Annotated in this window: 61 protein-coding genes and 1 pseudogene (1 of these 62 cut by a window edge); 27 read left to right on the top strand and 35 right to left on the bottom strand. The window is 61.0% G+C overall.

Translation table 11 applies throughout. From position 1 onward, the window contains the following. The 6 genes from H143_RS21765 to H143_RS21150 all read left to right on the top strand — a co-directional run. On the top strand, nucleotides 1–58 hold the end of the coding sequence (locus H143_RS21765) for an A24 family peptidase (protein ID WP_019939761.1). Its footprint begins 668 nt before the window's first position; only the last 58 of its 726 coding nucleotides appear in the window; its start codon lies off the left edge, out of view; its stop codon occupies nucleotides 56–58. A 141-nt stretch (nucleotides 59–199) separates the two neighbouring features. Next, entirely contained in the window at nucleotides 200–991 is a 792-nt protein-coding gene (locus tag H143_RS0118510; RefSeq protein ID WP_019939759.1) for a hypothetical protein, read from the top strand. A gap of 64 nt (nucleotides 992–1,055) precedes the next feature. Beyond that, nucleotides 1,056–1,265, top strand: coding sequence for an antitoxin VbhA family protein (locus H143_RS0118505; protein ID WP_051094516.1), 210 nt, complete (start codon nucleotides 1,056–1,058; stop codon nucleotides 1,263–1,265). After that, nucleotides 1,265–2,248, top strand: coding sequence for a Fic family protein (locus tag H143_RS21155; RefSeq protein WP_019939757.1), 984 nt, complete (start codon nucleotides 1,265–1,267; stop codon nucleotides 2,246–2,248). The genes H143_RS0118505 and H143_RS21155 overlap by 1 nt, the downstream gene beginning before the upstream one ends. Nucleotides 2,249–2,422: 174 nt before the next feature. Further along, the gene (locus H143_RS0118495) at nucleotides 2,423–2,713 is read left to right on the top strand and encodes a hypothetical protein (protein WP_019939756.1); all 291 of its coding nucleotides are present in this window, start codon (nucleotides 2,423–2,425) and stop codon (nucleotides 2,711–2,713) included. Between the two features lie 7 nt (nucleotides 2,714–2,720). Beyond that, nucleotides 2,721–3,590, top strand: coding sequence for a DUF6036 family nucleotidyltransferase (locus tag H143_RS21150; RefSeq protein WP_019939755.1), 870 nt, complete (start codon nucleotides 2,721–2,723; stop codon nucleotides 3,588–3,590). Between the two features lie 24 nt (nucleotides 3,591–3,614). Here the strand turns inward: H143_RS21150 and H143_RS0118485 are convergent, their stop codons facing one another. Beyond that, the gene (locus H143_RS0118485; RefSeq protein WP_019939754.1) at nucleotides 3,615–3,821 is read right to left on the bottom strand and encodes a hypothetical protein; all 207 of its coding nucleotides are present in this window, start codon (nucleotides 3,819–3,821) and stop codon (nucleotides 3,615–3,617) included. A gap of 30 nt (nucleotides 3,822–3,851) precedes the next feature. Continuing rightward, nucleotides 3,852–4,529, bottom strand: a complete 678-nt coding sequence (locus H143_RS0118480; protein WP_019939753.1) for a hypothetical protein — start codon at nucleotides 4,527–4,529, stop codon at nucleotides 3,852–3,854. 443 nt (nucleotides 4,530–4,972) lie between these two features. Here H143_RS0118480 and H143_RS0118475 point away from each other — a divergent pair, with 443 nt between their 5' ends. The 3 genes from H143_RS0118475 to H143_RS0118465 all read left to right on the top strand — a co-directional run bounded on the left by H143_RS0118475 (nucleotide 4,973) and on the right by H143_RS0118465 (nucleotide 7,053). Then, the gene (locus H143_RS0118475; RefSeq protein WP_019939752.1) at nucleotides 4,973–5,806 is read left to right on the top strand and encodes a DUF932 domain-containing protein; all 834 of its coding nucleotides are present in this window, start codon (nucleotides 4,973–4,975) and stop codon (nucleotides 5,804–5,806) included. A gap of 339 nt (nucleotides 5,807–6,145) precedes the next feature. Then, entirely contained in the window at nucleotides 6,146–6,793 is a 648-nt protein-coding gene (locus H143_RS0118470; RefSeq protein ID WP_019939751.1) for a DNA methyltransferase, read from the top strand. Next, a complete protein-coding gene (locus H143_RS0118465; RefSeq protein WP_019939750.1) occupies nucleotides 6,790–7,053 on the top strand; it encodes a hypothetical protein in 264 nt (87 codons plus the stop codon). Before H143_RS0118470 ends, H143_RS0118465 begins: the two co-directional genes overlap by 4 nt. A gap of 200 nt (nucleotides 7,054–7,253) precedes the next feature. On the opposite strand, the gene H143_RS0118460 is transcribed toward H143_RS0118465, so the two are convergent. Beyond that, a complete protein-coding gene (locus tag H143_RS0118460; RefSeq protein ID WP_026350221.1) occupies nucleotides 7,254–8,144 on the bottom strand; it encodes an FRG domain-containing protein in 891 nt (296 codons plus the stop codon). A gap of 421 nt (nucleotides 8,145–8,565) precedes the next feature. Between H143_RS0118460 and H143_RS21145 the strand changes: the two genes are divergently transcribed. The 6 genes from H143_RS21145 to H143_RS22605 all read left to right on the top strand — a co-directional run bounded on the left by H143_RS21145 (nucleotide 8,566) and on the right by H143_RS22605 (nucleotide 14,496). Next, the gene (locus H143_RS21145; RefSeq protein ID WP_019939748.1) at nucleotides 8,566–9,426 is read left to right on the top strand and encodes an N-6 DNA methylase; all 861 of its coding nucleotides are present in this window, start codon (nucleotides 8,566–8,568) and stop codon (nucleotides 9,424–9,426) included. Between the two features lie 552 nt (nucleotides 9,427–9,978). After that, nucleotides 9,979–10,404 (top strand): single-stranded DNA-binding protein, encoded by a 426-nt coding sequence (ssb, locus tag H143_RS0118450; protein WP_019939747.1) that lies wholly within the window; start codon nucleotides 9,979–9,981, stop codon nucleotides 10,402–10,404. An 81-nt stretch (nucleotides 10,405–10,485) separates the two neighbouring features. Continuing rightward, complete coding sequence (locus H143_RS0118440; RefSeq protein ID WP_019939746.1) at nucleotides 10,486–10,947, top strand: hypothetical protein; 462 nt, start codon at nucleotides 10,486–10,488, stop codon at nucleotides 10,945–10,947. Between the two features lie 21 nt (nucleotides 10,948–10,968). Then, nucleotides 10,969–11,220 (top strand): hypothetical protein, encoded by a 252-nt coding sequence (locus tag H143_RS0118435; protein WP_019939745.1) that lies wholly within the window; start codon nucleotides 10,969–10,971, stop codon nucleotides 11,218–11,220. Nucleotides 11,221–11,296: 76 nt separating this feature from the next. Beyond that, nucleotides 11,297–13,246 carry a ParB/RepB/Spo0J family partition protein gene (locus H143_RS0118430; RefSeq protein ID WP_019939744.1) on the top strand — a complete coding sequence of 650 codons (1,950 nt, stop codon included), beginning with the start codon at nucleotides 11,297–11,299 and terminating at the stop codon, nucleotides 13,244–13,246. Between the two features lie 779 nt (nucleotides 13,247–14,025). Continuing rightward, nucleotides 14,026–14,496, top strand: coding sequence for a hypothetical protein (locus H143_RS22605; RefSeq protein ID WP_155803445.1), 471 nt, complete (start codon nucleotides 14,026–14,028; stop codon nucleotides 14,494–14,496). Nucleotides 14,497–14,947: 451 nt separating this feature from the next. Here the strand turns inward: H143_RS22605 and H143_RS0118420 are convergent. From H143_RS0118420 to H143_RS0118400, 5 genes and pseudogenes are all read right to left on the bottom strand, one after another. Further along, a pseudogene (locus H143_RS0118420) lies at nucleotides 14,948–15,538 on the bottom strand (IS3 family transposase); the annotation flags it as partial. 55 nt (nucleotides 15,539–15,593) lie between these two features. After that, nucleotides 15,594–16,520 (bottom strand): copper homeostasis membrane protein CopD, encoded by a 927-nt coding sequence (gene copD, locus H143_RS0118415; RefSeq protein ID WP_019939741.1) that lies wholly within the window; start codon nucleotides 16,518–16,520, stop codon nucleotides 15,594–15,596. A gap of 4 nt (nucleotides 16,521–16,524) precedes the next feature. Next, nucleotides 16,525–16,911 (bottom strand): copper homeostasis periplasmic binding protein CopC, encoded by a 387-nt coding sequence (copC, locus tag H143_RS0118410; protein ID WP_019939740.1) that lies wholly within the window; start codon nucleotides 16,909–16,911, stop codon nucleotides 16,525–16,527. 38 nt (nucleotides 16,912–16,949) lie between these two features. Continuing rightward, complete coding sequence (locus H143_RS0118405) at nucleotides 16,950–17,807, bottom strand: copper resistance protein B (protein WP_019939739.1); 858 nt, start codon at nucleotides 17,805–17,807, stop codon at nucleotides 16,950–16,952. An 8-nt stretch (nucleotides 17,808–17,815) separates the two neighbouring features. After that, a complete protein-coding gene (locus H143_RS0118400) occupies nucleotides 17,816–19,633 on the bottom strand; it encodes a copper resistance system multicopper oxidase (RefSeq protein WP_033366884.1) in 1,818 nt (605 codons plus the stop codon). Nucleotides 19,634–19,803: 170 nt separating this feature from the next. On the opposite strand from H143_RS0118400, the gene H143_RS0118395 reads away from it, so the two are divergent. Together H143_RS0118395 and H143_RS0118390 are read left to right on the top strand one after the other, a co-directional pair. Next, nucleotides 19,804–20,490, top strand: coding sequence for a heavy metal response regulator transcription factor (locus H143_RS0118395; protein WP_019939737.1), 687 nt, complete (start codon nucleotides 19,804–19,806; stop codon nucleotides 20,488–20,490). After that, the gene (locus H143_RS0118390; RefSeq protein ID WP_019939736.1) at nucleotides 20,487–21,899 is read left to right on the top strand and encodes a heavy metal sensor histidine kinase; all 1,413 of its coding nucleotides are present in this window, start codon (nucleotides 20,487–20,489) and stop codon (nucleotides 21,897–21,899) included. Before H143_RS0118395 ends, H143_RS0118390 begins: the two co-directional genes overlap by 4 nt. A 325-nt stretch (nucleotides 21,900–22,224) precedes the next feature. Here the strand turns inward: H143_RS0118390 and H143_RS23165 are convergent, their stop codons facing one another. The 7 genes from H143_RS23165 to H143_RS0118360 all read right to left on the bottom strand — a co-directional run bounded on the left by H143_RS23165 (nucleotide 22,225) and on the right by H143_RS0118360 (nucleotide 31,227). Continuing rightward, on the bottom strand, nucleotides 22,225–22,836 hold the full coding sequence (locus H143_RS23165) for a transposase (RefSeq protein WP_051094443.1): 612 nt from the start codon (nucleotides 22,834–22,836) through the stop codon (nucleotides 22,225–22,227). Further along, nucleotides 22,833–23,510 (bottom strand): transposase, encoded by a 678-nt coding sequence (locus H143_RS23160; protein WP_255345349.1) that lies wholly within the window; start codon nucleotides 23,508–23,510, stop codon nucleotides 22,833–22,835. The genes H143_RS23165 and H143_RS23160 overlap by 4 nt, the downstream gene beginning before the upstream one ends. Before the next feature lie 123 nt (nucleotides 23,511–23,633). Next, nucleotides 23,634–26,744, bottom strand: coding sequence for an efflux RND transporter permease subunit (locus tag H143_RS21135; RefSeq protein ID WP_019939735.1), 3,111 nt, complete (start codon nucleotides 26,742–26,744; stop codon nucleotides 23,634–23,636). A gap of 12 nt (nucleotides 26,745–26,756) precedes the next feature. Next, a complete protein-coding gene (locus H143_RS0118375; protein ID WP_019939734.1) occupies nucleotides 26,757–27,764 on the bottom strand; it encodes a hypothetical protein in 1,008 nt (335 codons plus the stop codon). Next, nucleotides 27,764–29,116, bottom strand: a complete 1,353-nt coding sequence (locus H143_RS0118370) for a TolC family protein (protein ID WP_019939733.1) — start codon at nucleotides 29,114–29,116, stop codon at nucleotides 27,764–27,766. The genes H143_RS0118375 and H143_RS0118370 overlap by 1 nt, the downstream gene beginning before the upstream one ends. A 94-nt stretch (nucleotides 29,117–29,210) precedes the next feature. Next, complete coding sequence (locus H143_RS0118365) at nucleotides 29,211–30,539, bottom strand: HAMP domain-containing sensor histidine kinase (RefSeq protein ID WP_019939732.1); 1,329 nt, start codon at nucleotides 30,537–30,539, stop codon at nucleotides 29,211–29,213. Beyond that, nucleotides 30,526–31,227, bottom strand: coding sequence for a response regulator transcription factor (locus tag H143_RS0118360; RefSeq protein WP_019939731.1), 702 nt, complete (start codon nucleotides 31,225–31,227; stop codon nucleotides 30,526–30,528). Before H143_RS0118360 ends, H143_RS0118365 begins: the two co-directional genes overlap by 14 nt. A gap of 364 nt (nucleotides 31,228–31,591) precedes the next feature. Here H143_RS0118360 and H143_RS21130 point away from each other — a divergent pair, with 364 nt between their 5' ends. Both H143_RS21130 and H143_RS0118350 read left to right on the top strand, forming a co-directional pair. Then, nucleotides 31,592–32,410 (top strand): creatininase family protein, encoded by an 819-nt coding sequence (locus tag H143_RS21130; RefSeq protein WP_019939730.1) that lies wholly within the window; start codon nucleotides 31,592–31,594, stop codon nucleotides 32,408–32,410. Between the two features lie 59 nt (nucleotides 32,411–32,469). Then, the gene (locus tag H143_RS0118350) at nucleotides 32,470–33,636 is read left to right on the top strand and encodes a YncE family protein (protein WP_026350219.1); all 1,167 of its coding nucleotides are present in this window, start codon (nucleotides 32,470–32,472) and stop codon (nucleotides 33,634–33,636) included. A 334-nt stretch (nucleotides 33,637–33,970) separates the two neighbouring features. Here H143_RS0118350 and H143_RS23070 read toward each other — a convergent pair whose 3' ends face one another. Further along, nucleotides 33,971–34,177: a hypothetical protein gene (locus tag H143_RS23070; RefSeq protein ID WP_231378521.1), complete on the bottom strand. Its 207-nt coding sequence runs from the start codon at nucleotides 34,175–34,177 to the stop codon at nucleotides 33,971–33,973. Nucleotides 34,178–34,477: 300 nt separating this feature from the next. Here H143_RS23070 and H143_RS22235 point away from each other — a divergent pair, with 300 nt between their 5' ends. Beyond that, nucleotides 34,478–35,332, top strand: coding sequence for a class I SAM-dependent methyltransferase (locus H143_RS22235; protein ID WP_231378520.1), 855 nt, complete (start codon nucleotides 34,478–34,480; stop codon nucleotides 35,330–35,332). Between the two features lie 333 nt (nucleotides 35,333–35,665). Here the strand turns inward: H143_RS22235 and H143_RS0118335 are convergent, their stop codons facing one another. Continuing rightward, nucleotides 35,666–37,777, bottom strand: coding sequence for a heavy metal translocating P-type ATPase (locus H143_RS0118335; RefSeq protein WP_019939726.1), 2,112 nt, complete (start codon nucleotides 37,775–37,777; stop codon nucleotides 35,666–35,668). Between the two features lie 45 nt (nucleotides 37,778–37,822). Here H143_RS0118335 and H143_RS23065 point away from each other — a divergent pair, with 45 nt between their 5' ends. Both H143_RS23065 and cadR read left to right on the top strand, forming a co-directional pair. After that, entirely contained in the window at nucleotides 37,823–37,990 is a 168-nt protein-coding gene (locus tag H143_RS23065) for a hypothetical protein (protein ID WP_019939725.1), read from the top strand. A gap of 48 nt (nucleotides 37,991–38,038) precedes the next feature. Beyond that, the gene (cadR, locus tag H143_RS0118325; protein ID WP_019939724.1) at nucleotides 38,039–38,470 is read left to right on the top strand and encodes a Cd(II)/Pb(II)-responsive transcriptional regulator; all 432 of its coding nucleotides are present in this window, start codon (nucleotides 38,039–38,041) and stop codon (nucleotides 38,468–38,470) included. 34 nt (nucleotides 38,471–38,504) lie between these two features. On the opposite strand, the gene H143_RS22600 is transcribed toward cadR, so the two are convergent. The 10 genes from H143_RS22600 to merR all read right to left on the bottom strand — a co-directional run bounded on the left by H143_RS22600 (nucleotide 38,505) and on the right by merR (nucleotide 44,232). Further along, a complete protein-coding gene (locus H143_RS22600) occupies nucleotides 38,505–38,660 on the bottom strand; it encodes a hypothetical protein (RefSeq protein ID WP_019939723.1) in 156 nt (51 codons plus the stop codon). A gap of 68 nt (nucleotides 38,661–38,728) precedes the next feature. Next, entirely contained in the window at nucleotides 38,729–38,977 is a 249-nt protein-coding gene (locus tag H143_RS22230) for a DUF2933 domain-containing protein (protein ID WP_081627096.1), read from the bottom strand. A 54-nt stretch (nucleotides 38,978–39,031) separates the two neighbouring features. Then, entirely contained in the window at nucleotides 39,032–39,403 is a 372-nt protein-coding gene (locus H143_RS0118310; RefSeq protein WP_155803444.1) for a hypothetical protein, read from the bottom strand. A 50-nt stretch (nucleotides 39,404–39,453) separates the two neighbouring features. Beyond that, nucleotides 39,454–39,891, bottom strand: a complete 438-nt coding sequence (locus tag H143_RS0118305; protein ID WP_019939720.1) for a DUF411 domain-containing protein — start codon at nucleotides 39,889–39,891, stop codon at nucleotides 39,454–39,456. Nucleotides 39,892–39,932: 41 nt separating this feature from the next. Continuing rightward, nucleotides 39,933–40,439, bottom strand: a complete 507-nt coding sequence (locus H143_RS21745; protein WP_019939719.1) for a protein-disulfide reductase DsbD domain-containing protein — start codon at nucleotides 40,437–40,439, stop codon at nucleotides 39,933–39,935. Then, the gene (locus tag H143_RS0118295) at nucleotides 40,439–41,617 is read right to left on the bottom strand and encodes a protein-disulfide reductase DsbD (protein ID WP_019939718.1); all 1,179 of its coding nucleotides are present in this window, start codon (nucleotides 41,615–41,617) and stop codon (nucleotides 40,439–40,441) included. Before H143_RS0118295 ends, H143_RS21745 begins: the two co-directional genes overlap by 1 nt. Before the next feature lie 122 nt (nucleotides 41,618–41,739). Next, nucleotides 41,740–42,147 carry a cytochrome c gene (locus H143_RS0118290; RefSeq protein ID WP_196801330.1) on the bottom strand — a complete coding sequence of 136 codons (408 nt, stop codon included), beginning with the start codon at nucleotides 42,145–42,147 and terminating at the stop codon, nucleotides 41,740–41,742. A 43-nt stretch (nucleotides 42,148–42,190) separates the two neighbouring features. After that, a complete protein-coding gene (locus tag H143_RS21120) occupies nucleotides 42,191–43,087 on the bottom strand; it encodes a hypothetical protein (protein WP_019939716.1) in 897 nt (298 codons plus the stop codon). Nucleotides 43,088–43,227: 140 nt separating this feature from the next. After that, nucleotides 43,228–43,572 carry a hypothetical protein gene (locus tag H143_RS0118280; protein WP_019939715.1) on the bottom strand — a complete coding sequence of 115 codons (345 nt, stop codon included), beginning with the start codon at nucleotides 43,570–43,572 and terminating at the stop codon, nucleotides 43,228–43,230. Nucleotides 43,573–43,833: 261 nt separating this feature from the next. Next, entirely contained in the window at nucleotides 43,834–44,232 is a 399-nt protein-coding gene (merR, locus tag H143_RS0118275) for an Hg(II)-responsive transcriptional regulator (protein WP_019939714.1), read from the bottom strand. Between the two features lie 77 nt (nucleotides 44,233–44,309). On the opposite strand from merR, the gene H143_RS0118270 reads away from it, so the two are divergent. The 3 genes from H143_RS0118270 to H143_RS23060 are packed head-to-tail and all read left to right on the top strand — an operon-like array spanning nucleotide 44,310 to nucleotide 45,174. Then, the gene (locus H143_RS0118270) at nucleotides 44,310–44,654 is read left to right on the top strand and encodes a mercuric transporter MerT family protein (RefSeq protein ID WP_019939713.1); all 345 of its coding nucleotides are present in this window, start codon (nucleotides 44,310–44,312) and stop codon (nucleotides 44,652–44,654) included. Between the two features lie 12 nt (nucleotides 44,655–44,666). Next, entirely contained in the window at nucleotides 44,667–44,942 is a 276-nt protein-coding gene (merP, locus tag H143_RS0118265; protein WP_019939712.1) for a mercury resistance system periplasmic binding protein MerP, read from the top strand. Nucleotides 44,943–44,949: 7 nt separating this feature from the next. After that, nucleotides 44,950–45,174, top strand: coding sequence for a GDCCVxC domain-containing (seleno)protein (locus tag H143_RS23060; protein WP_081627095.1), 225 nt, complete (start codon nucleotides 44,950–44,952; stop codon nucleotides 45,172–45,174). 132 nt (nucleotides 45,175–45,306) lie between these two features. On the opposite strand, the gene H143_RS0118260 is transcribed toward H143_RS23060, so the two are convergent. Beyond that, nucleotides 45,307–45,927, bottom strand: a complete 621-nt coding sequence (locus tag H143_RS0118260; RefSeq protein ID WP_019939711.1) for a class I SAM-dependent methyltransferase — start codon at nucleotides 45,925–45,927, stop codon at nucleotides 45,307–45,309. Nucleotides 45,928–46,029: 102 nt separating this feature from the next. On the opposite strand from H143_RS0118260, the gene H143_RS22220 reads away from it, so the two are divergent. Continuing rightward, a protein-coding gene (locus tag H143_RS22220) for an IS5 family transposase (RefSeq protein WP_155803677.1) occupies nucleotides 46,030–46,790 on the top strand; the annotation gives its coding sequence in 2 pieces (ribosomal slippage) (nucleotides 46,030–46,378 and nucleotides 46,378–46,790; 762 coding nt in all). A 102-nt stretch (nucleotides 46,791–46,892) separates the two neighbouring features. Beyond that, nucleotides 46,893–47,036 carry a hypothetical protein gene (locus H143_RS22595; RefSeq protein ID WP_155803443.1) on the top strand — a complete coding sequence of 48 codons (144 nt, stop codon included), beginning with the start codon at nucleotides 46,893–46,895 and terminating at the stop codon, nucleotides 47,034–47,036. Between the two features lie 115 nt (nucleotides 47,037–47,151). Here H143_RS22595 and H143_RS0118240 read toward each other — a convergent pair whose 3' ends face one another. The 7 genes from H143_RS0118240 to stbB all read right to left on the bottom strand — a co-directional run bounded on the left by H143_RS0118240 (nucleotide 47,152) and on the right by stbB (nucleotide 54,767). Then, the gene (locus H143_RS0118240) at nucleotides 47,152–47,406 is read right to left on the bottom strand and encodes a hypothetical protein (protein WP_019939707.1); all 255 of its coding nucleotides are present in this window, start codon (nucleotides 47,404–47,406) and stop codon (nucleotides 47,152–47,154) included. Nucleotides 47,407–47,428: 22 nt separating this feature from the next. After that, nucleotides 47,429–48,352, bottom strand: coding sequence for a DNA/RNA non-specific endonuclease (locus tag H143_RS0118235; RefSeq protein WP_019939706.1), 924 nt, complete (start codon nucleotides 48,350–48,352; stop codon nucleotides 47,429–47,431). Nucleotides 48,353–48,382: 30 nt separating this feature from the next. Then, nucleotides 48,383–48,589, bottom strand: coding sequence for a DUF3717 domain-containing protein (locus H143_RS0118230; RefSeq protein ID WP_019939705.1), 207 nt, complete (start codon nucleotides 48,587–48,589; stop codon nucleotides 48,383–48,385). Between the two features lie 101 nt (nucleotides 48,590–48,690). After that, nucleotides 48,691–51,900, bottom strand: coding sequence for a MobF family relaxase (gene mobF, locus H143_RS0118225; protein ID WP_019939704.1), 3,210 nt, complete (start codon nucleotides 51,898–51,900; stop codon nucleotides 48,691–48,693). Beyond that, nucleotides 51,869–53,509 (bottom strand): type IV secretion system DNA-binding domain-containing protein, encoded by a 1,641-nt coding sequence (locus H143_RS0118220; RefSeq protein ID WP_019939703.1) that lies wholly within the window; start codon nucleotides 53,507–53,509, stop codon nucleotides 51,869–51,871. Before H143_RS0118220 ends, mobF begins: the two co-directional genes overlap by 32 nt. Nucleotides 53,510–53,582: 73 nt before the next feature. Continuing rightward, nucleotides 53,583–54,020 (bottom strand): hypothetical protein, encoded by a 438-nt coding sequence (locus tag H143_RS0118215; protein WP_019939702.1) that lies wholly within the window; start codon nucleotides 54,018–54,020, stop codon nucleotides 53,583–53,585. A 39-nt stretch (nucleotides 54,021–54,059) separates the two neighbouring features. Next, nucleotides 54,060–54,767 (bottom strand): StbB family protein, encoded by a 708-nt coding sequence (gene stbB / locus H143_RS0118210; protein ID WP_019939701.1) that lies wholly within the window; start codon nucleotides 54,765–54,767, stop codon nucleotides 54,060–54,062. Nucleotides 54,768–54,952: the final 185 nt, after the last annotated feature.

Raw genomic sequence — 54,952 nt, 5'->3', positions numbered from 1 at the left:
TCTCTGCGCTGCAGGTATCCTGGCCTTGCTTATCACTGCGACACTCCCTGTCCTGTGATTCAACCCTTAGATAGCTGCTTAAAATGGCCCAGGCCGGGGATGGCATCGACCAATTCAACATGACCGAAATGACTTATCTGGCAGATCGCATCGAAACCTTGCCGACCCAGATGGTCCAAACCGAGACAGAGACACAAATATGACGCGCGATATGCCCCGTTGGATGTTCATTCTTTTGGTCTTGGTTTGCGTAAGCTTCATCCTACTGTGTGCCGGGTTCTACCTTCCGCTTGATCTGTTGCCGCGCAAATTCTGGCTCTTCATAATTCGCATGCAGCCATTCGCAGCCATTCTGGCAGGAATCGTACTCTTAATGCTGGGCTACCTGATCTGGCGCCACCTTGTGCGCCGCTTCGACAAGCACAAGGGCTTACGCGTGCTTGCCCAACGTGAGAAGCCTCTCAGTGCACTCGAAACTTGGTCCACCCATCTGAGCACGCCTATCCTGAAGTCGATCTGGTGGCGGTTCACCAGCATTCTTCCTTTTGTGAAGCCCAAGCACTTTCGCGCGATCAAAAATCCGGCTGACCGGGATGAACTCAATGCACTTTCGCTGCGAGCCTTCGAAATCTTGTTGTACGAGAAACGCGCCAAGCCTGGCGTACTTATCATCAGCACGTCGCTCCTGAATCGCCGCAACCGCAGCGCGACGCGACTGCAGCAACGCATTGACGCTGTTGGTAGGTACCCTGGCTGGCGCTGCCAGATTGTGGTGCGAGACCTCGGTGTCATTCCCAGTGTTGTTGGCTGGTTTCTTTTTGGCTGGAAATCCGTAGAAGGTGAGTTTTGCAGTTTTCAAGCTCCAGGTATCGTGGTCTGGCGGCAATCGGACGGCGAGCTTTCGGATGAGGAATGGAGCACGAGACTTCTTTCTTTGAAGCTGCGCGTGGCCTCCGATGAGGATCTGAGCAGTCCAGTGTTTAGCGGCTAAACCAATGGCGCAATAGCGTGGTACTGAAATGATGCTGACTTGGCATGGCGACGAAGGTAAAATCATGGTTGATTTCGAAAGGAACGAACCCGTGATCACCTTGGCTCATCCTGTCATCAGCGATGAAGAACGCCGGCGCCGCAAGCTCGCCGTGAGCGAAGCCTTTGCGTCGGTTCAGCTCGAGGGTTTCGAAGTCACCGAGCAAGAGCAGCGCCGAGGCCAAGCCTTCATCGACGGCAAGATGACGCTGCAGGAATTCGTCACGGGCGAGTAATGGTGCTGACCGACCTCGAGCGCAGTGCCCTCGAGGCCAAGTTCACAGCACGACGTATTGTCGAGCTGCAGCTCGATCCCGTTCGCGGCCAGTTCGATGCCGCGCATCTTCGCGAAATCAATCGCCGTATCTTCCAGGACCTGCCCGCCCATGGGCTGACAGCCGTCACGCCAGGCATGTTCCGAGACCCCGTGCCTGATGGCCGCGACTGGCTCAAGATGCGCTGGCTGGAAAACGTCAAAACCACGGCTTTTGTCGCGTACTCCCGAATGGACGAGACGGCCATTGCCAAGCTCGATGCGATCCTGGGCGCGATCAACCTCAAGGACATGGCGCAACTGGACCAACTGAGCTTCGCCAAGTGTCTGGCCGATCTCTACACGCAGCTGGACTACATCCATCCCTTCCCGGACGGCAATAGCCGTACCTTGCGCGTCTTTGCCGCCCAGCTGGCTCAAGAGTCGGGCTATTCCCTGGAGTGGGCTCAGTTCACCAAGACGTCCTATGGTCGCGATCAACTCTATCTCGCACGCGACCTCGGCGTAAATGACATCGCCTTGCCCGACGTGCAGAGCGAGGCGTCGATGCGCAAGATCCTCTTCTCATCGACACGGTTCGAAGAGAACCGGCGCTTGCCCGAACTCTTGGCCGATGCCATCAAGCCCCTGGATCTGGAACGCCGCCTTGAGGTCGCACGGCGTGCAGCCTTCGACTTGGGGCCCGTTCGACTTGCTGAACCGGGCAAAGCGTACGACGGCGTCATCCTGGCCATGACCGGGAAGGCCGTCCTGCAGGCGACCGCGAACGGCCCGATCGAGCACCTGCGGCACCGCCTGGTCGACGCCGGCGGACTGGCCGTCGGAAAAGCGCTGCAGATTCACTATCCCCAAGGCGACGTCGGCCTGGTCCGCGAGACTACCCAGGCGCAGCCGCGGGGCGTGGAAGCAGGCCTGCAGCACAAAGGTCCGCAGTTCGGCAAATAGACTGGTCAGGGTTGCAGCTGCCGGCGTTTTGCTGCATGTGGTACGCCTGTAACTCCTGGTATTTCAGGGGCTTACTCGGTAAAATAGAGGCTTGGATGCCTGCGTCTTTTCCGAGTTCGGCAGGCCATTGTCCGTCACTACGCTGCCGCCTGATAGGTTCATCTGGAGCATGGTATGGGAACGCATACTCACGATACCGACTTGCTGAAACGCTGCGCGCTTGCCGCGGCCGGCAAGCCTGTTGTGCCGCGCTCCAAGACCGAGGCTGACGTCTGGCGTGCCGCGGCCATGGTGCTGGGGCGTCAGTATGCAAGCGGTGCGGAAAAATTGTGGGAGGCTTATCGAACCTTCTATGAGACGCATCACCTGACAGGTGAACCGGCTTCCTATGCCCAGCTTCAGAAAGCAGGGCACGTGGGTGATCCGAGCCAATTTCAGTTCTCGCTATCCAAGCTCATGCATTGAGTGGTCGATGTCTGACACCAAGCAACCCACGCCGCATTTTCATACCGAAACGCCATTTGCTCAGGCAACGAAGACGCTGTTCGAAGAGCTGCAGCTGCGGCAACCGCAGCAAAGCCCTGTCGTTGCCTATATCGCAGGTGGCGTGGCCATACACCTTTACACCGCATCCAGGGTAAGCGGCGACATCGACGCCCACTTTTCGAGGCGCCTGGAAATTCCCGAAGATCTGTACATCGAGGTCAAGAGCGACAAGGGCATCCCGCAGCTGCTGCACTTTGATAGGAATTACAACTCAACATTCGCCTTGATGCATGAGGACTACGAGATCGATTCGGTTGAAGTGCCTTTTGGCTTCCCGAACATGCACGTGCGCGTGTTGGCTCCGGTCGATCTGGCGGTGAGCAAAATCGCTCGCTTCCTCGACCACGACAAAAGCGACATCCAGGCCCTGGTGGCCCACGGGTTGACCACGGCCGCGGCGATCGAAAGGCGAGCTGACGAAGCTGTAGGCGGGTTCGTCGGTGACAAGACCATGCTCATGATCAACATCAGAGAGGCCGTCGACATGGCCCGCGCAGCTGAACTGCGAAATTTGGGGTTCGACGTGGCATCGGCAAGGCCGGCAGAGCCGGGAAGCCAGTACGCTGGCCGCGTTCTAACCGTCGATTCCCGCGTGGTCATGCAAGACGTCGACGCCATGCTCGTGCGGCACGACCGGACGCATTTGACTGGAAGTATGTCGATGTTGCGACCTGGGCAGAACGTGCAGATCCGCTATCCTCAAGGTGAAGTCGGCCTGGTGGGGCAGATAGCGGAGAAGAGCTTGGAAGAACGTAATGTCGCTTACCAACCCAAGGGACCGGCGCTGGGCAAGTAGTTCGCCGCGCCTGGCCAGGCCGACTCATAGGCCATTGAATTCCCGATAGAGCGTCTGCGCGGCCTCAAACGAAGATCGCCAACCGACGTGCATCGCCGGGTCTGCCGGTGGCCAGAGTTTAAACCGCCATTGCCCGAACACATACACGCGGCAGATTGTCCAGCCTTTCGGGCCGAACCACGAATAGGCGTCCTTTTGCTGCCAGCTGATGGGTTGCGAGTCGTTTTCCATCGTCTCCACTCCCAGTTCGAACTCGGGAACTTAGGCGGCTTCCAGGCGCGTACCGTCTTCCTTCGTGTTGAAGGCCAGGCGCGGGAAATCATTTGCTCCGAGCCATTTGACTGGTGTTCTTAAATTGGCATTGGCCTGGACGTGGTCGAGATCAGCGGCATTGTCAGCCATCACGAGCAGAAACTTACCCAGCGCCAAGGCACGCTCTTCGAGGATCCTCAAGCCAGTGTGCAACGACTCAGACTCCCACTTCTCTGCGAGCGCCAGATCGAAGGCCAGACAACCGTATGCGGCGACTTCCTTGAGATCTGCGACGAATTGCTGGCCGTCCAGTGGCTCCAGCTTGCGCACGGCGTAGTCGCCGCCCGTTGCTTTGATCTTGCTGATCAGCAGCCCCCTGTCAAGCTGATCGCCTTGGAAAAAATATACCGTCGGCTTGCGCGCATTCCAGGGAATCACATCGCGCTTTTCATTGATCGCGCGCCGAATTTCTTCGTGAAGATATTTGGCTTGCAGGCGATCGAGCGGAACCGCGGGCCGAAATTGCGTCACGTATTCCGAGGTGAACTCTCCAAGTTCGATGCCCGCTGGACTGAATGCGCGCGAGATGATGCTGCCGAACCCTCCCGATTCCTTTTTCTCGATCGTCACTTTCGCGACCAGGTCGGTGTTCAACCAGGTGTTGCCTTGGATATGGACCAACGTCATCAAACATCTCCTGCGGGGTAGGGAAGGGCGCGATTTCGCCTGGGCAGTGTAGCGCTTGAAATCGGACTTCACTGCCCGCTTCGCAGGCAGAAGTTTGGGCCTACGGCCAGGGGCGCTCGCCGCGCGGGCCGTCCTGGGTAGCTGAGCCTGGTGGCGAGATGCCGGCGGGCCTGTGCGCCGGCGAGCCCTAAACCGCCGACCGTACCACTACGCCCCGTCCTGCAAGGGGCTTTCGCGGCATAAACCGCTCGCCTGGCTCGCTATTTATTCCACGTTCCCCTTTCCGGCCAGCGCTCCCTGGTCACGGACGGCACGGGCTCGGCGACTCACAGGACCGGCGGCAAACAACCGCGAAGACCACGTCCAGCGACCAACGCCGATCACGATCGGGCTAACGATCTTCAGGCCCGGGCAGCACTAACCCACAACCTCCAGGAGCTTTCATGTACCCCTCCCGCCTTGCTTCCCGTTTCGGTGCCGGTTTCCGTTCTTTCCGCCAGGACCGCCCGATGACCGACGACGAACTGCGCCAAGTCGCTCCCTCCATCTTCGCCGATGCCGCCCACGAAAGCCGCTCTGCCAAGTACGCCTACATCCCGACCAGCGACATCCTGGCCGGCCTGCGGGCGGAGGGCTTTCAGCCCTTCATGGCGGCCCAGGCTCGAGTGCGTGACGATGCGCACCGCGACTTCACCAAGAACATGATCCGCCTTCGCCATGCCAACCACATCAACGAAAAGGCCGCCAACGAGATCATCCTCCTGAACTCGCACAACGGCGCGAGCAGCTACCAGATGCTGGCCGGGGTCTTTCGGTTCGCCTGTGCCAACGGCATGATCTGCGGTGACACCTTCCACGACATCCGCGTCCCGCACAAGGGCAACATCAAGGACCAGGTCCTCGATGGCGCCAACGTTATCCTCGAATCCTTCGATCTGATCACCCAATCGCGCGAGCGCATGGAAAGCCTCACCCTGTCGACCGAGGAGCGCCAGGCCTTCGCGGATGCCGCCCTGCAGCTGCGCTACGACAACGCCGACCACGTGCCCATTCAGGCCGAGCAGCTTATCCGCCCGCGCCGGCAGGCCGACACCGGCCGAGATCTCTGGACGACCTTCAATGTCGCGCAGGAAAACATCATGCGCGGCGGCCTGCATGGCCGCAACGCCAAGAACCGACCCACGTCGACGCGGGCAATTTCCGGTCTTGATCAGAACACGGCACTGAATCGTGCGCTGTGGACTCTGACGGAGAGGATGGCCGAACTCAAGTCGTAATTGCCTGTCCTGCAGGGGAAGGGTGATGCCTTCCCTTGTAGGCACATTTTTTTACCGCCCAAAGTGAGCGGCTACGCCGTGTCCCAACTCTTGAAAAGCTTGGAAAACGCTGCACGGTGCCTACCGTCGCAGCCCCCGCCAGCTCGGATAGGGCTGCAGGCGGCGTAAGTGATTTTCGCCGCCTTCCCCCTTTCAAGGGCTTTCGCGGCATATCCTCGCGCGCTTCGCGCACTGCGGTATTCCACGTTCCCTTGACCGCGCTTTGCGTGTCCTGCGCCCGCATGCCCCGTGCAGCGCAAGGCAGATCCCCTGCCGCGGCTGTACGCTAGGGAGCCGCCAATGAGCCGCATCGTTCTGGGTAACTGCTTGGAAGTCATGCCGACTTTCCCTGCGGGAAGCGTCGATTTCATCCTCACCGATCCCCCGTATCTGGTCAATTACAAGGATCGCTCAGGCCGCAGCATCGCCAATGACACCGCCGGCGACTGGCTGGGCCCGGCCTTCGCGCAAATGCACCGTGTCTTGCGCGAGGACGCCTTCTGCGTCTCGTTCTACGGCTGGCAGGCCGTCGACCAATTCATGTCCGCTTGGCGCGCGGCCGGCTTTCGGATCGTAGGTCACCTGGTCTTTGCCAAGACCTACAGCTCGTCGTCACGTTTTCTGAAGTACCAGCACGAATCGGCCTACCTGCTCGCCAAGGGCCGGCCGGCCATGCCGTCGGCGCCCCTACCTGACGTGTTGCCCTGGCAATACTCGGGCAATCGCTATCACCCCACGCAAAAGCCGGTTCAGTGCCTGCGTCCGCTCGTCGAGTCCTTCTCGCCGGCGCGAGGCATCGTGCTCGATCCCTTCGCCGGATCCGGCTCGACGTGCCTGGCCGCGCGCGAATCTGGCCGACGTTTCCTCGGCATCGAACTCGATCCGAAATACCACGCCGCGGCAGTGGCCCGGCTCGGACAGCGCATTGATATGAGGATTGCAGCATGAGCGCCGCCGCCGAAATGCAGAACAACATTGCAGCGCAGCTACGTGGCATGGCCAGGGCAGATATTGACCGGATTCGATTGATTGCAGCCGTAGATAATTGGCCGGCCATGGCCGAAGCGGAGTTGGACCGGCGCCGAGCACTTGAGCGGGTGCAGTTTCTACAAAGCTTGACCAATACCGAACTGGCGGCCGTGGCGCTGGGCGATATCGATCTGGCAAGCCTGGCTCGCCGCGTGTGGTTCGGATTGGGATCGCCTTGACGCTTCCGCGGGCCTGCCGCGGCGGGCCCCCCGCCGGCGTCCATCCGATCGAGCTGCTACGCAGAAACTCTGGAAGAGGGGAGTGTGGCTGCGCCAGCGGAAAAAGCATGGCTTTTGTGTCGCGCCCGCTGGCGCGACACCTATCAAGGAAGAATTTCCCTGTCAGAGGGCTAATCCAAAATTTAGTCTCGAATTTACATTCAATTTTCCTCGTTCTCCCTTTGGTTAAATCCATTAGCTAGGTAGTATTCAAGGACAGCATTTGCGGCTCCATCGTATCCAGGGAAAATCGAAGCGGCAGTAAAGCCAAATTTACTGCATCGAACCAGTAATTCTGCCGCGAGTCGTTGAGGAAGCGTCAGCTTGATCAATCTCTCCCCAGCATCTTGATTCTCTTCAAACTTATCTTCCAGGCTAACGCCATATGTGAAGTCCTGGCCTTGATATCCGCTATTGTTAACAAGAATGAAAGAGCCCGTTTGCGCAGCCAGATTTACTGACGTGCTGCCTGGTACCCGAACATATCGATAGCCCACATCTCGCCTGCGATCATTAAATGAGAAGCCAAATATCGCAAGCTTTCCGTCGCCAGATATCTGGTCACTTTTGACCACATCCAACGCTGCAAAGTAAGCGGCTACGTACGAATTTCTGGTCCAGTCTAACAATCGCGTCGGAATGCCGTGGTGCTGCGCCAACGCCATGAGGGGCAAAACCTGATCTTGCGGCCAGGCAAAGTTGTCATGGCTATGTATAGAACTGATTTTTTCGAGCTGAAAATAATCCCTAAATTCCATTGAATCGCCTGGAATCGCGAGTCCTCGTGAATCGCAAAAATGGACTAGGCGTTCAAGAAGTAAAAATTCAAAGACTGTCTGACCATGATGATCAGTCATTAGACTATTGATGCCTGTCTTATATTTTTTCAGTACATCTTCGCGATACACCTTCGGCGTTAGCTTCCAGGTGCTGTCTTTTTGACCTCTGAAAATGTAGCTAGATCGCACGCCGTCAAAATTCTTTCCAATCGGTGAGATTTCATCCCAGAGCTCATCGACAGTTGTGCAATCGATCGTCTTTATTTTTGCCACATTTCTCTCCTGATTCTAGGTTTCGGAATTCTGTTGGCGATTACATCAATCGTAGCGTCTCCCGGCAGAGCCGGGCCGCGCTGTCGTGCTTCGCATCGAGCCTCGCCGATGTACCCCGCATCCGCGAGTCTCGCCCCTATCGGGCTTCCATCATTCCCTCGTTCCTCGGCTGACGCCTTCGCGCCGGCATTGCCGGCGCTGCGCGCTGCGCTTGCCCCCCTGGTCATCATTTCAAACACGATCGTTGCAAGCCAGACGGGGAGAGCAGTCTTGCTCCCGGTCATGGTGACACACCGTTCTCGCGTTCAAGGGCTGCGCGCACGCCGTGCGCTTGCGGCTTCGCCGGCGGCGCCCCTTGAGCGCTGCGCTGCGGCGTGCCCCTTCGGGTCCGGGCAATTCTGCCCTGACTACGGAGCACATCATGAGCAAGGCGCAGCAGCGGCGGTATTTCAACTCGGCTGGTGACCATCAAAAGGCCATCCTGGGCATCTTGCAGGCCATCGGCCGCAGCCGCGGCCTCGATCGCGTTTGGTCCGACTGGATCGAGATCTCGGCGATTGCGCTGGCCAAGCTGGATCTGCGCCAAGCCGATACGCGCGAGGATCGCTACCGGCAGATCATGAGCCTATACGATAAGCAAGAAGCGCAGCAGCTGGCCGAGGCCTTCGCGCATCTGGTCATGGCGTTCGAGAAGAGCCAGACCACCGGCGAATTTGGCGACCTTCTAGGTAGCACCTTCATGATGCTGGACATGGGCATCTCTCACAACGGCCAGTTCTTCACGCCCTATGAGGTGTCCCGGCTGATGGGCATGATGCTCATGGGAGATGGCCAGGAACTTGCACAGAAGGCTGCTGATCGTGGCTTCATCCGCTTGATGGAGCCGGCTTGCGGCGCCGGCAGCATGATTATTGCGGCGGCGCAGACGCTAAATGACGCAGGCGTGAACTATCAGAATTCGATGCATGCCGTGGCGATCGACATCGACCGGCGCTGCGCGCACATGACGTTCTTGCAGCTGGCGCTGCTGCACATCCCTGCCCAGGTGATACACGGCAATGCGCTGTCGGGCCAGGCCTGGGAACATTGGTACACGCCTGCGCACATCATGGGGGGCTGGAGCGCTCGGCTTCGCCAGCGCGACGAAGAGGATGCGGCGGCGGCAAAGCCGACTTCTGATGCAGCCCGCGATTCCGGGCCAGCTACGGCGTTACCAGCGCAGAACCTCATGCCCCTTGCTGTAAGGGCAGCGGCGCACGCAGGCCAGATGACATTGTTCTAGCCAGCAGCTCGGCCCCACGCGGGGCCATTTTCATTTCTGGCACCAGGTTCTGCTCGATGCGCACAAATCTGCTGCGCGCTTCGCTTGCTTGAGCCTTCGGCTGTGCATCCGTGCGCTTCGCTTCGGATGCCATTTGAGCCCCTGCGGGGCTTGGGGCGCTCGGCGCGCGCCGGATTTGTCTCTTCACACACTCTCGCGCAGACCTTCACCGTCGTTAGTCAGTAAGCCCTAAAGCGCCGACCGTACCACTGTGCTGCGGCCTGCAAGGGACTTTCGCGGCATAAACGGTTTCCCCCCGCAAGCGGGTCCCCCCATTTATTCCACGTTCCCTTTCCGGTCCTCGCTGCGTGGTCACGGACGGCAAGGGCTCACTGACTAACGAGGATGAAGGCGAATCACCGCAGGACAGCTTTGAAGACCAAATCCAAAACCTACGAACAGGGTCTACGTGATCTTCAAGGACGAAGCGGCGAACCCCTCAAAGCTGAACCCGATTGAATTTTTAACCGCAGCACTACTTGCCCACCCGGGCACCCGACTAGGAGATTGAACATGAGCGCATCCCTGAACAAAGTCCAAATCATCGGCAACATCGGCCGCATCGAAACCAAATACAACGCCTCCGGCGCTGCTACCACCACGCTGTCTGTTGCCACTACGAGTCGCTGGAAAGATAAAGACTCGGGCGAACGCCGCGAAGAAACCGAATGGCATCGCATCGTCTGCTTCAACCGTCTGGCTGAAATCGTCGGTAATTACGGCGCCAAGGGCCGCTCCGTCTACATCGAAGGCCGTCTGAAGACCAGCAAATTCCAGGACAAAGCCACCGGCGAAGACCGCTTTTCCACCCAGATCATCGCCGACGTCCTCCAGTTCCTCGACAAGGGCAATAAAGCCGAGGACGCCGATGCCTCGACCGGATTGGATCAACCCGACCCGGCAGGCAGTCCCGCCAACATGGATGACGACCTGTTCTAAAGCGAAGTAACGGGCTGGCCGACATCGGTCAGCCCGCGACCTCCCGCCGCCACCTCAAATTCGACGATCAGGAAATTCATCATGTGCCACGCTGAAAACATCATCAATGCCATCCGCCGCAAGCCCATGCGCGAAGTGCCGTTCGGCACCACCACCTGTTTCGTCGTTCGCGCACTCAAAGCCTACTCCCGCCAGATCAAGCTGGCTAAACCCGAGGCTCTCACGAAGGCCATTCCTGACGAAAACGCCACCGGCTGGCAACGCGCCGCTCGCCTCCTAGCCAGCCGACTGGAAGCCGCTGAAGTGCGAGGCCATCGCATAGACGATGAGTTTTTCTGCGAACTGGTCAACCTCGGCCAGGACAAGGACACCATGCGCCGCTTCATGTACCGCGCCGTGCGCAGCTACGCCACCCACATCAGCCACATCCCCCTGCGCCAGATCGAACACAGCTTGCGCGGCATCGGCGCCAAGCACTGGAAGATCGTCGCCATCGAAGCCCTGGGCATCCAGGACACCATCACCGCTTTCGAGCGCTTCTGATTTCAGACTAGGAGTTCACTCATGACCGCCCAAAATTTCCAATCGCAGGCTCGAACCATCAACCTCACCCCCACTTGGGGCGAGTGGGGCAACGTCTATCGACGTTTCGCGGAATCCGGCGAACGCAAAGCCATCGTGGCATTGCGCGAAGACTTCGCCCGCGCCATGGCCAGCACCCAGGCGCTGCAAAACATCCTGCACACCCTCTCAGACGCGCAGCAGGTCAAAGTCGAACATACCATGGCCGAAGAACTCGCCAAACAAGGCTTCTAACCCCCATCACCCGTTTGCCCCTTCGCATCATCCCCTGCCTTCACCCCCGCCCTCGATCCCACCAGGAGTTTGCGCCATGAACACCAATTCCACCGAAATCGCCGCCATCGCCGCTGCCGCCCACCGCCAGGACGTGTCGCTTGCCGCGCTTCACCTCGCCACCGACTATCAGGCCCGCAGCCGAGCCTCGGACATGACCATCGAGCAACTGGCCGCCACCATCGACACCGTGGGCCTACTCAATAACTTGATTGCGGTCGATGAAGGTGACGGCACCTATGGCATCTGCGCGGGCGGCAGGCGACTGGCGGCGCTGCAACACCTGCACCAAACCGGCAAGCTCGATGCGGATTACCCGGTCCCCGTGCGCATCATCGCCCGCGAACACGCGCACCACGCCAGCCTCATCGAAAACGTGGCCCGCGAGGATATGCACACCGTCGATCTGATCGCCGCCTACGAGCGCCTGCGCCGCGACCACAACATGAGCGCCGAGGCCATCGCCGCCGCCCACGGCGCGACCGTGCTGTCCGTCAAGAAACTTCTGGCCCTGGCCAACGTCGCGCCCGACCTCCTGGCCTTGTTCCGGAGCGGCGACAAGAATATGACGTTCGAAGTGCTCCAAGCCCTGGCCGGCGTGGACGATCACGAGCGCCAACGCGCCGCCTGGAAAGCCTGTCGTACCGAATACAACCCGGCGCGCAGCATCCGCAGCATACTTTCTGAGAGCGAAATGGCCGCGACCTCCCCCATCGCCCGCTACCTTACCGTGGCCGGCTACGAGAAGGCCGGCGGCATCGTGCGCCGCGACCTTTTCGCCGAGGGCAACCAGGGCGTTTTCCTCGCCGACCCCATCCAGGCCGAAACCCTGGCTGTCGAAAAAATGAAACGCAGCAAGCTGGCGGCAGCGGTCAGCGGGGAAGGGTGGTCTTGGATCCATTACCAGACCCGCTTCACCTGGGACGAGTCCCGCCAATACGGCCAACTCAAGGAAACGGCCCGCACCCCGACCAAGAGCGAAGCCGCCCAGCTCAAGAAACTGAACGCCGCCCGTGATGCTGCGAATGAGAAGCTCCATGCCTTCCAGCAAGACGACGATCCAGAAGGCGACGAAGACATGCTCATCGAGAAGCTTCAAGAACTGGACGACCAGATCGAAGCCATCGAGAACGAGATGCAGGAATACAACCCCCAGCACAAGACCGTGGCCGGAACAATCATCACGCTGGACGACTCGGGCAACCTCATCACCAAGCGTGGCCTCATCCGACGCGAAGACCGCGACGCCGCCCAGGCACTGATGGGCACGAAGTCCGAAAAGAACAGTGATCACGCCTCGGCCGAACTGCCCCCGGCACAAACTCGCCCAGCGCATTCGCAAGCCCTGACCGACCGGCTCCATGCGCAGCACGCCCTGGGCGTCCAGGCCGAGCTGGCCCAGCGCCCGCGCCTGGGTGTGTGCCTCTACCTCGTCCAGCTGGTCGAACAGGTCACAGACCATATTTCGTATCTGTCCCGGGAATGGGAAATCTTCCCGATGCACGCCAGCGCAGCGCGGTTCGGTTTCCACCAGGCCGACGACCAGATCGATGCCGCGCCCGCCGCGCAGCAACTCGATACGCAGCTGGCCGACCTCATGAAGAACCTGCCCAAGGATCCGCAGGCGCTGCTGGACCACTTACTTGCCTGGACTGACGACCAGATCATGGCCCTCATGGGATTGCTCCTGGCTCTGACCATGCCCGCCAGCGCCTCCAAGCACGATGAGATCTGCCATGTGCGCAACGTCCAAGCGCTCACCGACACCGACATGACCCACTGGTGGACGCCCACCGCCGCCAACTACCTGGGCGCTGTCAGCAAGGATCAGATCGCCGCCGTTGTGACCGAAGCCATCGACGCCGAGACGGCAGCACCCCTGGCCAAGCTGAAGAAAGGCGAAGCGGCGACAACCGCCGAGCAGCTGCTGGCTGGTCGTGGCTGGCTGCCCGATTTCATGCGCATGCCTGGCAAGGTCAAGAAATAGACAGGGCAGGGGAGGTCGCCATTTCAAGACCTCGCCCGTCAGGAAACCCCAAGACCAACCCAAACCCCAGGTTTCTCGAAAGGCCCCATTAAGCTCGCCCAGCAACCCCAGCCCGCCCGTTCCGGGCCAGACTCCAGACCACCTGCCCGGTGGTCATTTTTTTGCCTTATTGATCCCGACTCCTATCCGCTTTCGTCGGGGTTCCTCTCTCCCGATTGCGCTGTTCCTGCCCTAGTCGGCCTGTTCGATTTGGCGGGTTCTTGTTGCTGTTGCCCCTGGCCTGCTTTCTATCGTTTGTCGCTTGTTGGCCTGGTCATCGATGCCTGCGCTGCCGTCTGTCCGGGTGCTCGGCTGTTGCCCATTCGCTACGCTCATGGGCCCCTGGTCGTGACGCCGTGGCCTTGCCACAGGTGCCCTTAAGTTAGGCCTTCGGCCCCCTTAAGAGCACCACACAGGACGCACCCTGCGGGTGCGACAACATCCTGTTTTACAAAGACTTTCTCGGGGCTGAGAATTTGCCCACGTTTAACAACATGCCCGCAAACCCGCATGAATCCTAGGTTTACCTGTTTAACAGGTGGTGTTTGTTGTTCAGCGCCAGACCACCACCTACGGCATTCTTCGTTGATCTACAGGCATCTACAGATTTCCTCATTATTGAATTCTGAAGCTTCATTAGCCTTTATTCTTCATATAGATTTCTACTTGTTGCCTGATTATTCCTCTACTTTCTACATATCGCTGCAAGCAGCGCAGCACAACCGCCCACCGAGCCATCCATGAGCCACGCCACTGCCGTTTTGACCGTTCTGGAAACCCTGCGCAGCACGCTGGCCGACGCGAAAAATCTGCCACGGCGGGTTCAGATCCAGATGGCGTTGCCGCTCCTTGACCAACTGACTCAGCACAAATTCCCGCTCATCGCTCTGGCAGAAGAGTTGAGCCGTGCCCAGCTTGAACTCAATCCCAAGGCGCTTTCTCAAGCCCTCGTGCGCTGGAGACGTGCTCACGCAGATCAGCACCAGGTCATGCCCCGTCAGCCGCCTGCTCCGCCGCATCCATCCGCGGGGAGCCATCCCCACCCGGCATCTGCGGGCATCCCTCCAGGCGTGCCGGTCAGGGAGTATCTACGCCAGCTCCGAAATACGCCCGTCGATCCTGACGAAGAAGCTCGTCGTGACCGCGAATGGCGTAAGACTCAAGCGGCCCGCAATGAAGCCGAGGAACAGGCGAAAAAAAAGGACGCCTGAGCGTCCCGTGAACTTTGAATTTCATTGTTTCCGACGGTGGAAAAGATCCTTCGCGAAATCAAAAAAGTGCTTTTCAAGCTGCTCCATATCCCCACCGCAAATCGCTTCCAATACCTCTGGACTAACTTCTCTGCCGAACTTGTGTCGCGAGCCATCAGCAGGAATAAGGGGTTCGTTCAATACAGATGCGAGCACACGCATCGACTGCAACTGTTTTGCTGCGGGAGGGCGTGCCGTCTGCCATTCATCTGCGTGACGTACGTTGTTCGCTGAAGCAACTACAACCTGGCCAAAGGAGCACCCCTCAATCCGAGGCACGGCCGCGTCCCATTCATCCTGGACGCCTTCGATGTCAGTCCTGAACGACTGAAGCGCATTGGATAGCGCAACTACATGTTAGCGCCGGAGTAATACTGACCCACTGGGGGTGCGGACGAATTCTTGGACTGCTTTATGCGGCAAGCCCCAAGCTCGCACGGTATTCAATGGGGCTGAGCGCGCCCAGCGACATCTTGATCCGTTTTTCGTTATACCATCGGACGTATGTATCAACGACGCCCACGAATTGATCAATGGTCGTTTCCCGCCAATCCTGCAAATAAAACATTTCCGTTTTCATCCGCCCGAAAAAGCCTTCGCAGGCGGCATTGTCGGGTGAACAGCCTTTGCGCGACATAGAGCGAGTCAGCTTCGCATCGTTCATCCGTGAGAGCCATCCTGGCCAACAATAGTGGGCACCGCGATCAGAATGGACGACAGGTTTATCGTTGGTGTCGATCACCGTCTGAATGGCAGCATCCAGCATGGAATTCACAAGTTCGGCGTCTGGTCGCGTACCGATTGACCAACTGACGACCAAACCACCGAAGCAATCAATCACAGGTGACAGGTAGACCTTGCCAGCCGGAATCTGAAACTCGGTGATATCGGTCAACCACTTCTGATTCGGGGCAGCGGCCTGGAAATCACGGTCGATCACGTTTTCCGGTGGCGGACTGATTTCTCCCAGATAAGAACCGTAGCGGCGACGTCGGGCTTGCATCGTCGCTAATACCCTGTGTCTGTGAGGACATAGCTTGAGGCAACCGCATGAAATCTCAGTTGGACATCGGAGCCAGCATCCCTAGCCATGATACCGAGATTAGAATCAAGAAAGCGCAACTAGTCTCGGCGTATAGACTTTTTCGCAAAAGCGCTATGGCGACGCGGTAGTTCCCTGCCCGAGTCTCTCTTTCGAGCAAAGGGCTCAATCGATAGCGATTGGCTGCAGCCAGACCTAGCATCATTGCAAAAAGAGCCAACTTGACCAGCAGCAACAGCCCGTAAGGCGTCGAGGACAAGCCGTCCAATGTCGCACCGACGGTCATCCAGTAATTGATGGTGCCTGTCACGATCAACCCGAGCACAATGACTGTGCCGATGAGGGCAAAGACATTCAGCGCGCGACCGAGCATATCGATATGTTCGCGCGTCGACTCTCCCGCCCCGCGCAGCAATAAGATAAACGCGGCCAATGAACCCACCCAAGCCCCGCCTGCCAATAGGTGCAGGATATCCGCTGAAAGATGGATACTCCTCCCTATCCCTTCGCTCATGGCGCCATGTCCCGTCCAGGCCAAAGTAGACAGAGCTACGGCAGCCGCGATGGATATAACCGAAAAGCGCAGTATGGCTTTATTCCGAAGTAGCAGCGCCACGACGAAACATCCCGCAAGCGTGACAACGCGGATCAACCACGATGCGCCAAAGTCCGTCTCGGTGAGGACCATCCCTAGGGCATGCCGGCCGATCTCGCCATAAGTTTCGGCGCCTGTCATGGCCTTGGATAGGATGATCAGGCTGGCGATGGACAATACAATACCCGCCAAGGCCGTGAATGCGGCCAATCTGCCCATTCGGTCAGCCATCGATGAAAAACGCTCTTGTCCACGCAAAGCGTGCAGGACAAAGAATGGCAAACCGAATGTCAGCATGAGGCTCAAGTACAACGCAAGCCGCGTCGGGACGTTTATCCAGTCTGACATCGGATTACTTCGCGGTAAACGTGATCTTGCCGGTGATGGGATGTGTATCGGAAGAAACGGCTCGCCATTCGACGGTATAGGTTCCGGCCATCATGGCCTGAGCGGGGACAATCAACATCGTCTTGGGATCATCTCCGCCAGAAACCTTGGCAGCCATTTTCATAGGCGAGGCATGGTTCATACCCGGCATGCTGCTCATGACCAGACTGGCGCCCGAGAACTGCTTGACCAGGTCTTCGGAGAAATGCAGTTCGATTTTCTGAGGTGCCTCTGCCGTAGCGTTGTCGGCAGGCTTGGAGGAAATGAGCTTGGGATGGGCCGAGGCAATCGCAGCCACCGACAGGGTGGAGGTGGCCAGGAGCATGGGGGCAATGAAGCGACGATTGAACATGAAATCTTCTCTGTAAAGTCAAAAAGTGGGCAGAAAAATCAGAACCAGAATCTCACGCCGACGATATAGCGGGTTTCCCCCTGGCTTCCTCCCGCAGCTCGGACCATGCTGGCCGTTTTGCCGAAATTCTGGCTACGCTCAATGCCGATGTAAGGAGCAAACTGGCGACTGAATTCGTAGCGTAGGCGCAGGCCTAGCGTGGCGTCGGAAAGACCTCGACCGCTCTGCCAAACTGGGTCGTCTTTGCCGTAGACATTGGCTTCCACCCGAGGCTGCAGGATCAGGTGCTGGGTGAGTAACTGATCGTAGGCCACCGTCAACCGCAAGGCCGTGCGACCGCCACTACCCGCATACACGGTTGCCTCCGTCTCCAGCCAATAAGGTGCCGTACCCTGAACGCCTAAAGCCAACCAGTTTCTTCCGGGCAATTTGTGGCCGGCATCGTTGCGCAGGCCGCTCTGCACGTCCCAATAAGGACTCACTGCATGACTCCACAACAATTCCGTGCGGGTATCGGCGATGCGGCTTTTTTCGACACTGCCTTCGGCCTTGATCAGGAATTTGTCGTAGGTATTGCCTATCCAGGCCTGAGCTTCGTAGTTGACTGCGTTACCGTCATTGGTGTGGGCGTATTCCAGCCGATCGACAAGCAGCGACGAGAAAAGATGCTCGTCCGACATCATGAGATGAGTTTTGCTGGACGTGTACAAACCAGAGCCGCGAACATAGCCATCAGCATAGGCATTGGGATCACGGACGTTTTCCGAACCTTTCCCCCCTGACATAACCATGCCTCCATGGTTCATGGCTTCGTGATTTTCCTGGGCTGCAGCACCACCCATGACCAGGAAGGCCAGGACGGAAAGCAGAATATTTTTGGCGTGATGAATAACCATGGGGTTCCTCAAGCCACAATCACTTCGCGGAACATGCCCATGTCCATATGGAGCGCGAGATGACAATGCCAAGCCCAGCGTCCCAGTGCATCGGCAGTGACCAGGAAACTGATGCGCTGAGCAGGCTGCACTGGCAGGGTATGACGGCGAGCAAGAAAATTGCCGTCCGGACTCTCCAATTCACTCCACATGCCATGCAAGTGCATGGGGTGCGTCATCATTGTGTCGTTATGCAGAATGACACGTAACCGTTCTTGGTGACGAAAATGCACAGGCGAGGATTTGCCAAATTCCAGGCCATCCAAAGACCAGGCGTAGCGATCCATATTGCCGGTGAGATGCAGCTCTACTTCTCGTTCGGGGATGCGGGCATCCAATGCGCCACCGATGGTATGCATGTCGGCCAACGTCAGGACACGCCGACCATTGTTGCGCAACCCCACGCCAGGATCATCCAGGTTGGTGCGCGCGCTATCAATGCGGCTGTCGGTACTAGGGCCATATTCAGCACTGGCGTGACGGGCAATCCGGCTGGGGGTTTTCAAAGGATTGGAGCCTGTCGATGGCATGACATTTCCGTCCATGGTCATGCCATCCATACTGCTCATCGGAGCAGTCGTGCTGCCGCCATCCATGTTGTTCATGGAATTTCCATTCATGTCCATGCTGGACATTCCAGTCATACCGGTCATGCCTCCCATCATGTCTTCCATGCTGAGCCACTGAACTTGATCGAGTTCGGGAATCGGCGCACGCAGGCCAGGCCGGACAGCCAAGGTGCCAGCGGCATAGCCAGTCCTATCCATGGATTGGGCAAAGACGGTGTAGGCGTCCTCTCTGGGTTGCACCACGACATCGCAGGTTTCGCCCGGACCGAAGCGGAACTCGTCTACGCTGACGGGCTCGATGTTCACGCCATCCACTTGCACCACCTGGAGTTTGAGTCCCGGAATGCGCACATCGTAGAAAGTATTGCCTGACCCATTGATGCAACGTAGCCGCACCCGCTCACCGGGTTTGAACAGGCCCGTCCAGTTGCCTGCTGGCGTCAAGCCATTGATGAGGTACGTCAGAACTGCGGAGGAAAGGTCTCCCAGATCGGTGGGATTCATGCGCATCTCATTCCACATCTTCCGCTTGTTCAAAGCCGCCCCGACTCCGTTCTTGGACGCATCCTGCACAAAGTCCCTTGCAGTGATTTTGTTGTAGTTGTAGTAATCACCTTGTGTCTTGAGCTTACCCAGGACGGCCATGGGATCTTCATCCATCCAATCGGAGAGCAGAAGCACGTGCTCGCGTTCGGCTACTGCTCCGCGTCTCCGAGCCGGGTCGATGACAATAGCTCCATACATTCCAGTCTGCTCCTGGAAACCGGAATGCGAGTGGTACCAATAGGTTCCGCTTTGTTGAACCTTGAAGCGATAGGTGAAGGTTTCGCCCGGTGCAATGCCGTCGAAACTAATGCCCGGCACTCCATCCATCTGAAACGGCAAGATAATGCCGTGCCAGTGGATGGACGTAGTCTCGCGCAATTGGTTGGTAACTCGGATGGTGACTGTGTCACCCTCCTTCCAGCGCAGGGTCGGCGCAGGCAGTGTTCCATTGATCGTTGTCGCCATGCCGGGCCGGCCAGTAAAATTGACTGGTGTCTCGGCGATGACTAAGTCGAATACATTGCCCTGTAGCACAGGCGCTGCTGCGGGTGAACTCTGCGTTGTCTGTGCCATTGCGTCAAGCATGCGCGATGACAAGCCCAACATGGCGCCTCCCGCAACCAGTCCTTGGACAAAACGGCGGCGATGAGGCAAAAAGGATGATTGGGGCATGGCCAAGTATGTTCCGCGGTTGAAAAGCATGGGCAGGATGATATCGATCCCGGCCGATCAGCCCCATTACGCCAGGATTACAATTTTGTAATCTCCTCTTGGAGGCCTGCATCGCTCAAGTACCATGCAACACACTCCGCTCCCATCGAGCTTCCTCCCTTTGAATAGTCATGAAGTTGCTGATAGTCGAGGATGAATTAACCGCAGGCGCATACCTGCAGCAAGGTCTGAAAGAAGCAGGTTTTGCCGTCGATCTCGCTTGCAACGGACTAGATGGACACCATTTAGCCATGACCGAGCTGTATGACCTTGTCATCCTCGACGTGATGCTGCCCGATGTGGATGGTTGGCGAATCTTGCAGTCCCTGAGAGAGGCCGGGAAAACTGTTCCAGCGCTGTTCCTGACGGCGCGAGACAGTGTGGCCGACCGGGTCAAGGGACTGGAATTGGGCGCCGACGACTATCTCGTCAAGCCTTTTGCCTTTGCCGAATTGTTGGCCCGGGTGCGGACGCTACTGCGCCGTGGCTTGATGGTTACGCAGCCCGACCGTCTGCAAGTGGCAGATCTTGTGCTGGATATGCCACGCCGACTAGCCTCACGCAGTGGCAAAAAACTTCCCTTGAGCAATAAAGAGTTCTCGCTATTGGAATTTCTTGTACGGCATAAAGGGGAAGTGCTGCCACGATCGCTCATCGCTTCGCAAATATGGGATATCAACTTCAATAGCGACACCAATGTCATCGATGTCACCATACGCCGTCTGCGTGCCAAGGTGGATGATGACTTCGAGCCCAAACTCATTATCACCGTACGCGGCGCGGGCTATGTTCTGGACGATACGGGACGGGAAAATTGATTCGAACGTCCGTTCGGCAACACTCTCTCACCTTCAGGCTGACCACGCTCTTCGCGCTGACTTCAGTGCTTGTCTTGGCTGGCCTAGGTTTATTTATCGCTTCGGCCATCGAGAAACACTTCGATGCACAGGACGATCAGCTGCTGCATAACGAGCTGCAACTTATCCGCACTCTCGTACAAGAGAAGAGAACCCAATCCATCCCCGATATTGTCGGCCAAGCCTTGCGTACGCATCCCGGTTTTTATGTGGACATTCGTGAAACTGATGGGCATCTTATTTACTCTACTCTCGGCCACGCGCGTTCCTCGATTGTTTTCGAGACGGCCTTGCATGCAGCAGGGTCGCCCTTTGCTGTCTCGGTCGATGGAAATCATGCCTTTCGGGCTATCCAGGCTGAGATAATCCGGCCTGAAGCCAGCAAGCCGCTGCGGGTACTTATTGCTGTCGACACGGACATTCATGCTCATTTTTTTCATGACTTCCTGATCACCTTGATGCTGTATACGGCAGCAGCAGCACTACTCACGATCATCCTGGGATGGTGGGTGGCTCGGCAAGGATTGGCGCCACTACGCGCCATGGCCATCAAGGCGCAAGTCATCACAGCACAAAATTTCGACGAACGTATGCCTGTCGATGCCATGCCTGCAGAGATGGCTGATTTGGCACAAAGGCTCAATGCCATGTTGGAGCGCTTGCAACAGGATTTCATGCGGCTGACCGAATTTTCTACGGACCTAGCCCATGAGTTGCGTACGCCGATTAGCAACTTGCTGACGCAATCGCAGGTCGTTCTAACCCAGGATAGATCAGCGCAAGCTTATCGCGACGTGATTGCCTCCTACTCTGAGGAGTTACAGCGGCTGGCGCGCATGATTTCCGACATGTTGTTTCTAGCGCAAACGGAAAACGGAATAACGCTGCCCAACACGGAACGCCTGAATCTGGAAACTGAAGTTAAAAATATTTTCGACTTCTATGACGCCATGGCCGAGGAAAAACAGGTCAAGTTGCTGTGCATAGGCACTGGCGTCATTCAAGGCGATCGATTGATGCTGCGCCGGGCATTGAACAACCTACTATCGAATGCCTTGCGCTATACCCCATCGGGTGGTCACATCACTGTGCGTATCGAACATGATGCTCAAGAGATTCGGCTGTGTGTCGACAATGAAGGGAATGATATATCGCCTGAGGTCCTGCCTCATCTGTTCGACCGATTCTTTCGGGCCGATAAGTCACGCGCTCACTTGGAAAGCGGTTCAGCGGGATTGGGCCTTGCCATTACCCGAGCCATCGTCCAGGCCCATAACGGGGTGGTGTCCGTAACTTCGCAAGATGGAAGAACGACCTTCACCCTGTGTTTTTCCGCCAAAAGAGATTCGCTGAGCGGATTGAGGGAATGACAAACCTGATAAGGTATTCACGCGACAAAATGTGAATTCTCGTGTGTTGCACGAATACTCGCCAGTACGTCGGTCTTCAGCGCCAGTGCTTGCCGCCTGCCGCGGCCGGAAAATCGTTACGAGCCGCGGTTGAATTGATAAGATTGTGCGAATTTCTCCCGTACTCGAGTTTGGCGAGGATCAACCCGTCGCGCGCAATCCCTGGAGCGTGCGGGAACGCGCGATGGTGGAAGCGGTCGTAACCAAATCCGGGTCTTCGCAAAATTGTGTGGGTGAAGGTCAGGAACGCTCTCGGCCGTCGCCGACCCGATTTTGTGGGTGAGGCTCAGATCTCGCCAGACTCCAGCATCGCCACCAGGCGGGTGATGTCCACCCCGTAGTTCACTTCCTCGACCTCCGATGCCGTGAGCGCCGCCCGCATCAGCATCGCCCGACCCAGCATGCCGGTGTAGGCGAACTCGGTGGGCGGCGCGCGGTCAAACATCTCCATGTCCCAGTCCTGCCGAGCGAAGTGCCGGCGTTTGGTCTCGATCTGGTGCGCCCCCTTGGAGTACGGGACCAGGGCGCGCAGCACCTCGAAACTGTGGCCGCGCCCGCGTCGGTTGATGGAGCGGATCAGGCTGTTCAGGCTCTCGGTGAAGGCGTCGGTGATGCGGTGGTCGAAGTAGGCCAGGATCTGCGGCTGCCAGTTCCGCCAGGTCGACAGCGCCGGCGCGAAGGCGGCGCGATGTTCCAGCCCGACGCTCTTGGCCCAGGTATCGAACCGAGCAGCGGCTTCAGCCTGGCTTCCCGCCTCGTAGATGTCGAAGTAGCCTTCCTTGAGTCGGTAGGCCTCGGCGAGTTCCGGGATGTTGTTCAGCCAGCCCGAAAGCATCAGGCGCTCGCGGTCGTTCAGATCCCGCTCGCGCTTGCGGAACAGAGCCAGGTCCTTCTTCACGCCGGCCGCCTTCTTGCGAGAGCAGGGTCGGCCTTGTCGACGCGGCCCAGCGATCGGCGGAACTCGTCCAGGGCCATGTTGCCCAGGCGCTGGACGTGGAGCTTGTCTGCGACCACGATGGCCTCGGGCAGCACCTCACGCACGGCCTCGCGGTACGGCACCCACATGTCGATCGCCACGTACTGCACGTCAGCCCGGCCCGGCAACCTGGCCAGATACCGCGCGACGGTCTTCTTGTCGCGGTCGGGCAGCATGTTGACAGCGGTGTTATGCTTCAGGTTCGAGATCACCGCCCGGGGACAGCGGATGATGTGGATCTCGTCGATGCCCATCCAGTGCGGCGTCTGGAAATTGACCGTGTGTTCCAGCGCCGCCACATGGTCAGCGAAGACGTTGCGGATCGTGCCTTCGGCCACGCCGATCTCCTCGGCGATGCTGGTAAAGGTGTGGCGCGGCGAGCGCTCGCCGAACCACTTGACCAGGCGCTGAGTCATGCGCCGGGCGTCCTTAACGCCGGGCAGCGTCTCCATGAAAATCTCGCCGCAGCCCTGGCAGCGCAGGCGCCTGGCGTCCACGTAGACGCTCACCTGCTTGCCATGGATTGGCAAGTCGTGGACAAGGATCTCGACGCGGCCATGTCCGACCGCCTCCACACCGAGGCAGGCGGGGCACAGACCGACCGGGCGATTTGGTCTCGACTTTGACCTGGTACTCGCGCTCGGACTCTCGCACAGCCAGGACGCGATAGCCCGGCAAGTTCAGAATAGTGGGCTCCATTCAAGGGATTGCGGAGACTGTCACGACATCGAGGATTGCACCGTCGCGCCATCCCACCGCTCAGCCATCTCGAACCGCGCGAAGCGCAGCGCCAGGGTTGGCAGGACCAACAATGTCAGCGCCGTCGAGCTGAACAGCCCGCCGAGGATCACGATCGCCATTGGCCCTTCGATCTCCTGGCCCGGAAGATGCGCGCCGATCGCCAGCGGCAGCAAACCCAGCGCCGTGACCGAGGCTGTCATCAGAATGGGCGCGAGACGGTTCATCGCCCCGAGACGCGCCGTCTCCCAGGACCAGGGCAGACCTTCCTCGGTCACCAGCGACCGGTAGTGCGACAGCAGCATGATGGAGTTGCGCAGGGTGATCCCGAAGACCGTCACGAAACCCACCGCCGCACCCAGCGAGATAGGCAATCGAGCGATCCAGATCGCTGCAATCCCGCCTACCAGCGCGAACGGCAGGTTGACCGCCAGCAGCGCCACCGTCCGCCCGTCGCGCAAAGCGATGACCAGCAGGCCCAGGATCGCCGCCAGCGCCAGCGCGAAGTCCAGCGCCAGTTGCATCCTGGCCTGCCCCGACGCTGCCGACGTGCCGCCGATGCGCAGGTAATCGCCTGACGCCAGGGGCAGGCTGGCGAGGTTGCTGCGGGCCCGCGCGACGAACTGCCCGGCACTGCCGCTGACGTTGGCGGTGACGAGCTGCACGCGCTGCGCGCCGCGGTGGAGGATGAGCGACTGCCCGGAGCGCTCGTGGATCTGCGCCAGAGCGCCCAGGAGTACGACGGTGCCGGAGTTGTTCACCAGCGGTACGTCGGCGATCGCGGACGGATCCGAGCGCAGGGCAGGCGGCAGCAACACCACGATCGGCAGCGACGCCCCCGCGGTGTAGACCCGGCCGACCGTGCGGCCGCTGTAGCTTGTCTGGATCGCCTGCAGCACCTCGGCTGGGGTGAAGCCATAGCGGGTCAGTGCCCCGCGATCGAGGGTTATGGCGAGTTCGGGTGTACCGGGCGGCGCCTGGATGCGCACCCCTGCCGCACCCGGCACCCGGCGCAGCACCTCGGCCACGCGCCGAGCGTCGTCGTTCAGCGCCGAGAGATGGCGGCCGTAGAGGGTCACCACCACGGGTGCGGTTACACCCGACAAGGTCTCGTGGATACGCTCGGTCAGGAAGGTGTTGGCCCACCAGCGCACTCCCGGCGCCCCACGGACCGCCTCCAGGATGCGTGCCTCGGCGGCGGCGCTGTCGGCGTTGCCCTTGGTGCTCAAACCCACGTCGATCTCCGCCTTGTTGGTCAGGGCGTTGCCGTTGGACAGGTGGGCACGGCCGGCGTGCATCACTGCGTGCGCCACCTCGGGCATGCGCTGCATGATCCCGACCGCCCGCTCTCCGATGCTCATGGTCGTCGCCAGCGACGTGCCGGGCGCCGTCTGGAAGTGGACGATGAGGTCGTTCTCGTTGAACTGCGGCAGGAAACTGGTGCGCAGCAGGGGCACGCTGGCCAGGCCGGCGACCACCAGCACCGCCACCAGCGCCCACACCGGGCCGGGCCGTCGGTGCATGGCGGCCAGCAATCGGCCGTAGACGCGCTTGGCGCCGGCGACCACCGGCGGATCGGCTGGGTCGAGGTGGCTGCGGCCGAGCAGCAGCATTGATAGCGCTGGTGTGACCGTGAGCGCGACCGCCAGCGAGGATAGGATCGCGAAGATGTAGGCCAGGGCCAGTGGCTCGAACAGGCGCCCGGCGACGCCCGTCAGGCGCAGCACCGGCAGGAAGACGATGACCACCGAGAACGTGGCGAAGATCACCGCCTTGCGCACCTCCATGGTCGCGCGCAATATGACCTCGTAGACCGGCCGCGGCTGCGCCAGGGCGCGGTTCTCGCGCAGGCGGCGATGGATGTTCTCCACGCCAACCACCGCGTCGTCCACCACCTCGCCTAGTGCGATCGCCAGGCCGCCGAGCGACAGCGTGTTCAGGCTGAAGCCGAAGTGGTCGAGGATCAGCGCGGCGGCGAGCAACGACAGCGGGATTGCCGCGAACGAGATGACCGCCGTGCGCCAGTTGCGCAGCGCGAGGTACAGCACCAACACGATCAGCACGGCGCCGATGGACAGCGAGTTGCGTACGTCGCGCAGGGCGGAGTCGATGAACGAAGCCGGACGCAGACCGTTGGGCTCGACCTCGATGCCGTTGCGCTTGAACGCAGGCGCCAGCGTCGCGAGCGCCCGGTCGAGGCCGCGGGTCACGGCCAGGGTGTTGGCGCCGTACTGGGAGCCCACGACCAGCAGCAGCCCGGGCTTGGTGCCCACCAGCGCGCCGCCGATGGCCGGCGGCGGAGCGGCCACCACGTGCGCGACCTCGCCCAGGGTCACGCTCTGGTGCGCGCGGCGCACCAGCAGGCTGTCGGCCAGCGCCGCGGGAGTCGTCGCCTGGCCGTCGCTCATCAGGAAGAGCTGCTGGTTGGGCGTGTTCACGACGCCGGCGCCGCGCACCGCGCTCGACTCGGCGGCCGCCGTTGTCAACTGGTTCAGGCCGATGTGCAATGCCACGAGCTTGTTCGGATCGTACTGGGCCTGGAACTGCTCGGGCTGCGCGCCGAAAATCACGACCTTGGAGACGCCCGGCACGGCCAGCAGTGCGGGACGGACGGTCCAGCGCGCGATCTCGGTCAACTGCATCAGCGACAGCTTGGATGAGGTCAGCCCGATGGACAGCGCCACTCCGGTGGACGACTGCAGCGGCGCGATCACCGGGGTCGCCCCGGGGGGCAGCGTGGGGGTCAGCGGCGCCACCCGTTGCGCCACGAGCTGCTGGTCGCGATAGACGTCGGTGTGGCCGCCGAACACGGCGGTGACCACCGACAGCCCCTCCATCGACTGCGAGCGCAGGTGCGCCAGCCCGGGAATGCCGTTGACCGCATCCTCGACCGAGGTGGTCACCAGCGCCTCGATCTGCCGGGGCGCCAGGCCAGCGGCGTCGGTCACGACGGTGACCGAGGGTTGCCCGAACTCCGGGAACACGTCGTAGGGCGCATGGATGACCGCGACGACGCCCAGGAGCGTCAGCCCGAGCGCCGCGAACAGGACCAGCCAGCGCAAACGCAGGCAGAACTCGACGATTGCACGCATCAGACCGCTCCCTCAATTGTCGTCATCGTTTTCTGCCTTGGCTGGTTTCGCCTTCGCCGCAGTCGGCGGCGCTTGCGATGCCGAGAACAGCAGCGCCGCGCCCGCGACCACGATCCGCTGCCCCGCCTGAAGTGCCGTACCGTCACCCACCGCCACGAAATAGCCCCCCTCGACGCGCGACGAGGTAGGCACCGCGATCGGCGCGAACGACCCGGCGCCGGTCTGGCGGTACACGAGTGCCGTCCCGTCGTGCCACACCATGGCGGACGGCGGAACCAGGACGCCGGCCACCGCACCCGACCCGCTCAAGGCCACCGTCAGCGGTGTGCCGATCGGCGCAGAATCCTGGGCGAACATGAGGTAGTACTGGCTGGGACCGGCCACGCCTGCGGCGGCACGCGGTGCGCGGCCGACCAAACGCAGGGACACACGCTTGCCGTCAGGCGTCGAGGCCGCCGGATCGGTCGACACGGCCGGCAGCGACTGCCCGAGCGGCAGGCTGACCTCGACGAGCTGTTGGGCGCCGCTTCCCAGTTGCGGCAGCGGCGCCGCTCCGGAAGACGCGGCGGTCGCGAGCTTGGTGCCCCAGTCGGTGCGCGCGCGGGCATCGAGCCCGGTGAGCTGCGCCTGCACGTTGGCCTGGTTGGCCTCGGCGACCCGCAGCCGCGACTGCGCCGCCTGGAAGGCCGCCTGCGAGATGTTGTGCTGGGACCGATACAGATCGGCGGCACGGGCCGCCTCGCTGCGTGCCAGCGCGGTCGTGGCCTGTGCGGCGGCCAGCTTGCTGCGCGCGGCGGCGATCTGCGCCGACAGGGTGATCAACGGTCCGGGATCGAGAACGAGGCCGTAGGCGGAGACCTGGGGAGCCCGCTTGACCTGTTGCAGCGCTGCAGTCCGAATCCCGCCGGCCGCGATAGCCTTGGCGTCGAGGGTGACGGTGGCGAGTTGCCCTGCGGCAGCGGTGCCCGCCGCAGCGGCGGCGATGACCAGCGCGGCGCACTTGAAGAATGTCCTGTGCATCATTGACTCCGGTTGGCAACCAGGAAGGGGTGATAGAGCGCCGCTTCGAGGCGGCCGAGGGCCGTGCGCTCGTGGACCGACGCCAACAGGGCGCCCTGCCGCGCTTGCAGGTACGCCAGCCTGGCGCCGAGCAGCCGCAGGAGGCCGATCTGGCCCGCGGCGAAGGCGTCTTGCTGCCGGTTGAGAGCATCTGCGGCCGCGTTGCGCAGCCGGTGCGCGCTGTCCAGCTCGGACTCGCTGGCGTGCCAGTCCGTCCGGGCCTCATCGATCTCGGCCAGCACCTTGGTCTGGGTGGCGAGGAACTGCTCCGCAGCGACGCGTCGGGCGGCACGGGCCTGGGCGATCGGGCCCTGGTTCTGGTTGAGGACGGGCAGCGGCAGGGAGATCGACAAGATGAACTTGTTGTCGCCCTGGTCGTAGTGATAGCCGGGGCCGATGTCGATCGCCGGGTACTGCTGCGCGACCGCCAGGCGCAGTGCGGCTTCCGCCGCGGCGTAGTGCGCAAGGGCAGCCAGGACGTCGGGCCGGGTGGTAAGCGCCGCGTGGATGAGGGGCTTCAAGCTGCCCGGCTGTCGCGGGTGGGTGATTCCGCTCATGTCGAGGTCGACGCCGTCGAGCGCATCTGTCGGCAGGCCGAGCGCCGCGGCCAGGCTTGCGCGCGCCAGCCGCACGGCCCGCTGGTCCGAGGCGAACTGCAGTTCGGCCTGGTTCTGGGCGAGCGTGGCCGTCGTCAACGTGGCCGCCGAGACCATGCCGGTCCGGTAGCGCTGCGCGACGGCCTGGCGATAGCTGCCGGCAAGCGCGACGCGCCGAGAGGCGAGCATCGTGGCCTCCTGGGCGGACCATGCGTCGAGCATGGCCGTGCTCACCTGACCGCGCAGTTGCCAGGCGGTGACGGCAATCGCCTGCCGTGCCTCCTCAGTCCGGGCACGCGCCCGGGCGATGCGCGCGGGGCGGGCTCCCCAGGACTGGATCAGGAAGGTGACGATGGGGCCGACAGTCCAGGGCGAGGCCGAGGTGGTTATGTCATAGGTCGGCGCGATCGACAGCGTCGGGTTGGGAAGCGCCGCCGCGGTCGTCTCACCGCCTCGGGCTTCGCGCAGCCTCGCCTCGGCCAGTGGCATGTTCGGCCGCTCGTAGACAGCCACCAGGGCCAGAGTGTCGAGATCCCAGCGCGGCGAGCCATCGCGGTGCTGCTCGGCCGCGAGGAAGCGCAGCAAACGGGGATCGGTCAGGCTGCGCCGGTTCAGCGCCGCCGCGGTCTTGACCGGATCGAGCGGCCGGGGCGTGTAGCTCGCGCATCCGGCAAGCAGCACTGTAGCGAGCAACGTGGCCAGCAGACGAGTGTTCATCGCGTTGCGTCATTAAGGGGAAAACCTCATATTAGGAACGCGGGTGTCGTCAATTTGTCGTCGGCTCTCAAATAGCCGCTGGGTCGCCCCAAGGCTATTTGACCCCCAGGGAGGGCAGGCCGGGCTCGGCCCGGCCCTGGGGACGCTCAGCTCCGCCGTCGTTGCGGAGATGCAGATCCAGACGCACCTGCAGTTCACCGGCTTCGCTGTGGGCATACGTGAGGGCCCAGCCCAGCCGCTCGCACAACTGCTGCACCAGGTACAGGCCGAGGCCGGCGCCGTGGGCGCGGCCGGCCTCGGCCAGCGCGAGCGAGCGGTACAGGCGGGCCACGGCGGCGGCGTCCAGCGGCTCGCCGCGGCTGTCGATCGAGAACACGCCGCCGCGCAGCGCGACCTCCAGATGGCCCGCCTGGGTGTGCTCGATGGAGTTGCGCAGCAGGTTGCCGAAGATCATCGCGGCGATCGCTGGCACGACACGCACAGCAGCCGGCTCGATGGGGCCGACCTCCAGGGTCAGCGGCCTGCCCTCGATCAGCGGAAGATAGTCGGCGATCAGGTCGGGCAGCCATCCCTCCAGCGCCAGGGGCGCCAGCGCGGCGGGCGGCGACGGCTCCTTGGCGAGGTGCAGCAGGGCAGCCAGCGTGTCCTGCATGGCCTCAGTCGTCAGGCGAATGCGCTGCAGCGCCCGCCGGCCGTCGGCAGCAAGCGGCTCGGCCTCCAGCACCTGTGCGGCGCCTGCGATTACCGAGATCGGGGTGCGCAGTTCGTGGCTCGCGGTGTCGATGAACTCGCGCTCGCGAAGCACGAAGCCATCCAGGCGCTGGAGATATCCATTGAACGCCGTCTCGAGAACCTGGATCTCCTGCAGCCGGTACCCCGGCACGAGACGCTGCTCGCGGCGCGACGGGTCGAGAGCGTGTACAGAGTCAACCAGACGCGAAACCGGGCGCAGCAGCCGGCCGGCGAGCCACCAGGTAGCGGCCATCAGCAGGCCCAGTCCGACGGCGACAACGGCGTCGAGCAGGTCAGCCAGGCGGCGCTCCTGGGCGCGCTGGGCGGAGATGTCGATCAGCGCGGCCATGCGGTGACCCTGCACGTCCTGCACCAGTACCGCGTAGGGAAGGTCCTCGGGGTCGATGTCGTCGTACAGACCCGGCCCTAGACGGCGCACCTCGGAAGGAAGGCTCGCCGCGGCGGGCGAGTCGAGATCGATCAGGCGCACCTTGGGCGGATTGATCTCGCCGGCTGGGATGTGTGCAGCCCTCAGGTCGCGCACCATCACGTCGCCAAGCAGGCTCATCCATACCAGGCGTTCATGACGGTCGTTCAGAAATGCGCCCACCGCAATCAGAGCCGCGCTCAGGACCGCCGCGTACAGCAGCAGCCCGGCGGTAATGCGCACGCGCAGGCTAGTCGTCTTCATGGTCGTCGTCATCAGTGGCCGCGGCAAGGCGGTAGCCAGCCCGCGGCACGGTGTGCAGCAGCTTGAGCGCGAAAGGCACGTCGATCGCCCGCCGCAGCACATGCATCTGCGAGCGCAGCAGGTCGCGGTCGGGGAGATCGTCGCCCCAGAGCATTTCCTCCAGACGCTCCCGCGGCACCAGCGCCGGCGATGCCCGCATCAGCACCTCCAGCAGGCGGCGCGTGGCCGGCTGCAGGGCGATCGACTGTCCGCCCCGCGAAATCTCGGCCGTGCTCAGGTCAAGCACCAGATCGCAGACCTGCAGCCGGGCGTCTGTCACCTCGCCACGGGCGCGACGGACCTGCGCCAGCAGTCGTGCTTCCAGCTCGGCGAGATCGAATGGCTTGACCAGGTAGTCGTCGGCGCCGGTGCGCAGCGCCTCGATCTTGTCGGCGGTTTCCCCCTTGGCGGTGAGCATGAGCACGGGAACGTCCTTGCGCACGCTTTGGCGCAGCGCCTGCAGGAGGCGCACACCGTCCATGCGGGGCAGCGTCCAGTCGAGGACGATTGCGTCATAGTGGTTAGCCGCGGCAAGGCGCAGGCCGGTGACGCCGTCGGGCGCGGCGTCCAGGACGTGGCCACGCGCCTCGAAGTAGGCGAACAGGTTGGCCACCAATGCGTGGTTGTCCTCGATGACGAGCAACTTCATGGGGAATCGTTAGTGAGGGGTTCTGCCCTGTCAAGGGGCATTCCCGTGTTTCGTTACTTGGAACGACCGTGTGGCCGGACCGCTACAACGATGGTAGACGGCGCTCATCCTTCGGCGCCAAGGATACCCCACGCGACCTTCGTTCTGTGCGGCAGTAGGCCGGGCTGTTTGCGCGGGGTGACCCACAAGAATTTGTGATCTTCGCGTGTGCGGACGGCGGGCCGCCGAAGAGTTTCATCCACAAGAATTTGCGGATCCCCCCCAAATCCGTGTCGACTTTTCTTCCGAAGCAATGACTTCTGACCTTCGAAGCCATGTAAACTTCTGCGCCATATTTTCGCTTCGCGCTTCTTTCGCCTACATAATGCCTCTTATTTTTCGGAAAATATTCGCGTCCGCTGTCCTGCTGGTCGCTGCCCATGCCGCGTTTGGCCAGGTGCCGAAGACGGTGAGAATCGAGAACCTCACCTGGACAGAACTGCGCGATGCAGTTCATGCGGGCACGACGACGATCCTCATCCCGATCGGAGGAACCGAGCAGAGTGGACCTTACGTCGCACTTGGCAAGCACAACGAGCGTGTGCGCGTACTTTCGGAGCGCATTGCCGAGGGGCTCGGCAACGCGCTTGTCGCGCCGGTGGTCGCCTACGTGCCAGAGGGTAGCTATGCACCGCCCACTTCGCACATGCGCTTTCCCGGCACAATCACCGTGCCCGACGACGTCTTCGAGAAGACGCTCGAATCCGCCGCGAGCAGCTTTAAGATTCATGGCTTCACGCACGTCGTCTTTCTCGGCGACCATGGCGGCTACCAGAACGATCTGCGGCGTGTCGCCGAGCAATTGAACAAATCATGGGCGGGATCGGGCGCTCGCGCTTTCGTGCCGCCCGAGTATTACGGAGCAAGTTCGTCGGGCTATGCACAGATCCTGCGCCAGCGCGGTTATCCCGATGGCGAGATCGGAACGCATGCTGGCCTCGCCGATACATCGCTGCTTCTGGCTGTCGCGCCGCAGATGGTGCGGCTCGACGCGCTGCGCAAGGCGCCGAAGCCTGGGCCGGCCGATGGCGTCTACGGCGGCGACCCCCGCCGCTCGAGCGCCGCGATCGGCCAGCTCGGAGTCGATGCGATCGTGTCGAAGACGATCGATGCAATCAGGAAGGAGACGACTGCGCATCAGTGACCGGCCAGACTTTCTCCCGCCTCCTCTTGCTATTTCTTCATTCGATCATGAAATCTGTTATGCCGATTCATTTCCTCCGCAGATCGACTCGTGTATCGGTCGCCATTGCGCTTGTTGCCGCATGGTTCGCCGGAGCTGCGTCGGCGGCCTCTGTCACGACGATTCCCGGGATGCCGTCGGTGACAAACCCCGCGAACCTCTACAGCGAGGCGGGGGCCAGCCACCTGAGCCCGGCGGTAGCCGGCGCGCTGACGCGCGTCTACGTACCGAATCTGCGCTCGGACGATGTCGACGTGATCGATCCCGCGACGGACAAGGTCGTCGACAAGTTCCCGGTCGGTCGCAGTCCGCAGCATATTGTGCCGTCGTGGGATCTAAAGACGCTGTGGGTCACGAACAATGCCGAAGGCCGAACAGACGGAAGCCTGACGCCGATTGATCCGAAGACCGGCAAGCCGGGTAAAGCGGTCATGGTCGACGACCCGTACAACATGTACTTCACGCCGGATGGCAAATACGCGATCGTCGTCGCTGAGGCACACGAGCGACTCGATTTCCGCGACCCGCACACGATGGCGCTCAAGTTCAGCGTGAACGCGCCAGAGTGCAAGGGCATCAACCATGCCGATTTCTCGATTGACGGCAAGTACGCGATCTTCACCTGCGAGTTCGGCGGCAAACTCGTCAAGGTCGATATGACGAACTACAAGGTGCTCGGGTACCTGACGCTCGACAAACATGGCATGCCGCAGGATATTCGTATTTCGCCCGACGGCAAGCTGTTCTATGTTGCAGACATGATTGCCGATGGGGTCCATCTGGTCGACGGCAACACTTTCACCAAGATTGGTTTTATTAAGACTGGAGTGGGCACGCACGGCCTGTATCCGAGCCGTGACGGCACGAAGCTCTATGTCGCGAACCGGGGTTCGAATCTGGTCCATGGACCGCACCATGGTAAGGGGAGTATTTCGGTAGTTGATTTCGCGACGCGTAAGGTCGTCGCGAACTGGCCCATTCCGGGCGGGGGCAGCTTCGACATGGGCAACGTCAGCGTGGACGGTAGGACGCTGTGGTTATCGGGTCGATTCGACGATGTGGTCTACTCGATCGACACGACTACGGGCGTTGTCAAATCGATCCCCGTCGACATGGAGCCGCACGGCCTGACGGTTTGGCCGCAACCCGGTCGGTACTCACTGGGCCATACCGGTAATATGCGCTGAGCGGCGAGGGTGTTGATATCCTCTTGACGACACAAGCGATGGACCTCCTATGCGGAATGGCTGCAATGCGAAGGGAAGCGTCCTACAATTCCGTCAGTTGCGTCGTGCACAGTCGGGCCGTAGATTTACTGAGGATTGAGGGCGCCCATGCAGCCATGAGGGTGAGAATCATCATGGCGGCTCCTGATTCGAATCACGGATGCTTGCGCAATGCCGCAATTGCATCAGTGTGATCTCCGTGCCGAATAGTGGCTTGTTTGGACTATGGTGCGAACGAGTACGGAGCAGGCCTTATTTGCGCGTTCTACTGGCGGGGTTGTCTGCCGTGCGGGGTTCACTCTATCTTGAAATTGACATCGATGGCTTGAACGCGATGCGGAATAAAGGGATCGCGCAGATGCCGGACAGTCTGCCGATGCCCGATTCGTACGGATGGGCAGTCGCAATGAAAGGGTTGAACGGGTGCGATGTTGTCGTGCACCTGTGAGAAAACTGGTGCATTCCATTCGGCATGGGAATGCCGATTTTTCAGGACGCTCATCGTCGGTTTCACAGGATAGGTTTGGCTATCATCGGATTGGACGTGGTGAAATCACTGGCACAGATGCCGGATGTTTCGAATAAACACGGTTTCTCCTATCCGTTCGCTTCGGAACCGACTAGGCAACAGAACTTGATCGACTGACGAGCTTTCTCGGGCCGAATGTCATATCTGTTTCGGTATTTTCCGACGCGTCGGGACGAGTCAGAATCGTGTTGATTAGGGGGCTTTCACCAAGAACAATCGATGACTGGATACGCCCCGAGTTCTATAGAGGATGTACGTCAAACAGGAGGATGAATGTCGAACGTCAAGCTTGGATTTGCGTGGATACTGACAACGTTGGTCGCAACAGTACCGCTTCGCGCGTTCGCGGAAACAACGCCAACTGTCGACTCCGTTATAAGAGCCGCCATCGCTGGGCCGCAGCGCACCGCTTCTTTCAAATTGCGAGACAAATACCGCCATCCGCTCGAAACGTTAGATTTTTTCGGCATTCGGCCTGATATGACCGTAATCGAGGTACTGCCGGGCGCTGGTTGGTATACGGAAATACTGGCTCCCCTTCTTCGCGCGCACGGGCACCTTGTGGAGGCCACCCCACCAACGACGAGTCCCAGTGTTTTTTTCCGGCGGATGGCGGATAGATACGAGAAAAAGCTTTCGGATGATCCGGACGTGTATGGGCGGGTCACCATGACACCTTTCGAGCCGCCGGGTTACATGCCGCTCGGTGGAGAGGACTATGCCGATATGGTCGTGACATTCCTGAATCTGCACGACTTCGTCTATTTCAATGTGCATAACGAAACAACCAATGCGGTTATGCAACGCTTTTTCCGATCCGCTTATCAGGCCCTGAAGCCAGGCGGTGTGCTGGGTATCGTCGCGCAACGTGCCAAGAACGGCGAAAGCGTGGCTGACGCCGCTGTGAAGGGACGTGTACCGCAGAGCTATGCAATCCGCGAGGCGGAACAGGCGGGTTTCAGGCTTGCTGGTACATCCGAAATCAATGCAAATCCGAAGGACAATGGCCGTTACCCCATCTGGTATTTGCCGCCGACGCTTAAGCTTGGTGATCAGGATCGCGAAAAATATCTTGAGATCGGCGAAAGCGATAACATGACATTACGTTTTGTCAAACCGAAGGACTGACATCAACGCATTGCTGCACGCGGCCAGCGCTTGTACAACGCTAGTTCCTGAGTGATGAAGTCAGGCGCGTGTGGCGGCATGCTTAGCTATGCCGCAGTCAGCGTCACCGTTCCCCTTGGACAAGGTTTTCTCTTCTTGTATGTCGATTTTTACCCCAATGTCGTTTAGCACACCCATATCCTGAAGAGAGATTCCGCGTCATCACCTGAGGTAAGAGCCGTATGCGGTAATTCCGCACGTACGGATCTGTGCGGGGGCAGAGGGTAACCTCTGTCCCCACCGCGACCGATCTATCTGCGCATTCAACAATAACTATCCCAATAAACTTATCCCTTAGCGATGCAATAGCCGCAAGCCGTTTCCGACCACCAGCAAGCTGGCCCCGACATCGGCAAAGACCGCCATCCACATCGTGCCCAGGCCCATTATGGTGAGCACCAGGAACATCGCCTTGATCCCCAGCGCCAAGACGATGTTCTCCACCAGCACGGCATGGGTTGCTCTGGAGAGCCGCACGAAGGCCGGGATCTTGCGCAGATCGTCATCCATCAGAGCCACATCGGCCGTCTCGATGGCAGTGCCTGTACCCATCGCGCCCATGGCAAAGCCGATATCCGCGCGGGCCAGCGCGGGGGCGTCGTTGATACCGTCCCCCACCATACCCACCAGACCTTGCGCGCCGAGCTCGGAAACTGCCTGGAACTTGTCATCCGGCAGTTGATTGCCGCGCGCCTCATCGATGCCGACCTGCGCCGCGATGGCTTGGGCAGCATGAGAGTTGTCACCCGTCAGCATCAGGGTGCGCACGCCCAATTGGTGCAGGTCCGCGATCGCCGCCTGGCTGCTGTCCTTGACTGTGTCGGCTACGGCGAACAACGCCAAAGCCTGACCCGCGTCCAGCAGCACCACGACGGTCTGGCCTTGCCGTTCCAGCGCATCGAGACGCGCTTCCAGTTCGGGGGTACACACGCCGCGCTCATGGGCCAGCCGATGGTTGCCCAACGCATACGCCGTACCGCCGATGATGCCTTGCGTGCCTCGGCCGGGCAAAGCTTCGAATGCGTCCACGCTCTCCAGAGGAATGCCATCGGCCTGCGCCGCGTGGGCAACAGCCTTCGATACCGGATGGTCCGAGCGCGCCGCAAGACTGGCGGCAATGCGGCGCAGGCGTTCGGCGTCGCCGCCGTTCAAAGCGCCGAAGGCCGTCTGCACGGGCTTGCCGTGGGTAAGGGTGCCGGTCTTGTCCAGCGCCAGCCAGGCCAGCTTGCGGCCTTCCTCCAGGTAGACGCCTCCCTTGACCAGGATACCTTGGCGGGCGGCCGCGGCCAGCCCACTGACGATGGACACCGGCGTCGAGATCACCAACGCGCAAGGGCAGGCGATGACCAGCATCACCAGCGCCTTGTAGACCCAATCGAACCAATTCCCGCCCAGAAGCAGCGGCGGCACGACAGCCACGAGCAGTGCGAGGGCGAAGACGGCGGGTGTGTAGAGGCGGGCAAACTTGTCGACGAAGCGCTGCATCGGCGCCTTGGCGCCCTGGGCTTCTTCGACTGCGTGGATGATGCGCGCCAGCGTGGTCTGATTGGCCGCGGCAGTGACTCGGTATTCGAACGAACCCGAGGCATTGATGGTGCCGGCGTACACCATATCGCCCTTGGTCTTATCCACCGGCAGGCTCTCGCCGGTAATGGGCGACTGGTCGACGGCCGAGCGGCCACTGATCACTTCGCCGTCCAGACTGATGCGCTCGCCGGGCATCACGCGCACCTGACTGCCTACCGCAACCTGCCGGGTTTCTACGGCCAACCACGAACCGTCGGCCTGGCGCACCGTGGCGGTTTCCGGCGCCAGCTGCATCAAGCCCGAAATAGCGTTGCGGGCGCGATCCAGGGAGCGAGCCTCGATCAGCTCCGCCACGGCGAACAGCACCATCACCATGGCGGCTTCCGGCCACTGGCCCAGAATGAGCGCGCCGGTCACGGCGATGCTCATCAACGCATTGATGTTGAGGTTCAGGTTGCGCAGCGCCACCCAGCCTTTCTTGTAAGTGGTCAGGCCGCTGCCCGCCACCGCCAGCACGGCCAGTACGGCAGGAACCGCGGGATGCAGGCCCACCCAACCGGCAACTTCGGCCAGCACCGCGGCCAGGCCAGCCAAGGCCAGTGGCCACCAGGGTTTGCGGATCTCCCGGGTCTGGGCCAGCGTGCCGTCTGCCTCGGGCAGCTCAGGCGTGTAGCCCAGAGAACGAATGGCATCCAGAACCGGAGAGAGCCCATCGGGCGAGTGCACCACCGTCAGCACGCGTTGCATCAAGTTGAAATCCAGTTCCTTGACCGACGACAGACCCGCGAGCTTGTCACGGATCAACCGTTCTTCGGTAGGGCAGTCCATCTGCATGATGCGGATAGGGGTCTTGAAGCCACCGGCGACGGCCGCTGCCATCCTGGGCTGGAAAGCCACAGGCTCGGCTGATGTGCAGCAGGCATCATGGTGGTGGGCATGCTCTTCATGCGCGTGATCATGACTATGTCCATGATCATGAGATTCAGAGGCGCAGCAGAGGTCTTCTTTGCAGGTTTCGGGGGATGCCTGACGCTGGGCGTGATGGTGATGTTCGGCCATGACAGTGGATTTCCTGGTGATTTCATGGTCTAGTAGAAACCTTAAAGTAACTACAAGGTCAACCCTTTATTGGGGAATGCCATGAAAATCAGTGAGATTGCGCAGGCCGCCAAAACCACCCCGGAAACTATTCGCTTCTATGAAAAAACCGGGTTGCTACCGCCGGCCGCCCGGACCGATGGAAATTACCGGCATTACGGCTCGACCCACATGGAGCGGCTGCGCTTTATCCGCAATTGCCGTGCGCTGGACATGACGCATGATGAGATCCGCGCGCTACTAGCCATGATGGATGACCCGCCCGAGGGCTGCGGCGCGGTCAACGACCTATTGGACGAACACCTCGGCCACGTCGATGCTCGCATCGCTGAGCTACTGCATTTGCGTGACCAACTCCATGCCTTGCGGGGTCAGTGCCAGACAGAACGCGCGATGGACGATTGCGGCATTCTGCGAGGCCTGACGGCGATGGAGCCGGAGATGCCCGGCCAACGGCATACCCACCTGGGATAGGTCTACTTCCCACCATCGTCGCGGCCGGGGTCCACTATCGCCATGCGCGAATCGCGTCCTGGCACGCGTGCCATCCGTGCATCATGTCCAAGTGCATCACAGCCATACCGGCGATGCCCAGCGCGGCAAAGAGCCCAATCACCGCGAGCACGATAACGATGGCTTTGAGAAGCCATAAGCTGTCATTCATTTTGCGCTTTCCTCATGATGCCGGCGCGACGGGGTGAGCCCCATCGCGCACGGATTATCGGCCCGCCGTCAGCGTGTATGTTGACCTGGCGATGGGCTGTTCGACGTTGCGGGCGAATCCGACCGGTTGTGGGGTTCTTCCCGGCGATGCATAAACCACATCATGATGAGCATCGATATCGGGCAGAGCAACGCGGTAGCAAAGGGGATCAAGCCCAGGATCGCTGCCCGATATCCGGGTACCGCCCAGTATCCGATGGCAAAGACTGCCATCAGGGAGGCCGCGATTCTCAGCATGGTTTTCAGATTGCATTTCATGGAAATCTCCTGCTTGGGCCGCCTTGAATGAGGTATCAAGGGGCTATGAAAGGGTCAATTGCCCGCCTTGTCTGCGTATTTGCGCATAATTTTGCTCATTTCCTGCAGCATGTCTGCACGCATCAGCATGGCGTCCTTGCCGCTTAGATGGACGCCACCCATCATCGGGCAATTGCCCATGGCCATCATGTCCATACCGCCATGCCCCATCATCCCCATGCCGCTATGCCCCATCATTGCCTTGCCGCCTGAAGCCATCGTGGACGGCGCTGTTTCCTGGGCCGCCGGCGGGTTGGTTGCCGCTTCGGCGATTCCGGCCGATCCAATGGCCAGGGCGAAAATGATGGCCAGCGAGAGTTGTTTCGTGTTCATGTCGCACTCCGTGGAATCCTCAAGATTCCGTTTGGTTGAGGAAAAGCAATTCATAACCGTTGCACATTGCGCCAGTAGCGGATGAACAGCCGGTCATGGTCTATTCAAAAGGTTGCGAAGATTCTGGGTGTGGCCCCCGATTCGAGGTAGTAGATGGTGAGCGGTCCCGAACGGGCGCCCGGCATCCCGGGCACGCCTGTGGGCATGCCGGGCAGCGCAATACCCCTGGTTGCCGGATGCTGCTTCAGCAGGGCCTTGATGTACTGCGCGGGAACCAGCCCTTCGATCACATAGCCGCCAATGAACGCCGTATGGCATCCCTCAAGGTTTTCAGGCACGCCGTAATGCTCGTTGACCGATGCCAGGTCTTCTGTGTTGACGATGTTCACCTTGAAGCCATTCGCCTGGAGGTCTTTCGCCCAGGCATCGCAGCAGCCACAATTCGGGTTCTTGTACAGCGTCACGGGCACGCTCTGCGCCAGCGCGGGCGCCTGGACACAAAGGGCGAGCATCGCCAGTAGGACTATTTTCAGGTAACGCATAAGGCACTCCTTCATCGGTGGAAATGATTGGATCTGGTGAATCAGGTTTTATCGTTCGAGGCAGCGACATCCGCCGGAGGAAGACAAATGCCTTTCGTGTTGCAGGCTTGCACGCGCACCACGATACGGTCGCCTTCGCCCGGCATGAGGCCCGAGAACGGAATGACTGTCCCGTCTTCGTAGACCTGGATGTCCTTGCCGTCGAGCACGACGCCGCTGTTTCGTCCAGGCGGATAGACGGCCTTAATCTCGCGTAACGCGCCATTGCGCTCGATCGACAGGGTTGTGGGGATGAGGTATTCGAGCGACGCGGGATTGGCGTTCACGTGCCAGCCGGAGGCGATGTGCAATGTCAGTGCGGTGTGCTGGCCATGCCCGGCAACGGACGCGCTCACGTATCTGGACGAGTCCATCATCTCTCGTCCGCCCAAGGTGGCGAATGTCGAATGAAATAGCGTGTCGAACTGCGTTCTGGCGAACACGGCGATGCCTGCCAGTACAGCAACCCCGGCGGCCGCAGCAACGAGCTGGTTGATGCGCGTTTTCATCAAGGATTTCCCTTTATTTGCAGTGCATTGACCGTGTCCACGAGAGTTCCACTGGCAAACAATCCGGAAAAATGCTGCACCTCGTGGCCGTCGCGATCGAGCACGACGAGGAACGGCAGCCCCGCGCCTCCGTAAGAGGCAAGTAGTCGTTCAAGTGCCGGATCAGGCCGCGTCAGGTCGACCTGAAACGGCATGATGTTCTGTCGGCGAATGGTCTGGACAAGGTTGTCGGTCTGGTAGACCGTGTGTTCAAGAATCTTGCAGTTGATGCACCATTGCGCCGTGAACTCGACGATGGCTGGACGCCCGAGGGCCGGCAGCATCGCGACCTCGCTGTCGCGCAGCCGCTGCCAGGGGATGGTTTGCGCCCGAGGGAGTCCGATGCCGACGGACAGCAGCGCTACCGCCATGACACCGATGACGGCCACCGCGCGTTGCGAACTGGCATCCTTGCTGCGCACGAAGACCGCAACCGCCCAAGTCAGCATACCGATACCGAAGGCAATCCAGAGCGGCCGTTCCCACGCCGCAGGCACGACACTACGCACGAAGAAGATCGCCGCGCCAAGCAATATCCAGCTAAAACTCTGACGCACCACCTCGGACCAGGCTCCGGCGCGCGGTAGGCGCTGAAGTAGCGCAGGCCGCAGAATCAGCAGCGCATAGGGCAATGCGAGTCCGACACCAATCGAGATGAAAGTGATGACGATGTTGGGCGTGGATTGGGCAAGCGAGAACACCAGCACACCGCCGAGCAGCGGACCCGTGCACGGTGTGGAGAGCAGCGCGCAGATCAAACCGGAGACAAAAGGCTCGAGAAACCGCATGCCGTGCATCGACGCAAGCGCCGCTGGCAGGCGCAAGCCCCGCCAGCGAAAGTTCACCATCGCCAGCACGAAAAGCAGCGTGCTGAGCAGAATCAACACGGTGCGCGATTGAAAGAGGACACCCCACTGCCAGTGCAACAGCGCAGTGGCCACGCCCAGCACGGCGAAGAAAAGCACCGATCCTGCGATGAACAGCGCGGCCGACGTCACGCGCGCACCCAGCCGTTCTCCCGCTTCGCGCAGAATCGCGCGAACCTTGAGCGGGATGGCCGGCAGCACGCAGGGCGTGAGGTTGAGCAGCGCGCCTGCGCCGAGCGCGATCAGAATCTGAACGATAAGCAAGGACGTCATATCGACATACTCGTCACTGAGGGAACCCAAGCGTGGGAAAGCGCATGGCTCCCATTGCCGAGAATGCTTTACGACCACTAGACCAAATCACATAGGCGGGCATTTTCATGATGTTCCCCTCGTCAGCGTGCTTCGGGCGGAAACGGCGACTGTCGACTTTCCGCGCGCTGGAAATCCCGTTGCTCAGGTGTCCACATCGTCTTGAGGTATTCGATCACGCCACGAATTTCGAGGGCGGTCAGCTTCGCTCCGAAGGGCGGCATGGTCAGACGGGTGGTCTTGTTGAACGGATCGCGCCAGCCGTCGTGCACGAGCCGGTACAGCATGTCATCGCTGTGCTTCCACGTATGGCCTTTCGCGTTATGTGGCGGTGCGGGCATCTCCCCTAGGACATCCGGATGCTGCCAGTTCGGCTCGCCCTCGCCATGAACCCCGTGACAGGACGCGCAATTTTGCTGATAAATCGCCCGACCGGCCTTGAGCAGGTCGCCCTGTTCCGCCGACACCGATGGCTCATGGGCATAGGTCACGGATACCAGTGAAAGCACGCCGGCTACGGCAAGCGGAATTCGCCTAACCATCGAGCCGCTCCCATGTCGCTGCATGGTCCGAGCTGCGGAACAATGTCGCGCCGCCAGCGGCGTAGAGCACGCCGTCCGGCGCGACCAACAACGCCGTGATGACCGGACCAGGCGCGTTCAAGGGCGCCCATTGTTCGCCGCCGTTGCGGCTCAGGAGCAGTTTGTTGCCCATCGCAGCGTAAACCTGCTGGGGTTGACGTGGGTTGTAGGCGACGGCGTTGATTTTTCCGGTCAGTCCGCCGGCGTTGCGCCAGCCGCAAAAGCAGTCCATTGAACGGCCGATGCCGTTCGAGGTCGCAGCGAACAACCAGCCTGTCTGCATACTGCCTGGCATGTTCGAGTGAACGAACTGGATGATGGACTCGCGCGGCCCGTGATCCATCAATCGCCAATGCAATCCATTCTTTTGGCTCCGGAATATCCCTCGCCCGGACACGTAGGCGTAGACCGTACTGGCCTGGTCTGCGTGTAAGGTCAGCGCCTTGACGTCGCGGCCTGGCAGTCCCGTGTTGCGCGGCTGCCAGGTCTGGCCATCGTTTTCGCTACGGAAAACACCCAGTCCGGGCCCGCCGACGTACAGCAGGCCTAGCTGACGCGCCGATGTCGTAATGGCGGCCACGCGGCCGTGTACCCGTGGCAACGCAATTCGCACCCAGTGCCGGCCATCGTCGGCACTTCGGTAGAGGGCCTCGGCCGTGGCCTTCAGCAGCATGTGATTCGAAGCATCGATCGCAAGCGCGACGATTGGGGTGCGCACCGCATCGACGGCAGCTGCGCTGGCAGGGCGCAACGCGAGTGAACCCGCAAGCGCTATGGCCGCACTCAATGCTGCAGGTAGCAGCTTGCCTCGCGCAACGATGGCGCGCAGGCTGTTTTGATTACATTTCATCCAAGGCTCCACGACGAACGACGTCAGATCTGCCGCAGGGGCAGGCGGAGCGAACGGCATCGCAGAATATCCCACCGGTCAATCGACCGATGTTGATTCACGACAAAGCTCGCCCCGTGCTGTTGCGGACGGACAGGAAGTCAGGCGAGCCTGGGGGGACGCAGCAGAACTTGAGGGAAGTCCTGCAAAATGAATTGCGCGGCGATGAGCGGATATTGAAACCGCTGATAGAGGGAGTCGGGCAGTCTGGACGCAGCTTGGGGAACCGGCACCGTTGGGCTGCAAGCCGCAGCGGCTGTGCAGAGCTTGCCCATTGGCGTGTGAGCGGCTTTCGATAACTGCTTATTGACCGTCATGTTCATCGAACCCGTCATCATGGCCGAATTTATCGGGCATCCTCCTGGCGCCGGCAACGAAGCATCTGCCTGCGCCACCAGGGCGACGCAGACCAGCAGCGACAGAAGAAAGCGAAGTGCGGTGCGCATTAGGGCGGTTGAACGAAAGCCTTGTCAATCAGATTGACCTTCTTTTAGCACTATACCAAAAGCGAACGTGCCGTCCAGATCAATTGCCAGCAGCCCGACGACAGCGGCGTTCACGCCCCAAAGCACTGTCACCATCAACGGATGGGCACGAAGTGCCTACCAAGCATGACAAAGCCACAAGTAAGGGCAGTAAGCCGAGCAAGAGGATGCTCGCCCGTTGATCGCAGCCCTCCGGGTTTGAGGAGCGATGGAACAAGCCGCTTAATCCTGAGCCAGTACATTGATGATCGGGCAACTCACGCGACCATCATCCGTGTCGCACTGCTGTACTAATCCACCCAGCGCCTTGCGCATCGCAGCAAGATCGGCCATTTTCTGTTCGATCAGGCCTAGCTTACGCACGGCCAGCGCCCGTGTCTGCTTGCAAGCGCGCGCCGCATCCAGCGTCAGTAGCTCGCCCACTTCATCCAGCGTGAAGCCCAGCGCCTGCGCTCGCTTAATAAAGCGCACTCGCTTGACCTGCTCGCGGGTATAGCGCCGGTATTCACCTGGCGGCTTGGGCGGTTCTTCCAGTAGTCCGCGCCGTTGGTAATAACGGATCGTCTCCACATTCACCCCGGCAGATTCGGCCAGCTTGCCGATGGTCAGTTCCGCATCCATCACGTTCTCCTTGACTCCGTACTTGAGTACGGCATTTATAAGGTAACACTCAGGTCATCAGGTTCAAGGAGGCGGGCATGCAATTCACCAGCAAAGGTTCGCTGATCGCGAGCGCATTGGCCGCCATCGGCGCGTCGGTGTGCTGTGTCGGCCCGCTCATGCTGCTCGCGCTTGGCATCGGCGGCGCATGGGTGAGCCGCCTTACGGCGATGGAGCCGTACCGGCCCATCTTCATCGGCCTGACGCTGCTGTTCCTCGGGCTAGCCTTCCGCAAGCTCTACTCGGCTTCACAGGTCTGCCTGCCCGGTACGCCCTGCGCCGGGCCACGCACGCGCTCACGGCAGTGGTTTGTGTTCTGGCTTGTTGCGGTCGTGTTGCTCGGTCTGTTAGCCGTGCCGTGGCTGGCCCCGCTGTTCTACTGAAAGGAGATTCCTATGCGTAAGCTGCTGCTGGCCGCGCTCGCGGCCTTCCCTCTTGCGGCATTAGCCGCAACGCCTAAAACTGTCACCCTCGACGTGCAGAACATGACCTGCGAGGTCTGCCCGATCACGGTCAAAAAATCGCTGGAGAAGGTGCCCGGCGTGAGTGCTGTTCAGGTCGATTTTGCCAAGAAGACCGCGACCGCCACCTATGATCCGGACAAGACTCAGCCTCATGCACTGATCCAGGCCACCACGAACGCGGGCTATCCGTCCACGGTGAAGAAGTGATGCCAAGATGAGCGCCGTCATCCTCGAATCCGTGCTGACCTGCCCGCGCTGCGGCCATACCCAACAGGAGGCCATGCCAACCGATGCCTGCCAGTTCTACTACGAGTGCCGGGTTTGTCATTCACTGCTAAGGCCCAAGCCGGGCGATTGCTGCGTGTACTGCTCTTTCGGTTCGGTGCCATGCCCGCCGATCCAGCAGCAGCGTGGGTGCTGCACAGGTCATAAGGCATGACCGTAAAGTTTCACCCGCCGCATCGCGAACAAGGGCGCCACAGGCTCAAATGCAAACGAATCGGAAGGCAGTGGCACATGAGGACGGAACTCACAGGACCCGTATCTAAGTCGGGCGGGCGGCACAAGTCGCTCAGTTGGACGCCATGCGGCACAGACAGTAGTTGAATTTCTGGACCGTGCCGAAAGGCGTGTGGTGTTCCTCGCGCTCGCACTGCAAGAGCGTAAACGGAGCGCCAAACTGCGCATGCAACCCGTCGGCGCTGTAGCGCATCACCGGTAGGCCGCTGCACTTTTCCGGGCCATCCTCTGCAAAGGTGGCCACGATAACGTAACCGCCAGGTTTGACGGCGCGAAGAACGGCATGGACGTAAGCCTCCCGTTCCTGTCGGGTCGTGAGAAAGTGAAAGACTGCTCTGTCATGCCAGACATCGTAGGCATGCCGAGGGAGTTCGATTTGCGTGATGTCGCCTGCGAGCCAAGCGACGTCGCGCGCACGCTTGCCCAAGCGTGCACTGGCCGCCGCCAATGCGGTCTCGGAAAGGTCGAGCACCGTGATGTTCGAATAGCCCTGACCGAGAAGGTCATCGACCAGCGTCGAAGCGCCGCCGCCGACGTCGATGATGCTGGCGTTCTTGGCAGTCCCGGTTTGCTCGATGAGGTGAACCGAGCGCTGAGCGTGTTCCTGAAACCAGCTTACGTCAGTCGCCGCCTTGGTCGTATAGACCTGCTCCCAGTGTTCCTTGGATTGCATTTGACCTCCAGCGCCAGAATGCCTACACAATAATTTTCACATGGATTTGCAGTTCTAGGCTGAATCGACATTCATTTTTAAAATGAAGGGATGTCCAAGCAAATGCATCCCCGCCCCAGTCGTTACGAACTTAGCCAAGCCCAGTGGGAGCGCATCGAATTGCTGCTGCCAGGCAAGGCAGGCGACCCGGGGCGCACGGCCCAAGATAACCGACTGTTCGTCAATGGCGTACTGTGGGTGCTGCGTTCGGGGGCACGGTGGAGTGATTTGCCTAGCCGTTACGGGCAGTACAAGAGTGTGCACAAGCGCTTCACCCGTTGGGCCAGCAACGGGGTGTGGGAGCGCATATTCCAGGCGCTGACGCGGGATCGGGACAATGAGTACCTGATGATCGACAGCAGCATTGTCCGGGCGCATGCACAGGCGGCGACCGGAAAAGGGGGGCGCCGGACTCGGCTCTGGGGCGTTCCCGAGGAGGCCTGAGCACCAAGATCCACCTAGCTGTCGATGGGCAGGGGCGGCCGGTGCGCATCATCCTGACCGGCGGCCAGCGCAACGACATCACCCAGGCAAGTGCCCTGCTGGCCGGTCTGAAGTGCCGCTACGTGTTGGCCGACAAGGGCTACGACAGTCGCGAGTTCGTCGAGCACCTACGGGCACAGGGCAGCGAACCGGTCATCCCACCGAGAACTTGCCAGCAACCTCGCTTTTACGACAAGGCCCGGTATCGCTTGCGCAATCGGATCGAGCGCTGCTTCGCGCGGCTCAAGCAATACCGGCGCATCGCAACACGCTACGACCGAAAGCCCGACAACTTCCTCGCCTTCATTCACCTCGCATCCCTTGCCTTCTGGATACCTTGAATGTCGATTCAGCCTAGCACTAAATCGACGTGCAGTGGCGCTTCAACCTGGCTGCTGCTATTCTATGCGCCGGACCTCACCTGTCAATTCACGAAGTTGCTCATGCCCACCGGCGCAACGCTTGCCGCAGCCGTCGCCGTTGGCACCTTGATGGGGCCGGTGCAGGTCGGCGCCCGAGTGCTGGAGATCGGCCTGCTGCGCCGCATGCATCCCTTGCTTTCGGCGCACCTGCCGTGTCGGCCCTGACGCATCCCATGGGCGGGGTCTTGCTGATGGCGCTGGGTGCACTGTTGGCGTCGGTCTTCATACCAGAACCGATGTTCAATGGGGAGAGTCGATGAACATCTGCCGAGCGCAGGCATCAACCTGCAAATGGGTCGCGTCCGCCGGTCGGCGCCTGGTCGGGCGCAATGGTATCCGGCAGGGTCTTATCGGCCTCGAGCGAACTCACCACGACGTTGATCAACTGGGCCAGGTCCCGCGCAAGCTTTAAGCCTGTTTTGTCGCGGGTGACCGTGACGTCACCGAACACGGCAATGCGATCGACGTGGTTTTCGACGGAAAGGCCACCCAGTGAAAGCGCGTCCGATTCATTGGCGAAGGGATGGAATGTCATGTTGGATTTCCTGGTGCTGGGCCTAGCGCATGAGCTGCTTGAACGAATGAAAGAGAAGCGTGTTGGAATAGCGCTTCCCCTCATTTTCACCCGAGTACGACCTCGGCTCATGGCTCTGGCTGAAGGGCTTGGGTTCGGGTAGGTTGATCGCCGCCTCTTTGACCGGCTCGGCGAGCGCAGGGAAAGCATCGATGCCGGACAGATCACGCAGCTGAGCGACGGAAATCGTCTGCCATTGCATGCCAGGTGCATTGTCCGTCAGGTAGACGGCCGCACCGCGCAGCGCAGGCACATAGATCGCCTTCGCGAGCCTGGCCGGTATAGCCACGCGGTTGTGCAGCCACTGGGTCTGCGCGCCGGCGAAGATCGGCACGGTAACCACATAAACCTCGCCGTATCGGGAGGCCAGGCTGCGCGTTGTGGCCTCGATCCCTTCCCACAGATGCCGGTTGTTATCGGCGTTCTGCGGAACCATGTTGGCCAGCGTGAAGGATTCGCCCTGTGCAGCGGCGCTGGACATGTCGCCGTTGGGCGACATGTGCCCACGGTCGTAGCCGCTACGAGCATAGTCCGAGAGTCGAGCCCGGTCTTGAGCAGGCAGCCGCGTCTCTTCGTGGAACGTATCCGCAGCATCGGCGCGGCGCTGCCTGCTCGCCTGCGCGATGCGCTGGGCCGTCAGCCGGTCGGCCGAATACAACGGCGTGCGCGTCAACCCCGAATCCAGCACAGCAAATTCGGAAAAACACAAGGCATACGTACGGGCGGCCAGTTTGGCATTGACCAGATCGGGGGCCTGGCCGCCGAAGAAGTTGGCCGGGCAACTGGTGGACGCGGCGTAGGCGCTGGGAGCCGGGGTAATCAGAAACAGCGCCGCGAGCAGGGCGGCCAGGCTGGTGCCGCTTCGCTGAGCAATTTTGCGCCGGGGAGGATAGTTCGAAACAGTCATGCAAAAACTCCAGGGGGATGAGGATAGCGGCTAGGCTGCAGCGGACAGCGCGGACGCTTCATCGGCCGTCAGCGAAGCCGCCGAAACGCTGGCCAAGTGAAACCAGATCATCCGGCCGTAAAGACCGGCCAGCTGCGCAACACCAGGCGCCAGTGTCACGCCATCACCCGGGGCGCGCTCGCGCAGCCGGTTGATCGCGGCCTCGATCTGCTTTATGGTGAGGGCGTCATGTTCCATCGTTATCTCCCCGATTCATGTGCATGATTTTCGGCGTCATCTGCGCCGGATCACCTGCCTGACAAATCAACAACTCCATCTTCTCAGTCCTATTTGAATGGTTAGATGCCATGCTCGGCACGTCGCTCGCGGCTGGGCGATTTGGCAATGACGCCAATGTCCAGCGCGGCCGACTTATCTTCGCGTTGGTCAACCGCGAAGGGCAGCTTGGTCTTGTCGTTCGTGAACACATCGATCCAGTGCTTGGCCCGCGAAATCCCGACGTAGAACACATCGCGCTTGGTCGTGCGCGAGGTGCTTTCCTGATTCAGAATGACGCCGGTTTCCGATAGTCCCTGGGCGCTATGCACTGTCGACGCGTAGGCGCGGTCCAGGTGCAACGGTGCGGCTTCGGCGCCACCGGTGAGCGTCACCTGCCGGGTCACCTGACCATCCTCGCCGACGGCCGACAGCGTCACGCCTTGCTCACTGACCTGCGCAACTTGGTAGCGCTCGCCATTGCGGATGTCGAGCTTGGCATCATTGCGCGTGACCCGTACCCAGTCGCCGGCCGAAAGCTCGGCAAGCACCTTCTGGTACACGGACAGTTTGGTCGTGCGCTGCGGATTGAACGTGACCGTTTCGCCCGTCACCAGGTGTTTGACGGTCAGCCGGTTTTTCGCTCCATTGATGCCAACCACCGCATAGTGGTTGTCTGGCGCGAGCTTGCCGCCCTGATAGGTGCGCTCGGGTTGGATGATGTCCCCCAGGCGGTAATACTTTGCTGATCGGCGCTCCGATTGCGTGGTGTCGATCCGCGTGAGCATGGTGCATTCGCGTCCCTTTCCCTGTAGGCCCAGGGCATCGTGGACCAGGTCATTGATCGCGTTGCGAGAATCGTTCGTGCCGGTGACGATCAATGTCTGGCGCCGCACGTCGGCCTCCAGCTGCGCGTACCGATTTGCAATGGCGCTATAGCGATCGTCCTTGTCCTCGATCTCGTGCACGGCATTGAGCCGGCTCTCGATGATGTGCAGCGCCTCGGAGGCGCGGCCGACCGCAGCCACCTCCACGGCCCGTTTGAGAATCGGATCCTGCTGACGGATGATGTCTCCCATGAGCGCGGTCTGCATGCCGGCGTCCTGCAGCTGATGAAAGGGCCGGCCGGCCTCGATCGCCTTGGTCTGCGCCTGATCGCCCAGGAGCATGACCCGCGCCCCGGCTTTCTCGGCCCGCTGCAGGAGCTTTTCCATCTGGCGGGTCGGCACAACCCCAGCCTCGTCGACCACCAGGATGGTTTTTTCATCGAGCTGGAACCGCTCGCGTTTCGCGCCCTCGTGGCCAGCGGCAGGCCCGCCCGCGCGCGTGGCGGGATCTTGCTTGCGCAGAACGGGCGAGGGCGACTTCTTGCCCGCCATTTTCCCGATTGGGGCGAAAAGTTTCCAGAAGCCCTTCCCCTTGCCGGCCGCAACCGACGCCGGCGCGGTAGGAGCCGTCGATGTCTCGCCGGTGCCGGCGGCAGGATTGGCAGCCCGGGCCGAACGCGCTTCCAGCATGGAGGCAATGGTGTTGGCTTCAACACCGAGCAGCTCCAGCGCCTTGGCCTGCGTGCCGTAGGCGGCGACCGCGCGCACGGTATAGCCTTGGGCCTCGGCCAGTTGCTTGACCTGGTTGAGCATATGGGATTTCCCGGTGCCGGCCAGGCCCTGCACGCCGACCACGCGGTTTGCGCTGGTCAGAATCAGTTCGGCGGCCTTTTGCTGGCCCGGCTTCAGACCGATATCGGCCAGCGCTGCTTTGGCCTGGTCTCCCGTCATGACCGGCACCATGGCCCCGCGCCCGTCCCGCTCGATCTGCAGGATGCGCTTTTCGCGCTCGCGCGCCGCCTGGGTTGTCAGGCGTACGTCGTCCAGGATCAGGCCGCCGGTGAGAATGGCCCGCTTGACGTTGGCCTGCGCAGCTTCTCGCGCCGAACCTTGGCGGATCATGGTTTCGACCCAGGCATCGCGAGACAGGATCTCGCTTTCGGCCTGATCCAGCCGATACACCGGCGCCCCTTGCACCAGGTGCCCACGGCCAACGGCTTCACGCAAGGCGGTCTGGATCTCGTAGATCGATACGCCCGTGCCCCGCGCATGTTCCATGGCGGCGCTAATCAGCATCTTCTCCGTGGTGACCGATTCACGCTCGGTCAAATGGGCTATCGCCCAGCGCATGCACTCGTCGGCCACACGGCCGCGCAACTGCCTGGTCGTTTGCGTCGGATCGGACGGGGCCGTGTCCCGACCGGAATCCGGCTCAGATTCCTGGCCAGGCTGGCGGCCCGGGCCTGGCGCGGCAGGGGCCGTGCCTGCATCCACACCAGCCTCTGAGCCAGGCCGATCTCGATCCAGCTCCTGGCCAGTTTGCTTGCCACGGCCGCCGGCGGAGAAGTCGATGCCCAGTTCTCTGGCATCTCGCTCCCACCGAGCTTGCAGGTCCGCGCGGGAGAGGTCGGGCTGCTTTTCCTTGCGGGTGGCCAGGGTGATCGCCTGCTTGAGTTCGCGACTGGCGCTCTGGCGGGTCTGCCCGATTTTGGCCAGCTCCGCCTCCACGGTCATCCCGCGCTTGGAGAAGTGCTCGATCTGCGCCCGGCTGATGTTGGCCAGCTCGAAATTGCCGTCTTCGAAGCGCAAGGCATAGCCTGCGTGCTGCAGGTAGGCGGCCATCTCGTTCTTGTAGACGGCATCCAGGAGCTGCTTGGCCCGGTAGATCTCGTCGTTCGAGAGCGCGACCCAGGTGCCGTCGGCGCGTTGGGTCAGGTTCATGAGCAGGGCGTGCGTGTGCAGTTGGGGATCCGCCTCGTCCTTCATGGTCGGCCGGGCCGTCTCATGCCGGAATTTGGCGATGATCGCGTTCTGCGTTTTCTCGGTGTGGGAGACGCCGTCGACCTTTTGCCGGGCGCGCAGCAGCTCCTTTTCCATGAAGTCCAGCGACCGGGTCACCGCGTGGTCGTGCGCGGCCAGGACGGTCGCGTCCTTGCCCACTAGCGATTGAATGCTGATCGACTTGGGCGCCGAAAAAGTCATGTCCAGCGCGGCCCGCGCCTTGGCGTCCTTGCGGATCGAGTCCGATAGGCCCAGGTCCTCGCCGAACCAGCGCTTGAAGTCGCCGCGCATGGCGGCCACGAGTTGGTCGCGGCTGACTTCACCAGTCAGGCCCAGGGCCTTGGCGCCGGCGCCCTGCCACTGGGCGTTGTTGCCATCGCGGGCATAGTAATCGTCCTTTTGCTCGGCATAGTAGTGCCCGGACTTTGCCGCGCTACTTCTGTGTAGGATCTGATGGGAGAGCATCGTTCATATCCCATGGGGTTGGCTCGATATCATCCGCGCGAAGCCGTGCGGCGGCACTGCGAGTGCGCAACGATTCGGTTTCCACGAAAGCCTCGTTTCGATTGACGAAAGGGATGGGGGTGAGGGTGAACTTCGTAATGAGTTCGGACTCGGCAAAGCCGACGTAGCCCGTCAGTTTTTTCAGGCCTTGAATATCCGAATCCATCACCACCGGTTCCTTGGTTCGAGTCAACCGCTCGCTAGTGCTGCGGTCGCGTCCGGCATTTCGTGAGTCCGTGTATTCAGGTCGTTCGACCTCATGCTCGCCCAGCGCCTTGGACATGGCCTGCGCAGTCTCCTGATCGGTGCGCGCGCCACCCAGAACCACCAGGCTGCGAAAACTGGCCAGCAAGGTTTTGGCCGCGTCGCGGTAGATGTCCACGATCTGCGCGATCGTCTGTAGGCCCGCCACGACACGCAGGCCGTATTTGCGGCCCTTCGTCAGCGCGTCTTGGAGCGTGGCGAGTTTTTCCAGAGAGGCCAACTCGTCAATCAGCAGCCAGAAGCGCCGTAACTGAGACTCTTGCAGGGAGAGGAAAGCTGAACAGAAGACATCGACCCAGCACGAGATCAGGGGACGCATAGCGACCTTCATGTTCTCCTTCCAGGTGATGTAAAGGCAACCCGTGCCAGTCTCAAGCCATTCGGTAATGCTGAAATTCCCGTTGGGCATATCCCGGTGTTCGGCTACGTACTTGGACATCACAAAGCGCGCGCTGTCGAATGCTCGCGTAGATTCGGATGCACCTGCAAAAAGAGAGAAGGCTTCCGTGCCTTGAAGAAAGGCGCGGATTTCATCGAAAGGCGCTTCGCAGCACCAGTAGATCACCTGGCCGATGTCGTTGATGCCCATCTCGAAGAGCTTGCGTGATACGGCACGAAGCAGGAGCCGGCCATAGCCGTTCCAGTTTTCATCCTCGGCGCTTTGCCCCAGGGGCACGACAGAAAACGCCAGGCGCTTCCAATCGTAGTCAGCCCGGACCTCGTTAAAGAACATCCAGCCCTGTGTGCGCGTATCGAACGGGTTCAGAATCACATCGCCTTTTCGGCCGAACTTGCGATAGAGCGCGCCGTCCGGGTCAACGATGACGGCCCGATCGCCGCGCTTGAGTAGCGAGAGGATGAGAGCGCGCATCAGCACCGACTTGCCGGTGCCCGTCGCCCCATTGATCAGCAGGTGCAGGTTTTCCAGATCCGTAGGCATCGGCACACCCGCGACATCCACCTGGTCGGCTTCTTTCTCCCGACACTTCTTGATCATTTTCTTGAACGGGATGATCTGCGTGCCTCGGATGTGCCGCTTGTACCCAGCCCCGTCAAATCCCTTGGTTGTCGCATAGCGTTTGAGAAGCACCGCCAGAATTATGACCAGGAGCAAGCCGGCAAAAGGCGCGGTGATTAGGGGAAAAACGCGTGGCGTGGCCAGCACCCAGTAGGAGATCAAGGGCCAGCGGATCTGCCTGGGGCCCACGCCACTTAGGAACATGGCCGTCAGAAGCCAGGTGCCGAACGGCAGGAAGATGACGGAAAACTTCAGTATGCGGCGCCGTGTGTCAGGTGCGATTGTCATAGGCTCAGGAGTGATTGCGGGAAACGGGAAAGGGCAGGGCTAGCCAGCGAGCTGGCGACGCGTCCGGAAGGGATTACTTGAACGCGGTCAAGACGATGAGGGCTGCGGTCAGGCCGCCGAGCAGGCTGCAACCGAAGGCCACAAGACCGATCGTCCAGAGGTTGCGGCCTTGCTGCGCGCCAAGCGCCTGGGCCGTGCGTTTGAGCAGCCGCCGCGAATCGTCGATCTCGCGTGAAACCTCTCGCATCTGCTGCACCGCCCGCGTCGTGGCCTGATCCTGAACGGCGGCGCTGGTCTTGCGCAGGATGCTCGGCAGGGTCTGCATCTGCATCGCCGCGGCATTGAGCTGCTTGACCAAAGATTCGCTACGCGTGGTGAGCTGGTCGGCCTCGACGAGCATGGCGCGGAACATGTATTCCAGCTTGCTGCGCGGCTCGGGCGGGGGCACTGCGGCCGGCCCCGTAGCCACGTGCTGGGCCGGCGACTTCGAAGTTGGGGAGGGGGTATCCATGCGAGAGTTCCTGCGTGGCGGGTGAGGCGCTATGGCCCGTTACGCAAACACCTCCACGAAAGCATCGTCCATCTGCCGCCATACGCGCTTGGCCAGCGCTTGCAGGGCCGCCCGATCTCCCAAGTCCTCGATGCGATTTTCATCGGCCGGGTCGGACTGGCGCAGCAACATGCGATAGTCGTTGGGATCATCGACCACGCTCTTGATCGACATGCGGCGCTTGGCCAGCAGCTCGAAGACTTCGTTTTTCTCGAGCACGGCTTTCGGATTGGCGATAAAGCCTCCGGCTTGGTCAGCTTCGCGCAGGATGGTGCCGAAATCTTCGGCGATCGAACCTTCGGCCATGTTGAAGAGCACGCGGATGCGATGCGGGTCCACGCCAATGCTCGCCAAGGCGGCAACGGTCTTGATCGTTTCGCGCTGCGCCTTGCCCGTGGGCACAACCGGCAGCACGAAGTAATCGATCTCAGCCTGGGCGTTGTCGTACTTGGAAAGTTCTGTCAGAAAGTCCTCGATGTTCGAAGCGCCCACGTCGACGATGGCCGCGGGGGTGGTGAGCAGCTTGCGAAAGAGCCGGCCGAACTGATCGCCGCGCAACTGGTCGACGTCCAGGCCCAGATCAGCCGCGGACTCGTTGGTGGATTCGACGGCGATAACCTCGGCGCCGGCGATGCGCGGTTCCAGCAGATGGCTGGCGATGACGGTCTTACCGACCGAGCCGGAGTAGTTCAGGACTGCAACGATCATGGGTAATGCTCCTGGAAAAAAGAAAACTGTCAGCGCAGCAGCTGGGCGCGACGCTTTGCCGATGGCCGCCCGCCTGTCTGGAGACTGGGTTTGAGGGGGAGGGGGAGCCGCCGCCTGGGTTTGGCGGCGGGGGAACCCCGTAGGGGTGCCCGGAGCGGGACAGGAGGGCGGCACGCCCTCGCCGC

The sequence above is a fragment of the Bordetella sp. FB-8 genome (genome assembly GCF_000382185.1).
Lineage (GTDB): Bacteria > Pseudomonadota > Gammaproteobacteria > Burkholderiales > Burkholderiaceae_B > Bordetella.
The sequence above is the reverse complement of the archived record's forward strand: the minus strand, read 5'-3'. Positions and strand labels throughout refer to the sequence as shown.

Coding starts and splice junctions, on each gene's coding strand:
- H143_RS0118510 (WP_019939759.1), top strand. CDS start 200: ATGACGCGCGATATGCCCCGTTGGATGTTCATTCTTTTGGTCTTGGTT.
- H143_RS0118505 (WP_051094516.1), top strand. CDS start 1,056: ATGGTTGATTTCGAAAGGAACGAACCCGTGATCACCTTGGCTCATCCT.
- H143_RS21155 (WP_019939757.1), top strand. CDS start 1,265: ATGGTGCTGACCGACCTCGAGCGCAGTGCCCTCGAGGCCAAGTTCACA.
- H143_RS0118495 (WP_019939756.1), top strand. CDS start 2,423: ATGGGAACGCATACTCACGATACCGACTTGCTGAAACGCTGCGCGCTT.
- H143_RS21150 (WP_019939755.1), top strand. CDS start 2,721: ATGTCTGACACCAAGCAACCCACGCCGCATTTTCATACCGAAACGCCA.
- H143_RS0118485 (WP_019939754.1), bottom strand. CDS start 3,821: ATGGAAAACGACTCGCAACCCATCAGCTGGCAGCAAAAGGACGCCTAT.
- H143_RS0118480 (WP_019939753.1), bottom strand. CDS start 4,529: ATGACGTTGGTCCATATCCAAGGCAACACCTGGTTGAACACCGACCTG.
- H143_RS0118475 (WP_019939752.1), top strand. CDS start 4,973: ATGTACCCCTCCCGCCTTGCTTCCCGTTTCGGTGCCGGTTTCCGTTCT.
- H143_RS0118470 (WP_019939751.1), top strand. CDS start 6,146: ATGAGCCGCATCGTTCTGGGTAACTGCTTGGAAGTCATGCCGACTTTC.
- H143_RS0118465 (WP_019939750.1), top strand. CDS start 6,790: ATGAGCGCCGCCGCCGAAATGCAGAACAACATTGCAGCGCAGCTACGT.
- H143_RS21145 (WP_019939748.1), top strand. CDS start 8,566: ATGAGCAAGGCGCAGCAGCGGCGGTATTTCAACTCGGCTGGTGACCAT.
- ssb (WP_019939747.1), top strand. CDS start 9,979: ATGAGCGCATCCCTGAACAAAGTCCAAATCATCGGCAACATCGGCCGC.
- H143_RS0118440 (WP_019939746.1), top strand. CDS start 10,486: ATGTGCCACGCTGAAAACATCATCAATGCCATCCGCCGCAAGCCCATG.
- H143_RS0118435 (WP_019939745.1), top strand. CDS start 10,969: ATGACCGCCCAAAATTTCCAATCGCAGGCTCGAACCATCAACCTCACC.
- H143_RS0118430 (WP_019939744.1), top strand. CDS start 11,297: ATGAACACCAATTCCACCGAAATCGCCGCCATCGCCGCTGCCGCCCAC.
- H143_RS22605 (WP_155803445.1), top strand. CDS start 14,026: ATGAGCCACGCCACTGCCGTTTTGACCGTTCTGGAAACCCTGCGCAGC.
- copD (WP_019939741.1), bottom strand. CDS start 16,520: ATGTCAGACTGGATAAACGTCCCGACGCGGCTTGCGTTGTACTTGAGC.
- copC (WP_019939740.1), bottom strand. CDS start 16,911: ATGTTCAATCGTCGCTTCATTGCCCCCATGCTCCTGGCCACCTCCACC.
- H143_RS0118405 (WP_019939739.1), bottom strand. CDS start 17,807: ATGGTTATTCATCACGCCAAAAATATTCTGCTTTCCGTCCTGGCCTTC.
- H143_RS0118400 (WP_033366884.1), bottom strand. CDS start 19,633: ATGCCCCAATCATCCTTTTTGCCTCATCGCCGCCGTTTTGTCCAAGGA.
- H143_RS0118395 (WP_019939737.1), top strand. CDS start 19,804: ATGAAGTTGCTGATAGTCGAGGATGAATTAACCGCAGGCGCATACCTG.
- H143_RS21135 (WP_019939735.1), bottom strand. CDS start 26,744: ATGCGTGCAATCGTCGAGTTCTGCCTGCGTTTGCGCTGGCTGGTCCTG.
- H143_RS0118375 (WP_019939734.1), bottom strand. CDS start 27,764: ATGCACAGGACATTCTTCAAGTGCGCCGCGCTGGTCATCGCCGCCGCT.
- H143_RS0118370 (WP_019939733.1), bottom strand. CDS start 29,116: ATGAACACTCGTCTGCTGGCCACGTTGCTCGCTACAGTGCTGCTTGCC.
- H143_RS0118365 (WP_019939732.1), bottom strand. CDS start 30,539: ATGAAGACGACTAGCCTGCGCGTGCGCATTACCGCCGGGCTGCTGCTG.
- H143_RS0118360 (WP_019939731.1), bottom strand. CDS start 31,227: ATGAAGTTGCTCGTCATCGAGGACAACCACGCATTGGTGGCCAACCTG.
- H143_RS21130 (WP_019939730.1), top strand. CDS start 31,592: ATGCCTCTTATTTTTCGGAAAATATTCGCGTCCGCTGTCCTGCTGGTC.
- H143_RS0118350 (WP_026350219.1), top strand. CDS start 32,470: ATGCCGATTCATTTCCTCCGCAGATCGACTCGTGTATCGGTCGCCATT.
- H143_RS23070 (WP_231378521.1), bottom strand. CDS start 34,177: ATGAGCGTCCTGAAAAATCGGCATTCCCATGCCGAATGGAATGCACCA.
- H143_RS22235 (WP_231378520.1), top strand. CDS start 34,478: ATGTCGAACGTCAAGCTTGGATTTGCGTGGATACTGACAACGTTGGTC.
- H143_RS0118335 (WP_019939726.1), bottom strand. CDS start 37,777: ATGGCAGCGGCCGTCGCCGGTGGCTTCAAGACCCCTATCCGCATCATG.
- H143_RS23065 (WP_019939725.1), top strand. CDS start 37,823: ATGGTGGTGGGCATGCTCTTCATGCGCGTGATCATGACTATGTCCATG.
- cadR (WP_019939724.1), top strand. CDS start 38,039: ATGAAAATCAGTGAGATTGCGCAGGCCGCCAAAACCACCCCGGAAACT.
- H143_RS22600 (WP_019939723.1), bottom strand. CDS start 38,660: ATGAATGACAGCTTATGGCTTCTCAAAGCCATCGTTATCGTGCTCGCG.
- H143_RS22230 (WP_081627096.1), bottom strand. CDS start 38,977: ATGAAATGCAATCTGAAAACCATGCTGAGAATCGCGGCCTCCCTGATG.
- H143_RS0118310 (WP_155803444.1), bottom strand. CDS start 39,403: ATGAATTGCTTTTCCTCAACCAAACGGAATCTTGAGGATTCCACGGAG.
- H143_RS0118305 (WP_019939720.1), bottom strand. CDS start 39,891: ATGCGTTACCTGAAAATAGTCCTACTGGCGATGCTCGCCCTTTGTGTC.
- H143_RS21745 (WP_019939719.1), bottom strand. CDS start 40,439: ATGAAAACGCGCATCAACCAGCTCGTTGCTGCGGCCGCCGGGGTTGCT.
- H143_RS0118295 (WP_019939718.1), bottom strand. CDS start 41,617: ATGACGTCCTTGCTTATCGTTCAGATTCTGATCGCGCTCGGCGCAGGC.
- H143_RS21120 (WP_019939716.1), bottom strand. CDS start 43,087: ATGAAATGTAATCAAAACAGCCTGCGCGCCATCGTTGCGCGAGGCAAG.
- H143_RS0118280 (WP_019939715.1), bottom strand. CDS start 43,572: ATGCGCACCGCACTTCGCTTTCTTCTGTCGCTGCTGGTCTGCGTCGCC.
- merR (WP_019939714.1), bottom strand. CDS start 44,232: ATGGATGCGGAACTGACCATCGGCAAGCTGGCCGAATCTGCCGGGGTG.
- H143_RS0118270 (WP_019939713.1), top strand. CDS start 44,310: ATGCAATTCACCAGCAAAGGTTCGCTGATCGCGAGCGCATTGGCCGCC.
- merP (WP_019939712.1), top strand. CDS start 44,667: ATGCGTAAGCTGCTGCTGGCCGCGCTCGCGGCCTTCCCTCTTGCGGCA.
- H143_RS23060 (WP_081627095.1), top strand. CDS start 44,950: ATGAGCGCCGTCATCCTCGAATCCGTGCTGACCTGCCCGCGCTGCGGC.
- H143_RS0118260 (WP_019939711.1), bottom strand. CDS start 45,927: ATGCAATCCAAGGAACACTGGGAGCAGGTCTATACGACCAAGGCGGCG.
- H143_RS22595 (WP_155803443.1), top strand. CDS start 46,893: ATGCCCACCGGCGCAACGCTTGCCGCAGCCGTCGCCGTTGGCACCTTG.
- H143_RS0118240 (WP_019939707.1), bottom strand. CDS start 47,406: ATGACATTCCATCCCTTCGCCAATGAATCGGACGCGCTTTCACTGGGT.
- H143_RS0118235 (WP_019939706.1), bottom strand. CDS start 48,352: ATGACTGTTTCGAACTATCCTCCCCGGCGCAAAATTGCTCAGCGAAGC.
- H143_RS0118230 (WP_019939705.1), bottom strand. CDS start 48,589: ATGGAACATGACGCCCTCACCATAAAGCAGATCGAGGCCGCGATCAAC.
- mobF (WP_019939704.1), bottom strand. CDS start 51,900: ATGCTCTCCCATCAGATCCTACACAGAAGTAGCGCGGCAAAGTCCGGG.
- H143_RS0118220 (WP_019939703.1), bottom strand. CDS start 53,509: ATGACAATCGCACCTGACACACGGCGCCGCATACTGAAGTTTTCCGTC.
- H143_RS0118215 (WP_019939702.1), bottom strand. CDS start 54,020: ATGGATACCCCCTCCCCAACTTCGAAGTCGCCGGCCCAGCACGTGGCT.
- stbB (WP_019939701.1), bottom strand. CDS start 54,767: ATGATCGTTGCAGTCCTGAACTACTCCGGCTCGGTCGGTAAGACCGTC.